Source organism: Cupriavidus sp. 05L411 (assembly GCF_056398045.1).
This window is the reverse complement of sequence record NZ_JBFTOQ010000018.1, coordinates 1-57,671: the sequence shown is the minus strand read 5'-3', so window position 1 is coordinate 57,671 and position 57,671 is coordinate 1. Positions and strand designations below refer to the sequence as shown.

Below are 57,671 nucleotides of genomic sequence, written 5' to 3'. Positions count from 1 at the left end.
TTGTACCGCACCTGAAAGTCTTCTCCGGCATGTGCGGTCATGCTTGCAAGGCAAGTGATTGCCGCGATGGAAAGGCAATAAGCAGAAGTCTGTAACACAAGGGTCTCCTCCTTGTTATTGAAGCGGCGTAAAAGAAGCCCCGCCCTCTGGCGCCATGAACTGGCGCCAGAGGGTTTGTTGTTTGTTATCTGTCTGCGGGGCGACGGGTGCCCTCAGGCGGCCTTGGGGAGGCGTATGTCGAGGCGTACCTGCGGCGGATCGATCAAATCAAGGGCGCGCTGGAGGATGTGCTCGGCCTGAGAGGCCGGGCCTTCGGCGAGCACGCATCGGTCCGGGCGGACCACCACCATCCAGTCGAGCGGGGCCACGCGGGGCAACACGACCTCGTCCAATGCTTCAAGGCGCCGGCCTTTGGGCGCGAGATGCTGCGCCTGGGCACGTTGGCACCATTGCCACACCTTGCCGCCGGCGAGGGACCAGCGGACCATGAGCTCGGACGAGAGGCGCGTCGCGGGGTCAAAGCCAAATCCGATGACTGCACACTCAAGCCCCAGGCAATCGTCGCTAAGTGTCGGGATTCCGCATTCTGCCGGTCGGACCCACCCCTGTGGAAAGCTCGAACCGGCACGCAGCTTCTCGGTGCCGCGCACGCGCACAAACAGGCCTTTGTCGAAAGTGTTTGCGGGCTTCACTTTCAGGTCTTCGAACAGGGCACGGCCGCGCGGCAACAACCTTATCGCGCTCATGCATCCGTGTATGGCGAGTGCGGCAGCTCTGTTGCGTGGCATGACAAGTGCTCCAAGAAAGCGCGCCAGGTTGATGATCTTTCTTGCGTGAGGCCGGCGTTCCTGATCATAGCTGTCGAGAATCTGCTCGCTCGCCTGGCCGCGTAGCACCCACGCCAGCTTCCACCCAAGGTTTGCCACGTCTCGCAGGCCGGCCACCAATCCTTGCCCGGCAAAAGGAGGCGTAATGTGAGCGGCATCACCGGCCAGGAAACACCGGCCTTTCGAGAACGATTTGGCTTCACGCGCGTGAAACCGATACACGGCGGTGCGTTCTATCTGGATCTTGTCTACATCGCACCACGGCGCGAGCAGCTTGCGCACCGATTCAGGCCGCTCCATTTCCGCAGCGCTTTCGCCCGGCTTCAACATGAATTCCCAGCGCTGGCGGCCTCCTGGGGCGACCATATGCGGCGTTGGCCGTGCCGGGTCGCAGACGAACTCGCAATGATCAATGGGATTCGGCACGCCAAGCGCGTCGACGATCAGCCAGTCCTGCTGGAAGGTGCGGCCCTCGAAATCAAGCCCCAGCGTACGCCGGACTAGAGAGTTCGCCCCATCTGTGCCCACCAGATATTTTGCCCGGACCTGAAAGTCAGCGGAGCCGGTTGACCTCAGTACGGCGTGAACATGGTGACCATCATCGGCGAAGGACTGGAGCTCGGTACCGAGGCGGACTTCCACGGTACGGTACGCCGACAGCTTCTTGCGCAGCACAGCTTCCAGCTCCGGCTGGTAGAACGTGACGAGCGTCGGATGGCCGTCGACAATACTCGCGCTGTTGATGCGCGCAAAGCGGCCGAACAGCGGCGAGCGGTATTGCACCTTTGGAATTGCCACCGTGGCGAATTCTCCCTCGGCTACGCCCACGAGCTGCAGAATGCGCAGTGCCTCGTTGTCCAGCGCGATCGCGCGCGGCTTGGCAAAAATTTCCGTGGCGCGGTCGATGGCCAGGACGCGGATCCCGTAGCGGCCAAGCAGGTTGGCCAGCGCTGCCCCCACCGGCCCCAGTCCAACAAGCAGGACATCCGTATCGAGCATGTTCCCCTGCGGGGTCTTCGTGGTGTCCGTCATCATTGCTCCTGCCATGCGGGAATCACGGGATAGCGAGCCACCAGGGCCATCGCCGCCTCACGTGACGCGACCGGACCGGAGATATCGGCTATGGCACCGCGCTCGGGGCAGAGGCGGGCCTTGACGCGGGTGTCGGACATACCATGCTCGGCAAGCGCCGCCTGGATGACGTGCTCGATGGTGAGCAGCCGCAGGTCCGGCTTGGAGACCTTGCCGACGGCGGTAAGGGGCAGTGCTGGCATGATTTCGATGCGCACTGGCACCGCCGCACGCTCAGGAATCCTCTCCCGCGCGTATGCCATCAATGCTTCGGTGCAAGCTTGTGCGCCTGGCCTGAGTACCGCGAAGGCTACCGGCAATTCGCCCGCATGGGTGTCAGGCTGTCCGACCGCAGCGACCATGGCGACTTCGGGGTGTGCGGCGATCGTATCCTCGATCATCGACGGATCGATGTTGTGGCCGCCACGGATAATCAGGTCTTTCGCGCGGCCGCACAGCGTTAGAGATCCATCCGCGTCAAAGCGGCCCAGGTCGCCCGTGTTGAACCATCCGCCCTCGATCCAGATGCCACGGTTGTCGGCTTCCCTTAGGTAGCCGGGAAAAACATTGGGGCCGCGTATGCCGATCACGCCGGTCGTACCGGCTTCGGCAAGCTCGGCGGGCCTGCCGTCAGCATGTAGCTTGAACAGCTTCAATTCCTGATACGGAATGCGGATGCCAACCGTACCCGCCTTGGGCGCGGCTTGTGGCGGGTTGACGGTCGATACGCAACTACCTTCCGTCAGGCCATATCCCTCGTGGACGCGAACACCAGTAAGCGCTTCAAACTCGTGTGCGACCTGACTGGGTAGCGGCGCGGCACCACAGAGGACGTGGCGCAAGGTCGGGATCCCGTCCGCAGGCAGCGGCCTGGAAAGCAGTGCCGTCAGGATGGTTGGCACGGCGGAAAACGTGGTGGCCCCAAATCGGTTGGCAATCTCCCAGAAGGCGTCCAGCATGCCCGGCGTCCGATACCCGCCTGCTGTCAACATGACGATCTCCGAACCACTCTGAAGCGCGCCGAGTCCGGTCACCATGGCACCATTGACGTGAAAAAGGGGCAACCCCGCCAGCATCACGTTATGCCGGTCGTCGATCCGTTGAAGGATCCATGCCATCACGGCTTCGTTCAGGTGACTGTGCACGGCCACCTTGGGATACCCGGTGGTGCCACCCGTATGAAAATAGGCGCACGGCTCGGTGGGCGTGAATCGCCGCCCGCTGATCAGCCGCGTACTGTCGGATTCGGCCAGCGCGTCATGGAAGTCAAGCACCTGCACGCCGGGGCGGGTCGGCATCTTGCCGCACGGGATGTGACCGCCGGATCCGGTACGCCGCCCCATCGCGGCCGTCGGGTCGACCTGCAGGATCGTCTCGACCCGAGGCAGCCTGTCCGCGACTTCCACGGCTTTTTCCCAGATACCCCCTTCCGTGGTGGGCCCCAGGGCGATGACAACCTTGGCTCCCGTCTCTTCGCAGATCCGGGCAATGTAGCTGGACTCCAGCATCGGGTTGATCGGGCTGGCAATGCCGGCAGCCTCGGCGCCCCATAGTGCCAGGTGGCTCTCGATCAAGTTCGGTAACAGGATGGCAACCGGCACGCCCGACCTCACGCCGAGGCGGTGGAGTGCATTAGCGGCGCGATGGATGCCTTCCAGCAATTCTGCATAACGGGCGTCGCGCGTCGGCGCGGAGGCGCTGGCATCCAGTAGTAGCCGCAGGGCCACGCGTTCCGGCCAGCGCTCGCAGGCGGTCCGTAGTACATCGTAAGTGTTTGTGGCGCGGATTACGTACTGCCAGGGCATCCGTTCGATCTGTTCCACGTCCTCCAGTCGTCTGACGACCTCTGGCATGGCGCTGATTGCAAGGCTACTCATAAGACTTCACTCTCATTCCAAATACTGCGATGGGATGTGCCACATGTTTCGTCGCCAACTGGCGTAGTCGTCATGCTGGGGCGATAACGGTGGTCTGCTCGCCCAGGTCGATGGTGCCGTCATCCGTGCGAATCGAGGCCCGGATGCTATCGCCGGGCCGAAGGTAGGCGGGATTGGTCATGCCGCGGCGCACAAACATGCGCCATTTGCCGGCGTCGCTGAGAAAGTGTTTCGCCAAGAACATGGCGAGCTTTCCCGGCGCGCGCGCCGCGCAACCGGCAGGCGTACCGGTGGCGATCAGGTCGCCTGTGTGAACGTCGTGCATGGATGCCAGTTCCGTCAAGGTTGAAGCCGGCGCGTGGATCATATCGGCGCAGTAGGCGTCCTGCCGGGGCTGTCCGTTGACATCCAGGCGCATCCGCAATTCCGGCCAACGTTGCCACTCTTCCGGTGTCAGCAATATGAGCCCAGGGCCAACAGGCCCGAAGCCGCGATAGCTCTTTCCCTTATAGAACTGACCCTGCGGCAATTGCACGTCACGCGCCGACAGGTCATTGACGATGGTCACGCCGCCAAGCCAATCACCGAGAGCGTCGGGGCTGACCTTCACGCCAGGTTGCAAATCCCGCCGCAGCACCAGCCCGAGCTCGATCTCGTAGTCGAGCAGCTTGACGTGGGCTGGGGAGGCAACCGGAGCATCCGCGGCCGTGATGCATGAGGATGCCTTCGTGAAGATGGTGTTGAAGGGAAAATTCTCGACACGCAGACCGGATTCCATGACGTGGCTGCGGTAGTTGATGCCTTGGCAGAGGAATTGCTGGTTCTGCGTGACGGGTGCGAGAAGCTGGACGGCCTCGCGCGGAATCGTTGCCTGCGCCGCTGGCACTTGCCAGATGCTTTGCCAGTGTTTGGCAAGCAACTCGCCCGTGGTCGCGGCGTTGGCCTGCAACGGCGCGATGCGTGCGCCAAAGAGAATGCCCCATTGCGGGCCATCCGTATGGATGTAGCGAATTACGGTACGAGACATGATGCTTCCTAGGGGATTGCTTAGTTCTAAAGCCAGGGTCTGGCGGGTGCACCCAGCGCCGTTTCGATCAGCTTGAGCCGCGCCGGCGCTATCGCCTTGCGCCGTACCAGCCTCAGCACCTTCAGCACATTGCGCAAAGTCTTTCTTGGCTTCATGGAAGCCGGTGCGTCGGCGCCCCAGGCCCAGATGCCGCCGAAATCAAGCGGCGAGTAAGCGGTTTCGAAATCCGCGGTGAACAGGTCACCATCGGTGTAGTGCTCCAGTTCGAAGCCGTCCGGATCGCGCCAGTAGTCGAACAACTGGCTTCCCAGCAAATGCCGCCCGATGCCCCACATATGCGAATGGCCTTGCGCACGCAGCACCTGTTGACCTTGCCCGAGCGCATCGAGATCGATGACTTCGTACGCGCTGTGCTCGTATTTCTCTTCGATGCCACCCACCAGTACGAGGGTGTGGTGGTCGGCTGGCGCCTGGCCAAGGTCGAGCCGGCAGAAGGCCAGGTTGGGACTGCCATCCGCGAGGTACTGCACATCGGTCGGAATGACACCCAGTACGGTCATGTACCACGCCGCCATGGCGGCAAAGTCCACGGATTGAAATACAACATGACCCAGCCGGACAATACTGGCCGGCTCAATCGGGGTGCGAACGGTGCGGTTGACTCGCGGCGCATGTTGCGCCGTGTTGGTCAATGTCATGGGTGGGCGCATGGGCAGCGCTTCGACACGCTGCTGGCCTTGCACGAGCCAGACACTGCGCCCGGAAGGATCGAATAGCTCGACACCGCGCCCGCCTCCGGGAATCTGCTGTTCGGACAACCACGTGGCGCCAAAGCGATCGATGTACCGATTCAAGTCGGTATCGTCCGACATGCGAAAGGCGGGCCCGACGAAGCGGCTCACCGCCGAACGTTCGGCTACGGCAATGCAAGGGGCTGTCCCGATCCCACGGGCCGTGATCCGGTCAGGCGAGACGCTGAGCGGATGCATGCCGAAATCGCGCCAGAAGCGTTCCGTCGCCGCCAGGTCTTTCTTTTCCCAGCGAAGGAATGCCAGTTCCACGGCTCTACCGAACGGCTTTGGGCGAGTGAGCCGTTGCACGCTAGGTGGCAGCCGGCTCTCCGGGTAAGACTCCGGCTGGCGGAGTATTCCAGTTGACTTGGGCATAAGGTCTCCAACCGCTATGCGGTCCATTTGTGATTGTTTTGGATCGGCGCCGTGCCTGCAGGTGCTGCCAAGGGGGTGCCACGGCGCTTGCGACGTCGGAATGCGGGGTCAAGCGACGTCGTTCATGTGTGTGATAATAGTCTAAATGTCATAATGACGAAAACATCGTTAACACCTAGAGTGTGCGACAAGGTGGGGCGGTCGCAGCGCCCCGCCGTGCGCAAGTGCGGCGTGTTTCGCGTCGACCGGCCAAGGGATTGCATGCCGGCTGCCATACGAGCCGCATCGCCCGGAGCACCGGCGACCGAAATGGCTGCGACCCAGGGTGTCTCCCGGTTCGGCACCGTACCGTTGCGCAGTTGAGTCGGGTAAGCGATACACCGAAGGAGCCGGGTTGGCGACTTGGATACGCGATCGTCGACGTGAGGCCGTGGCCGACGGCCCCGCGCTGCGAAGACGGATTCTGTGGGGCAGCCAGCACTTCATCGAACGCAAGGTCCGGTTTGAACTGTTATGCGCGCTATCCACCACGGGCTGGGTGAGCCGAATCGCAGCCCAAAGTCCATGTGAGCGACGATCAGCGGAATACGGCAAACCGTATCGTGATCGGCATTTTCGGTAACCTATATCTTGCGACGGGCGGTCATTACGCTTCTAATGAGTTCGTGGCAGGCGAAGGCTGGCAGAGGGCGATATGCGCTGCAAAAAATGCGGGTTCGAGAACCCCGCGGGAGGAAGATTCTGCGAGGAGTGCGGGCAAAGGCTTGCGCAGATCTGCCCGCAATGCGGCCATGAGTCCAGCCCCACGGCAAAGTTCTGCGGTTCTTGCGGCGCGCCCACGACGGAGCTGGCCGCAACGCTAGCCGCTGCCGCAGTGCCAACGCCCGCTGTTCCCGCACCGGTTCTTTACACGCCGCCCTATCTTGCGGAACGCATCCTCGCCGAGCAGGCCGCGATGGAGTCCAGGGGACAGGCTGTTGGCGAGCGCAAGACCATTACGGCGCTGTTTGCGGACATGGCCGGCTCGACCGCCTTGATCCAGGACCTGGACCCCGAAGAAGCACGCGGGCTGATCGACCCCGTGATCGGGCTGATGATGGAGGCGGTGCATCACTACGAGGGATACGTTGCCAAATCCCTGGGCGATGGCATCCTGGCGCTGTTCGGCGCGCCGATTGCTCACGAGGACCACCCCTTGCGGGCGTTGTACGCGGCGCTGCGCATGCAGGAAGCGATTCGGCGCCTTGGTGACCGGTTCCGTCTGGCGCAGGGTGTCCCGCTGCAGATCCGGGTCGGCATCCATACCGGCGAAGTGGTGGTGCGCTCGATCCGCAAGGACGACTTGCGCGCGGACTACGACCCGGTGGGGCACACGATCCATATCGCCTCCCGGATGGAAGGCGTCGCAACACCGTCGTCGATCCTCGTCAGCGAATCGACCCATAAGCTGACCGACGGGTACTTCGAGTTCAAGGACCTCGGGACCACGCGTGTGAAGGGCATTCGGGAGCCGCTTGCGGTCTATGAGGTGCTCGGCCTAGGCCCCTTGCGCACGCGCTTGCAAGTGGCGGCGCTTCGCGGTCTAGCGCGGTTTGTCGGCCGGCAGCCCGAATTGGAGCGCTTGCAGGAGGCGTCGGGGTCGGCCAGTGCGGGGCAAGGACAGATCGTCGGGGTGGTTGGCGAGGCGGGCGTCGGCAAGTCGCGCCTGTACCACGAATTCAAGGCACGCTCGCAGCGGGGCTGCATGGTGCTCGAAACCTTTTCGGTTTCGCATGGCAGGGCCTTTCCCTATCTGCCTTTGATCGATCTGTTGAGAAACTACTTTCAGATCACCGCGCAGGATGACGAACGGCTGTATCGCGAGAAAGTCACCGGCAGGTTGTTGACCCTGGATCGCACACTGGAGGACCATCTTCCCTACCTGCTTTACCTGCTCGGTATCAGCGACGCGGGCTCGGCGCTGCCCAAGATGGACGCCACCATCCGGCGCCAGCGCACCTTTGAAGCCATTGCACTGCTACTTGTGCGTGAGAGCCGGAATCAGCCGCTGATGGTCTTGTTCGAAGACTTGCAATGGCTGGACAGCGAAACCGAGGCCTTTCTCAATATCCTCATCGAGCATGTGCCGCGCACCAGGTTGCTTCTGCTCGTCAACTACCGCCCGGAATACGCGCATGACTGGGGCGGGAAACATTACTACACCCAATTGCAACTGGAACCGCTGGGGCAAGCGGAGGCACAGGGCCTGCTCACGGCCCTGTTGGGAGACCATCGCTCGCTCGTGCCCCTGAAACTGCTCATCCTGGCTAAGACGGAGGGCAATCCGTTCTTTATGGAGGAAGTCGTCAAGACGCTGGCCGAGGAGAGCGTCTTGCTTGGCCGGTCCGGCAGCTACCGGATCGAGAACGCCCCTTTGTCACTTCATATTCCGACGACCGTGCAGGGGGTGCTCGCCGCCCGTATCGACCGCCTTCCCGTCGCCCAGAAGGACTTGCTGCAGACCCTTGCGATCATCGGCAAAGAGTTTCCCTTGAGTCTGATCCAGCATGTCACCGCGCAACCGGAAGAGGAACTGCGCCCGCTTCTGAGTGACCTTCAGGCCGGCGATTTCATTTACGAGCGTCCCGCATTCCCGGAAGTGGAGTACGCGTTCAAACACGCGCTTACCCAGGAGGTGGCCGCTAACTCCCTGCTGACCGGTCAGCGCAGTGTGCTGCATGAACGCACGGCCCGGGCCATCGAGACACTGTTTTCAGGCCGGCTGAAGGACTATTGCAGCGAGCTGGCTCACCATTACAGCAAGAGTGGCAATGTGCCGAAGGCCATCGAATACCTCCATCTTGCGGGCCAGCAGGCCTTGCAGCGCTCAGCACAGCTCGAAGCGATCCATCATCTCAGTGCAGCCCTCGAACTGCTCAAGTCCGTGGCAGACACCCCCGAACGTGCACGCGAGGAACTCACCCTGCTCCTGACCCTCGGTCCTGCCTGGATGGCCGCTCGAGGCTATGGTGCGCCAGAGGTGGAGGCCACCTACACGCGTGCATTAGCCTTGTGCGAACAGGGCGGGGAAATACCGCAGATCTTCTCGGCACAGCTAGGACTGTGGTCGTTTTATCTATTGCGTGCGCAACTTAGTACGGCACACGCCTTGGCGCAGCGGCTGCTCGGTCTCGCGCAGGATAAGCAAGATCCGGAACAACTCGCGGAGGCGCACCGCATTCTCGGCGCCACCTTGTTCCGTCTGGGCGAGATCAGGATGGCCCGGACCCACATGGAGCAGGCGCTGGCACTGCACCGCCCCGAGCGGCAAACATACAGCAAACTTCTACGCTACGCGCCGAACCTCGCCCTTCATATCCGGAGCACATTAAGCTGGACGCTCTGGTTTCTGGGCTTGCCGGACCAGGCGCGCGCGCGCAGCGAGGAAGCGCTGGCGCTGGCCAGAAAGGCCTCTGATCCGTTTGGCCTTGCCTTGTGCCTGATCTTCGCGGCCGAATTGCACCAGTACCGGCGCGAAGTGCAACTGGCGCGTGAGTATGCAGGCGCCGCCATCGCACTTTCGAGCGACCAGGGATTCCCCCTCTATCTGGGTTGGGGAACGATCCTGCGCGGCTGGGCGCTGGCCGAGCAGGGTAGTCATGAGGAGGGAATCGCGCAAATACACCAAGGCCTCAGCGCCCACGAAGCGACCGGAGCGGCATTGGGTCGGCCGAGGCTTCTAGCACTGCTCGCCAACGCTTACGGAAAAGCGGGGCAAGCCGAGGAGGGGCTTCGTGTGCTGAGTGAGGCGTTGGCTCTGGTGAAGAACACGGGCGAGCGGTTCGCTGAGCCGATTCTGCTTCGGCTCAAGGGGGAACTGATTCTAATGTTGTCTGACGGGGAAGCCGGCTCGTCTACCAGGGCCAAAGAAGCTGAAGCGTGTTTTCAGGCGGCAATCGCCATGGCTCGTGGCCAGGGTGCCAGGTCAGTTGAGCTGAAAGGCGCGCTGAGCATGGCCCGGCTATGGCAACGCTGCGGCAAGACGGATGCTGCGCGCTCGATCCTGGCCGGTATTCATGGCACGTTCGCCGAGGGATTCGATACCGTTGACTGGCAAGACGCAAAAGTACTGTTGGAAGAGCTGACGTAAGCGGCCAGGCCAGGCTCGCGCAGGCGTCTGCCGACGACGCGTGGCCGGCCGAGTATTCTCGGGCCGCCGAGGCGCGGGCTATTCGGGCTGGATGCCGGCGGCTTTGATCACCTCAGCCCATTTCGCGGTCTCGCTGCGCACGAACGCTGCCAGCTCTTCTGGCGTCGATGGGGAGGGTTGGCCTCCTGTCCGGCTGAAGTACTCAGTAGCCTCCGGGCGCGCCAGCCCCTGTCGAATCAGCTGACTCATACGCGCGACGACCGGTTTTGGCGTGGTGGCAGGGAAGAAGGCGGCAACCCAAGCCGTCATCTCGTACCCTGGCAGGCCGCTTTCCGCCATGGTCGGGACATTGCCGAGAAGGGGATGGCGCCTGGACGTGGTCACGGCGACTGCGCGCAGCTTGCCGTTCTGGATGAAGGGCAGGGCTGGATTGATGTCGGAAATCACGAAGTCGACCTGGTGGCCCATCAAGTCGGTCAGGGCCTGCGGCACGCCCTTGTAGGGCACGTGCAGTGCCGGTGCGCCGCTCTTGATCTTGTAGAGCTCACTGGCGACCCGGGTGGAGGAACTGCCGCTGGCGAAGGACATCTTGCCTTGCCGGTCTTTCGCCAGCGTGGTCAGCTCTGCCACCTTCTGCACCGGGCTGTCGGATGGCACCACCAAGACCAATCCGCTCTTGGCGATCAACGACACCGGCGCGTAATCTTTGATGGGATCATAGGGCAGCTTCCTGAACAGGGACGCATTGGCCGCGTGGGTGGTATTTGTCGTGATGAGCATCGTGTAGCCATCTCCGGGCGCTGTCGCGACCGCCGTGGCCGCGATGAACCCGTTGGCACCGGGGCGGTTTTCCACGACGACGGACTGGCCAGTCTGGGCAGTGATGATCCGCGCGATGTAGCGCGCGGCGTTGTCCGTTCCACTGCCTGCAGGGAAGGGCACCACGACACGGACCGGTTTGGCCGGATACTCGTTCAGGCCATCTGCCCACACCAGATGCGGCGCCGCGGAGGCAGCGACTAGTCCGGACAGCAGGGCGAGCATGCGTCGCCGGGGAAATCGCTGGATCATCTTGTCTCCTCCCGTATCTTGGGGTCTGGTTGATTCACTTGGTCGAGCTTGCGTCAGGTCAGCGGATCGTGTGCGCGAATGACAATGAGCTCGCGCTTCCCGTCTGTCGATTCGAGGCTGAGTTCCGCGCCGTCGGGAACGTAGACCCACTCCCCGGTCCCGGCGGCGAAACGCTCCCCTTCGATGCGCCCGTGGATCGTGCCGCTGCGAACGAAGAGCACCTGCTCGGTCTCGCCAAGCCTGTGTGGCTCGGCGCCGCCATCCGGATCAAGGTCGACCATGTAGATGTCGAGAAACCGGGAATCGACGGTCTGGCGTGTGATGACCGGCCTGGCGAGCGCGCCACGGTAGTGCGGCAGCTCGATCGCTTCGGTGCTGATTGGAACGTCGCAGACATCGGCGGCACCGGCCTGAAGGCGCGGGTCGTCCGGGCCGGTCGCGATCACCGCTGCGTTCGGGTTTTCGCTGTACGGCGGAGCGTAGACCACCATCACCTGTACCGGTTCGTCGCCGATGACCTCGAAGCGATGGAAGACGCCGGCCGCGTTGAAGCTCCAGTCCCCTGCGCGCAAGATGCGCTGTTTTCCGGGTAGTTCGCCGATACCCTCGCCGGCGAGCAGGAACGACGCCTGCTCGAGGTCCGGGTGTGCGTGCGGCAACGCGCCTTGGCCCGGGGAAATCGTGCCCAGCAGGACCTCGAGCCGGCGCGCGCCGACAGTCTCCTTGCCAATGATGCGCTGGTTCGCCGTGCCCGTGTGGTTGGCCGGTGCGTACGCGGGCACGTCGGCGGCCCTCCGCACAAAGGATGATGTCATTTCGATGTCTCCTTGTTCAAATAGTGAAGTCTGTCGCTCGGCGGCGGCTTTCGGGGATGGCCAGCGCCGGATAGTGCTCGGTCAGTTTGGCTGGAATTTCCAGATCCAGGATGAAACGGTCGCCGCGGTACCAGAACAGCCCTGCCAGCAGCACGTTGCCGTCGACGTCCAGCGTCGATCGGACGATCTTGGCGATTGGTGCCCCGAAGCCGTAGGCGAGATCGCGTGCCAGGATATAGTCGGCCGGCTCAACCGTCATGGTCTGCTGCATCATGCCAAGGCGGTCGCCTTCGGCCTGGCGGAGCAGATGACCAAGCTTGTGGTGCTTTTCGGCACCGCGGGGAAATCGGGCAAATACCGACGAGGCTACATACATCTCGATCAGGCAGAATGGCGTGCCGCCATGTACATGCAGTTTGCGCACCATCACATAGCTGTCCAGCAGCGTGCCGTTCCGGACCAGGCCCGGCCGCAACGCCACGCCCTCGCGCATTTCCAGGATGCGGATTTCCAACTCGCTGTCATGGGCTGATTCGTCATTGATGGCGGAGCGCAGCCCTTGTCCAGGTTCTGATGGCTGCTTGATGACGTGCGTGCCACGACCGCGCTGGCTGCTGACCAGCCCCTCTTCCGTCAGCGCGGCAAAAGCCTGGCGCACGGTGACTTTGGCGATCCCGTAGGTTTGCGCGAGGCTATCCACGGTTGGCAGCTGCATACCCACCGGGTATTCGCCCGAAACGATCCTGTGTCGGATGACGCTGGCCAGTTGTCGATATCGCGTCACGCCCCCGGTGCCGTCGTCGGCGAGGATGACGCTCTCGTTGGCAGCTGCGGTGGGCGCACTCCTCGTCATGACAATAGCTCCCGCGGCACGCGCACCGGCATGGTCAGCAGGATCTGCGCCATGCCCTTGCCGAGCGGATCATTGCGCAGCGACGCCATGCCGCCGCCATCCAGGGCCGACTCGCAGACAAAGTTCATGGCGTCGAAGCCGGGCAGGTCATAGCATGTCACCGGCCCCTTCACCAGGTACCCGAGCCAGTCCGCCACGCGCGCCACCGTCACTTCGGCCCGCAGCACGGGCAGGTACGCCGGCCGGCGCGCGATCAGCCCGATGTTCGAGATATCCCCCTTGTCGCCGCTACGGCCATAGGCAAGCCGTATCAGCGGAACTTCGACGGTATCGTGTTCCGCAGGGCCGGCGCCTGTTTGTTCAGCGACTGCAGGTGCCGCCGGCGCGACCGGTTCTGCCGGTCTGCCCGAAGGAACGGTGACGCCGCTGCGTACGCCGTCCATTACCACCGCCGGGGTCAGGGCGCTCTTGTCGAGCAGGAATGCATATTGGCGGATCGATGGCGAGGGACTGGAACGCCCACCAGCAGAGCCCGTCGTGCCCGGCGCCCAACTGGTCCCCGCCGCGGCAATTTCCCGCGCGAACAGTTCTAGCGCCGCCTTCTCGGGATGCATGACCGCCAGCCGCATCACCGCCTCGCGGGTGTGTCGGACGGCAGCATGTGGCCCAAAGCAGGACTCTGCTCCCAGCACCTCGATCCGGGTGCGACTGTAGTCCCCCCACCCGTTCTCCCCGAAGAGCTTGCGCGTGCGGGCGAGGATGGCCTCCGCCGTGCGTTCCGCCTTGGCGACCGCGTCGACGCCGACGATGGAAAGCTGCGCGTTGCAGCGAAAGCCATCGACATAGGTGGCACAGACTTTGTAGGCATTGCTCGGGGCCCGCCCGCGTGCGCCGCTGACTTCCACCAGGTCCGGTGCGGCCTGCCGAAGGGTTACCTGCGTGAAATCGCAGGTGACATCTGGCAGCAGGTAGGTGGCCGGGTCGCCGATCTCGTACAGCACCTGCTCGCCGACCGTTGCGGTATTGACCAATCCCCCGGTGGCGGGCGGCTTGCCGACAACGAAGGTGCCATCGGCACGGCACTCGACCACCGGATAGCCGATGTCGTGCCAGTCCGGGACGCTTTCCCAGTCGGTATGCAAGCCGCCCGTTGCCTGGCACCCGCACTCGATGACGTGGCCGGCCAGACTGCCTTGGGCCAGGCGATCATAGTCGTGCGCATGCCAGCCGAACTCGTGCATCAGCACGCCGAGTGTCACGGCACTGTCCACGCAGCGTCCGGTGATGACGATCTGGGCCCCCTGGTCCAGCGCCTGCCTGATCGGCAACGCGCCCAGATAGGCATTGGCGCTGACCACGTGCTCTGGCAAGGGGCGGCCTTGCTGCATGTCTTGCACACCGGCTTCGCGCAGCTGGGGAAGCAGGGGCATCACGTCATCGCCTTCCACCACGGCAATGCGCAGCGTCAGGCCCTGTTCCGCCGCCAGAGCGGCAATGGCCTGAGCACACCCGTGCGGGTTCATGCCACCGGCGTTGCTGACCACGCGGATCCCGCGTGCGGCGATCTCCCCGATCAGGGCCTTCATTGTCACCGTCACGAAGTCGGTGGCATAACCCAGTTCCGGCTTGCGCAATCGGGCAGCGGCCAGAATCGACATGGTCAGTTCGGCCAGATAGTCGAACACCAGGTAATCGATATCGCCGTGGCGCACAAGCTGTGGCGCGCCGACGCTGCTGTCGCCCCAGAAGCCAGAAGCACCGCCAATGCGTACCCTTTTCGCGTCCATTCCCATCTCCCTATCTGCCAGTCCACTTGGGCTGGCGTTTCTCGCGGAATGCCTGCTGGCCTTCGCGCGCGTCCTCGGTCAGTGCAAACAGCCCTATCTGGCTTTCCGTGAACGCCATGGACTGCTCGAACGACATGGTCTCCATATGCTTGAGCGTGTACAGCCCCCGACGGATGGCAGCGGGCGAATTGTTCAGCAGGCGGGTCAGCAGCAAGTCCAGCCTGGCGTCGAGATCGTCGCTGACATCGTTGACGAGTCCTGCGGCCAGCGCTTCCCTCGCGGACAGTGGCTCGCCACACAGGCACAATTCGGTGAGCGTGCGACGTGGCACCAGGCGCTGCAGCACGCTCAGGACCTGCGCCGGGAACAAGCCCAGCTTGACCTCCGGCAGGCCGAAGCGGGCGCCTTCGCTAGCTATCGCCAGGTCGCACATCGCCATCAGTCCCATGCCACCCGCCATGCAGGCCCCGTTGACCCGCGCGATCAGCGGCACTGTTGACTGCCTGGCGCAGCGGAACAGGTCGGCCATCCCTTGGTAGGGATCCGCGTAATCGAACGTGAACGATTTACCGGTCTGCAGATCGGCGCCGGCACAGAATGCCTGTTCGCCCGTTCCCGTAATGACCACAGCGCGGATGTCGGCATCGCGATCGGCGCGCAGGATGCCGTCGCGAAGTCCCTGCAGCACCCCCGGCGTGATGGCATTGCGGCGCTCCGGCCGGTTGATGGTCATGTAGAGTGCTGCGTTCCGGACCTCGCACAGCAGTTCATCATTCATGGGGAGTTTCTCCTTCCGTTCGTTGCGCTTTTGACCCATCCCTGGAGATGCCTGACGCGAACAGCGTATCGATGGAGGCCTCGTCGTAGCCGGCCTCACGCAGTACCTCACGGCTGTGCTCACCCAGGCCGGGTGCATGGCGGCGGCTTGTCGGTGGGGTGCCATGCCATTCGCTGGGCACCGCCATCTCCCGGATACGCCCGACGGCTGGGTGGTCCGATTCGCTGAAGAAACCGATATCCCGCAAATGGGGATCGTCCAGCAGTGACTCGAACGTGTGCATCGGAAAAACCGGGACATCGGCCTCCTTGAGCAGGGTGCGCCATTCCTCGGTGGTGCGCTTGGCTATTTCGTCGCTGACCATCGCATACAGTTCGGTGATGTTGGCGGTGCGGGTGTTCATGTTGGCGAAGCGCGGATCGGTGTCGTACAACTCCGGCTTGCCAATGACCTGGAGGAAGGCGCGCCAATGATGATCGTGATAGATCAGGCAGCAGACATGTCCGTCCTTCGTCTTGTATGGGCGCCGCTCGGGCGAGAGCAGGCGCGGATAGCCGAAGCTGCCCTTTGCCGGAACGAAGGTCTCGCCATACAGGTGGTCTCCCATCACATAGGGAACCATGGTCTCGAACATGGGGACATCAACGCGCTGGCCCTTGCCGGTGCTCCCCCGCGAATACAGGGCGGCACAGATCACGCCAAAGGCATAGAGCCCCACCGAGCGATCCGCGATGGTGATTGGCAGATATCGAGGACTGTCGCCGCTGCCCAGCGAAACGGCCAGCGGCAGGCCGGTTGCGGCCTGGATCAGATCATCGAAGGCAGCCTGGGGCGCGTAGCGTCCGCGCTGCGAAAAGCCGAACATGCCGACATAGACCAGGCGCGGATTGATGGCCGATAGCGTTTCATAGTCCAGCCCCAGCCGCTGCATGGCCTGTGGGCGCACGTTGTAGGCCAGCACGTCAGCATCCCGTACCAGGCAAAGCAGGGCCTCGCGCCCCTCGGGCGCTTTCAGGTCCAGTACGATGCTGCGCTTGTTGCGGTTCAGGCCCAGGAAGAGCGGCCCCAGCTTTTCATCGCCGCACGGACCTATGCCGCGCGTACTATCTCCGGTCGGAGACTCGACCTTGATCACGTCGGCGCCCAGGTCAGCCAGCATCTGGGTAGCCGAGGGCCCCATGAATACTGACGTGATGTCAACCACTTTCACGCCGGCCAGCGGCCCCGTTGTCTCGTCTTTCTTCATATTCATTTCATCTCGGTGGGTCAATGTATGACGGCTGGCCCCGAGGCCACCGTTCCCTGCCTGGCCCGTGTTGAACCGGCAGCCGAGCACATCGTTCTATAAGTCGACCTATCGAATAGGCGGAAGGTAGGTCAAGTGCCGCGCGCTGGCTGACGGGGGAGACATCTGGCCGATGGTCTACTGGGGCCCGCCGTCGAGTTCTGGTATCCGCTTCTTGATTTTCGAGATTGTGTGGATCTTCACCCTTTGCGCCCAGGGACCATCGATGGTGCGCAGATTCTTGCCCACGAGATGCGCCAGGCCAAGCTCGTCACTGAGCTGCGGAAGGGACGTCTCGATATCGAGCGAGAGGTTGGTGACAAGAACGTCGCCGCCATGGAAGACGAGGCTGTTCGACCAGAGAAAGCCCTTGGGTGCCCCCTCGCGATCGATACCGCCGAAGTCGCCGAGCTTGGCAATCACCCGGCCCTGCGTCGGCTCGAGCACGAGAATCTCGTTGGACTGGTTGCACGCGATCCAGAGGTTGTCGTGCTCATCGATCTTTACACCGTCGGGTCCGCCGCCGATCCGGTTGACGAAGACTTCAGGCGTGCCGGGCTCAAGCGTCGAGCCTGTCAGCGGTATCTTGACAACGATGTCGTTCGCCGTATTGGCGACGAACAAGGCTGTATTCTTGTTGTTGAACGCCAAGCCATTGGCGCCGATGGTCGGTGGGATCCGCGTGGGCTTCAGCAGCGCGCTGGTGACCCATGCCGACGCTTCGCCGCCGTCGGGTCCGACCTTCCAGATGATGCCCTGGTGGGCGTCGGTCACGTAGACGTTTCCGGCGGGGTCGAACGTCAATCCGTCGAGGCCGGGGTTCTTGCCGGTGACCGTCATGAACACGGACGAGGCCCCCGTCCTGGGATCGACGCTCAGGACCTTCGCGCCCTTGTAGTCGACGACGAGCAACTGGCCCGTGCGAGGATGGAAGCCGAGGTCAAGCAACAATCGGCTCGAGCCCTTGATGCTGATAGTGCGCAGGTGCTTGCCCTGCGGGTCGAACACAAGAAGCGCACCCTCGCTCGTCCTGGGTTTTTCCACCGCCACCGTGACGACGTAGACGTTGCCTTCGCGGTCCACGGCGATCCCCTCTGGATGCGCCTCCCCCGAGGGCAACGTGGCGAATGTCTCAACCTTGCCGCGTTCCCAGGCTCTTGCGGCTAGCGGCGTCGCCAGCAACACGAGCAACATCAGCATCGGCAGTATCGGCATCCTCTGGGTTTTGATCATTATCATGTTGCACTCTCTCAATCTCGCGGATTGATGGATCGTCACTGATTGATCTGAGCGGTGTCGTACACGCTGGTCTATAAGGAGCGGAGGAACGGCACCGCGCAGGCCGACGAGCGGCCTGCCATGGTGTAAGTCGCTTCTTATTCCTTGACAACGTCGGCGCCGTTGCCGCGGACGTAGGGCACCGGTCCGATGCTGCGCGCCGCCGCGAGAGCGTGGATCGCGTACTGGATCGAGAGCGCGTCATTGAGCGAGTGGAACGTGCCGTCCTCATTGAAGCTCACTTGCGCGCCTTCGATCCAGGCGATGGTGATCGTGTCCTCGGTGTTGTCCTCGGGGGTGTAGAAGGTGTGCACCGAGCCACCGGGCTCGTATAGGTAGGAGCCCGCCGTCTGCGGCTGGTCGGGGTACTCGCGATACTTCCAGCAGCCCTGGATCGTCCACACCTGCGCCGTACCGGTGTGGTAGTGAATCGGCAGGGAACAACCGGGTTCCACGATGGCCATGAAGACCCACTCTCCGCGCTCCGGGTCCAGGCGCAGCGGCTTGATGTGGATGCCCGGAAAAACATCCCTGATCAGCGGGATCTGCTCGATGTTGACGCTCAGGAGCTTGTCCTGCGGCAGGGCGGGCAGCGGCAGCAGGGCGCCGGTAGACGTGGTGGGCTGCGCGAGAATTCTTGCATTCATGAGTTGTCTCCGTTTGTTAGAGGAGGTGAAACAGTGGACGGAAACCGTCCTTTGGTGAGACAGAAGAGGCGCGTCGGGCCGGCGGCCAACTCAGCGCGGCGCCGGCAACGCGCCGGAGGAATAGAAGCGTCCAGCGCAAAGATGAAGCCTGGCTAACCGCTGCCGGGCCTGCATGTCACTGGATACTCCTAAAGTTCTAATGTTGGAAGTTTAGGCGCTGCGGAAGGTTTTTTCTGCCCCTTGTTTACCCTAGGGACTGAATCAGGGCCTTTAGCCTTGCTTGCAGCCCGCTAGCTGCCCGCCGTCGGGGTTCGGTGATGGCGGGTAGCGTTTTCAATGCGGACGCGGGGGTGACGATCTCTGAGACCTAGCCGTCACCCCGATACCAGATAACGCCGGCGTACTGCATGTTGCCTTTGCCGTCGACCACGCACGCCGCGACATCTAGCGTTTGTAGAGGCCCGTCAGGGTAGCCGTGGCGAGCGTGTTCTGGTGGATGAAGAAGCGCACTACAGCGTTGGTCGGGTTGGCCGGCAACCCCAGCTTGGGCACGCCCAGGGCGTGCACGGTGAAGACGTAGCGGTGCGCGGGCACGCCCTTGGGCGGGCAGGGACCGCCGTAGCCGATGGCGCCGTAATCGTTGGCGGCCGGGGTGCCGCTGGCGCTTTCTCTGCCCTCTGTTTACGCGAGAGGCTGAACGAGGAGGGCCTTCAGCCTTGCTTGCGCTCGCTAGCTGCCCGCCGTTGGGGCTCGGTGATGGCGGGTACCGTTTTCAATGCGGAGGCGGGGATGTCGATCTCTGAGACGTAGCGGTCACCCCGATACCAAGTGACGCCTGCGTACAGCACGCTGCCTTTGCTATCAAGAAGACACCGTGACATCTTCGCGACGGGTGAGGCGAACGGGATCTTCAGCATGTCGCACAGTGGAAAATCCGCCGGCATCACGGTCATGCGTTGTCGCACACGTTTGCTCCGTGAGCCCAATTCATCTAGCACCGCGGCGAGTAGTTTTTTGTTCTTGGCGGTGTCCTGGGGCAAGGATTCGAAGACCGGGGTCAACACATAGATCTCCGCGTAGCAGAACGGCTCGCCGGAATAGGTGTGCAGCTTGCGGACGCAGACGTATTCGCCGTTCGACTGTTCGCCCGGTCCGAGCAATTCCTGCGGCACCCTGGTGTGGCGCCGGACTTCGAGTACGTCAAAGGCGAGCGCCTCAGGCGCGGCGAACGGATCGTTGATCGCCAGTTCGAGGTCGCCCGTGGCGGCGGGCAGGGCCGCCACGTGGGTCCCGATGCCTCGCTGGCTACGAATCAGCCCTTCTTTGGAAAGCAGCTCATACGACTGCCGGACGGTAACGACGGCCACGCCCAGGTCAGCTGCGAGCTGCGTGATCGGCGGCAGCAGCATGCCGAGCGGATACTCGCCTTTTGCGATCCGGTACCTCAGCACCGAAGCCAGCCGCTGATATTGCGCAACGCCCCGTTCAGCCGACAGCTCCGGCCGCTCAATCCCCGTCGTTCGATCGTCCGTCATTCCAATTGCCTAACATTAAGATCATAGGAGTATGCACTAGAAGAACGGGACAGGCCCTTAGCGAGCAGGCGTCCGCCGCTGTTCGGCTGGAATCGGTAGGGTCGTGATGCGGCGCGGTGGCAGTAGGTTTGATTTGCCTGTTGCTAAAGGTGCGTAACGATGCACATTTATGGCGCACATTTAGGGCACACATTTAGCGACTAAGCGACTGCACGCCGACTGCGATATCGGCCGCGGTTGCTGCGAGGATCTCCCGATACGCATTCACCACGCCCTCCATCTGCCCGGGCGCGGGCACCTCTGTTTCGGTGCGGCCGCTCAGAACCTTGCCGTCCGGCAGTCGCCGCACGGTCCAGGCGATGGTCGCCGCTGCCCACTTGTCCACATTGGCGTCGAGGTTTACCACCTCGGTCGTTACCCGGAAGGCCGGCTGCGTCGCCGACAGGCCGTGCTGGTAGACATCCACCGCGTCGAGCGTCGATTGCAGTTGCTGCGACAGTGCATCGCGTAGCTCATCGGGCAATGGGGACGTCCAGCGCGATGTGTCGAGCAGCTTCACCTCCCCGCTGGTGCCGTCACGCACCACCAGCTGAATGCGGTTCAACCGCTCGGGCACGCGCACCGGCGTGACCTCGATCCATAACGGTTCGCTGCGACGGCTGGCTCGCCCTGTCACGGCCGGCGCGGCGTTGGACCGACTGGCAGCCAGCGTGTAGTAGCGCGCCTCGGGTGACGCGCAGCCGCACATCATGGTCGTGGCCGCGGCGGCCAGCGTAAAGAACAGCGTCATACGTTTCATCATTTCTCTTCCCTCTTGCCTTGCAGCAGTGCTTCGGGATGCCGCTCGAGATAATCGGTCAGCGTGCGCAGCGAGACTGCCGTTTGCGTGAGTTCCTGCATCATCCGACGCGTATCCTGCTGCAGCGATGCGTCGGGCGCCAGCGCGCCATTGGCCGTGGCGAGCGTGCGGCGCACATCCTTCAGCGCGGCGAGCACTTCTGGTGCCACATCGCCATTGACCTGTGCCACGAGCTTGTCCGCGTTGACGAGCATTTTGTTCATAGACACCATCGCCACGCGTGCGTCCTGCCCGATCTGGTCGAACGGCACCTTGCCGATCTTGGTCACAATGTCGCCAAGCTTGGCTTGCAGCTCGTCGAAAGTGCCCGGTGTCGTGGGGAACTCAGGCAGCGACGCGTTCAGGTCCAGATCAGCTGGCAGAGGCGCCTTCGGAAAGAAATCGAGTGCCACATAGAGCTGGCCGGTCAGCAGGTTGCCGGTGCGTAACTGCGCACGCATGCCGCGCTGTACCAGGCTATGCACAATGGCGAGCTTGCGCGCGTCGTCAGCCACGTCTTTCTCGTGCAGACCCATGCGAGACGGATAGAGTTCCACCACCACGGGCATGCGGAAGGCCTTCTTGTCACGCTGGTATTCGATACCGATCGAGCGCACTTGCCCGACGGTCACACCGCGGAAATCGACTGGCGCACCTGGGGACAGGCCGCGCACGGACTGATCGAAGTTGAGCACTGCCAGTGCGGGGGCGAGTTCCTCCGGCTCCTTCATGGCTTCCGATTGGTCCGCCGCAAGCAGGAACTCGGTGTTCTCGGCGGCTGTGGCGTGCGCAGTCGAGTGCTCCGGCGCCTGGAAGGCCAGGCCGCCAAGCATCACGGTGACCAGCGACTGCGTGGACAACTTCAGCCCGTTCGCATCGAGCTTGAGGTCGACGCCGCTGGCATGCCAGAAGCGCGTATCGGCGCTGACGAGCTTGTCATAGGGCTTGTTGACGAAGATCCGCAGCGTGATGTCGTGGCCGTTCGGCTCGAGTTGATACGCTACGACATGGCCGACCTGCACGCGACGATAGTAGACCGGTGAGCCGATGTCGAGCGAGCCCAGGTCTTGCGCACGCAGCACGAACTGCCTGCCTGAGGCGTCGGCAGTGACAGTCGGCGGGACTTCGAGCCCGGTGAAGCTGCGCATCGTCTCGCCTGACTTGCCGGCATCCACGCCGATATATGCGCCCGATAGCAGCGTCTCGAGCCCCGACACACCGCTGGTTGCAAAGCGAGGCCGCACCACCCAGAAGCGTGTGTCGGCCACGGCGAAGGTCTCCGCGTCCTTGGTCAACGCGATCGTCGCGATCACGTGCGAACGGTCCGCTGCCAGCCGTGCCGTCTTGACCAATCCGATATCGACGTCCTTGTAGCGCACGGAGGTCTTGCCCGGCGTCAGGCCTTCGGCGGTGCGAAATGTGACGGTGATCTCGGGCCCGCGCGATGCTAGCGTGTTGATCAACAACGAAAGCCCGACTACCGCCGCAACGAGGGGGATCAGCCAGACGAGCGAGGGTAGCCAACGCGCGCGAGGCTTGCGCCCGGGCTGCGGTACACCATGAGGTGGGGGATGATTAGTGTGTTCTGGCATGATCGGAGTGCGGAAATTCGATGGGGGGAGGCGACGTCTCAAGCGCATCCCACAGCAGACGGGGATCAAAGCTCAGTGACGCGAGCATGGTCAGTACGACAACCGAGGCAAAGGCCAGGGCCCCGCCCCCGGGCGTAATCGTGGCCAGCGCCCCGACCTGCACCAGCGCGGCCAGCAGTGCCACGACGAAGATGTCGAGCATGGACCACCGGCCGATGACCTCGACCAGCGCGTAGAGCCGGGTCTGTTCTCGGATGCGCCAGGTCGATCTGCGGCGCACCGATACCAGCAGCAATGTCAGGATCATCATCTTCAGCAGCGGGACAACAATGCTGGCGATCAGCACCACGAGCGCCAGCATGTGCGAGCCGGACAGCCATAGATAGATCACGCCGGACATGATGGTGTCGCGCTGTGTACCGAGAATTGACTGCGTCACCATCACCGGGAGCAGATTGGCTGGGATATACAGAAGGTAAGCGGCCAACAGGAAAGCCAAGGTGCGCGACGCGCTGGCTGCCTTGCGATGATGCAGTACGGCGCCGCAGCGGGGACACGGTCCGGCCTCGAGCGTCATCGGGCTGAGCCGGTCGCAAGCGTGGCATGACAGCAGTCCGCGCGAAGCAGCGGTAGCGTAAGGCAATTGAGTCGCGGTCATGTTGCGGCGTCCGGCGAGCAGGTTTGTATGTCATCTGCACCGTGCGCATCGAGGTGATGCCACAGGTCGCGCGGATCAAAGGACAGGATGGCGGCAAGTACGACCACGAGGGCACCGAACGACCAGAGCGCGACGCCAGCAAGCACCTGCGCTACGGTCGACAGCTTTACCACCGTCACCAGCACGCCGATCATGAATACCTCGATCATGCCCCACGGCCGCGTCAGGAGAATGCCGCGCACAAGGCGGTCGAATCCGGGGGGCATGCGGTGCTGCGCCATTGGCACGAGCAGGTAGCACATCATGAGTAACTCGGCCAGCGGAAGCAGGATCGTCGTGGCGAACACGAGCATCGCCACCGGCGACATGTCATGCGCGTAGAGTGCTTGCACGGCGCCCCATAGCGTGGTCTCCACGCGCGAGCCCTTGAGTTCCATGGCGACAATCGGGTACGCGTTCGAGATCATGAACAGGATCAGAGCGGTCACCACGAGCGGCAGCAGGCGGCGATAGGCAAGCGAACTGTTGCGATAGAGCGCACCGCCGCAGCGCAGGCAGGTGGCACGTTCGCCCGGTTGCAACGTCACGCGCATATGGAGTGCGTCGCAATGCTCGCACGCAACCAGCCGGTGCATGTCCTGTGGTGGATCTGGCGGCGGGATGTGGTTCTGATGCACGACGTGTCCTGGGATGGTGTCGGCCTCGTTGCATGAGGCAAGCAGTGCGTCGAGCGCACCGGGATCTTTCGAGATGCCCGCATTCTGCTACAAAATGACTTGCGTGTCATCATGACAATAAGTATCTTGTAGGGAATGCAACGGGCACTTTTGCTGAAAGACACCTCCTTGTCCCACCGTTTCCAGCTGCATGCAGGCTCTTTCTTTCCTCAGAACGCTGTCCATGAAAGTTGTCTGCGAAGTCGAAATTCGCGATGGCCTGCCGCATGGCATCTTTGCCGCGGCCGAACGGCTGGTCGTCGTGGCACAGACACTGCACAACGCTGCGCACTCGGTGCGCAGCCGAGGACGGCACTGAGCTTGTTCGTATCAAGGAGGGCGGGACGTGGCCTACGCCATCGTGTCGGCGTTGCAGCGGCGTATTGATATAATCATCCAATCACATAAGGTCCTCAAATTGAAGATGCCTGCCGCCCCTGATCTTAAAGACCATCGCCCTCGCGTTGCAGCCGAACGGCGTGCACGGATGCGCATGCGTCTCATTGAAAGCGCGATGATCGTCTTTGCGCAAAGAGGTATCGGAGTCAGCGTGATTCCGGAAGTCATCGCGGCAGCTGGCGTCTCACAAGGTTCCTTCTACAACTACTTCCGTACTAACGACGATCTGCTGGCGGCTGTCAGCGAAGCGCTCAGTCACGACATGGTGCAAATGATCGAGAGCGTGGTCGGCGATATCGAAGACCCGGCATTGCGTGTTGCAACGGGTATTCGCTTGTATCTGCACCTTGCGCGATCCTATCCGGTGGTGGCGCAGTTTCTTTCCGGCACAGGCCTGACCTTGGTCGGCAAGAAGAGTGCCGTGTACGAGTACCTGCCCTCGGATATCAAGGAAGGCCTGAAGACGGGCACGTTTGACGAGGCCTCTGCCGATGTTGCATTGGACATGGTGGCAGGCGCAGGGGTAATCGCCGTTCACCGTATGGCCCAAGGAAAAACGACCAAGGATTATCCCGAGCGGATTGTCCGGGCGGTGTTGCGGTCGCTCGGCGTGTCTGCATCGAGTGCCACAAAGCTGACCTCTGCGCCTTTGCCAAAGCTGGTCGTTTCGCCTGAATCACTGCTCGAAAAGGCACAGGAGAAGCTCGCCGAAATGGCCGAGCCCTCCAACTTACGCGCGTAGCCAACGCTACGGCACTTCGCCGCTCGCTTCGGCGAGCAAGCCATCGAACAGCACTTCACTCGCATCCAGAGGCGACTTGGATATCGCATCAGCCACCGCTTCTTCCACGCCTAAGGCGCGCAATGCCACGGCGGCGGCGAGCTCCGAGAAATCTTCGCGACATTCGGTTTCAAGCATGCGGTGCATTGCGCTCATTGCCGCGCCGGCAACGATATTGAACCCCAGGGCGATCGGCATGCGCTTGAAGCGCTTGCGTCGAACACCTTCCTCTATGTCCCTGCGGACAAACTCCAGCATATTGGGTGCCTGGTAGCCAGCCCAGCCCAGCCGGCCCAGGATTGCAGCCACACCCGGCTGGCGTATCGTAAGTATCGACGCCAGCCGTATTCCCCTGGCGATGTGCTCGGCCGGGTCGTCATGGCCGCGCACAATGGGGTCGGCGGCCCGCTCCCATTGTTCAGCAACCTTCCCGACAAGCTCCCGCACGATCGCGTCAGACGACGGAAAGTACTTGTAGAACGTGCCACGTGACACCCGTGCGCCCGCAATGATGTCGTCGATGGAAGGCGTCGCGGCGCTGTTCTCTACCATCAAGCGCATCGCACTGTTCAGCAATAGCGAGCGCATACGCTGCCGCCGCTTTGCCGCAACTCGCTGACGGTGGTCGCGCGTCTCCGACGGTTCTGTCTCAGCTGCCAATCTCTTCTGTATCGGGGTCATTGATCGTCTTTTCCTCATGGTCAATGACTCGACATGGCCGCGCGCGCAGCACTTCCTGCGCCTTCGGTCTATGCCCATCACGTCACTCCGCGTCCAGTGCTTGTCTCTGCGCGTCCACTTGCTTGTGGCCGCCACGGACCTTCTTCGTCTGATGTGGAATCCGGTACGCCATAGTCGTCCCGTTCCACGCATAAAATAAATTGTACGTCATCATGACATAAAAGTCAGTATGATGTATATTCCGGGCTATCGGGAAGGGCGAAAGCCCTAACAGGCCTGCCGTCGCTGACGCCAGCACGAGTCCGTGGAGCGGCTCGGTGGCGTGGATCGCCGATGACTCGCAGGCGAGCGACGGACCATACTGGAGGGCAGAAATTGAACAGGAACTATCGAGCGGCAGCTCTTTTCATCATCGCGGCACATCTGCTAGCCGCCTGTACACCGCACTCCGCATCTGAACACGCGGACGTAAGACCGGTGCGGACAGTGGTCGCCGGACGTACCGCCGGGTCGGTCGGCGCGACCTACTCAGGCGAGATTCGCGCGCGTTACGAAAGTCAACTTGGATTCCGCACAGCCGGCAAGATTGTCGCGCGCATGGTGGAAGTGGGCAGCCACGTCAAGCGCGGCCAGCTGTTGTTCCAGCTCGACCCCACCCAGGAGACGTTGCAGGTGGCTGCGGCGGGTGCGGAGGCTGATGCGGCAAGGGGCCGGGTAGCCCAGGCGCGGGTGGATGTTCGGCGTACCGAGCAATTGCTCGCGCAGAACTTTGCCTCGCAAGCCGAGCTGGACCAGCAGCGGCTGGCGCTCAACCAGGCGGAAGCACAACTGCGCTCTGCCCAGGCGCGCCAGCAGCTGAATGCCAACCTGCGCGGCTTCACCACGCTCGTGGCCGACCGCGATGGCGTGGTCAGTGCAATCAACGCGGAAGCCGGGCAGGTGGTCGCGGCCGGGCAGTCGATCGCTACCGTTGCGGCTGACGGCGAACGCGAGGTCTCGATCAGTATTCCGGAGTCGCGAGTCGACGAACTGCGTAAGGCGTCGATGCTGAAGATCACGGTCTGGGCGCATCCGGACAAGTCCTGGACGGGCAAGCTCCGGGAGCTTGCGCCGGATGCGGACAGCGTCACGCGGACGTACTCGGCACGCATTTCCATTCAGGACGCAGATCCGGACCTCCTGCGGCTAGGCATGACAGCGTCTGTCATAGCACCGGACGTGGACGGCAACGGCGTTGTCCGCGTGCCGCTGACCGCCATTGTCGATCATGAACATGGCCGGCAGGTGTGGGTGGTTGACCCGAAGACGTCGCGGGTGATCGCGCGTGAAGTCAAGCTGGGCGCCGCGCAGAACGACAGCGTCATCGTGGTTGGGGGACTGGCGGGCGGAGAGACCGTTGTGAGTGCCGGCGTGYATATGCTGCAGCCTGGCCAGCAGGTGAAAGTGGCCGAGACAGTGTCTGTCGCCAGGGCAGGAGGTGTGAAGTGAAAGGCATCAACCTGTCCGAATGGGCGCTGAAGCACCAGCAGATGATCGGGTTCCTGCTGTTGCTGTTGTCCGTGGCCGGCGTACTGGCTTACAGCAGCCTGGGTCAGAAGGAGGACCCAGAGTTCACGATCAAGACTATGGTCGTGCAGGCGTACTGGCCGGGGAGTTCCGCGCAGCAGATGGCCGATCAGGTGACCGACAAGATCGAACGCAAGCTGCAAGAGGTGGCGGAAATCGACTATACGTCCACCTATGTGAAGCCGGGAGAAACTCAGGTTAAGGTCAACCTGCGCGAGGACGTACCGCCTGGYGCCGTGCCGGATGTGTGGTACCAGGTCCGGAAGAAGATGGAGGACATCCGGCATACCTTGCCGCAGGGCACGCAGGGCCCATTCTTCAATGATGAGTTCGGAGACACGTTCGGTAACCTCTATGCCATCACGGGCGATGGCTTCGACTATGACGACCTGAGACGGATTGCGGACGCCGCACGAAATGAGTTCCTTCGTGTCGGCGACGTCAACAAGGTCGATCTGGTAGGCAAGCAGGAACAGAAGATCTATGTGGAAGTCTCCACCGCCAAGCTCGCCTCGCTGGGGATCGACCCGGCATTGATCGCGTCGACGCTCGCACAAACCAATGCCGTGACATCAGGCGGGACCGTGCAAACCACTGCGGAACAAGTGCGGCTGGCTGTCAGTGGCGAGTTTGACTCTGTCGAAGGGATTCGCGCCATCGGCATCCGTGCCGGCCAACGTACCTTCCGTCTTGGCGATATCGCAGACGTCCGTCGCGGCTTTGTGGAGCCTGCCACCTCGAGGATGCGCTTCAACGGCCGCGAGGCGATTGGACTTGCGGTGAGCATGCGCAAGGGCGGTGACGTGATTCGACTTGGCACAAAGCTTGACGAATCGGTAAAGCGCATCGAGTCCAACCTGCCGGTGGGCGTGCAGATCCATGCGGTCAGCGACCAGCCACGTATCGTCGAGCATTCCGTCTTCGAGTTCAAGAAGAGTCTGGCCGAGGCTGTGGTCATTGTGCTCGTCGTGAGCTTCCTGTCGCTAGGCTTGCGGACCGGACTGGTCGTCGCGCTCAGCATCCCGCTCGTTCTGGCCATGACATTCCTGGCGATGTACGTGATGGGCATCGACTTGCAGCGCATCTCGCTCGGTGCGCTGATCATTGCGCTCGGACTGTTGGTGGACGATGCCATTATTGCCGTCGAAATGATGTCGCTGAAGCTCGAGCAGGGCTGGGACAAGTTCCGTGCCGCCACATATGCGTACACGGCCACCGCTTTCCCGATGCTCACGGGCACGTTGATCACAGCTGCGGGCTTTCTTCCCGTCGGCTTTGCGAAGTCGGGCACGGGCGAATATGTGTACTCCCTGTTCCAGGTGGTGGGCATTTCGCTGCTGCTGTCATGGATCGTGGCCGTCCTCTTTACACCTTACATCGGCTTCAAGCTGTTGAAAGAGCATGCGCACGCGTCACATGATGAGGAGGCGGTCTACCAGCGCGGCTTCTACGTCAAGTTCCGCCGCTTCATCAATTTCTGCCTGGAGCATCGCGTGTGGGTGATCGGCATCACGCTCGCCGCGTTCGTGGGCGCACTGGTGCTGTTCAAGGCAGTACCCCAGCAATTCTTTCCGGCATCCGACCGGGCCGAACTGATTGTTGACCTGTGGATGCCGAGGGCGTCGACCTTCGAGGCGAGCCAGCGCGAGGTACAGAAGCTGGAAGGCTTGCTCAGGGGCGATCCGGACATCGCGGCGGTGACCAGCTTTGTTGGCAACGGTGCGCCACGGTTCTACCTGCCTCTCGATGCGTAGACGCCCAATCTGAACCTCGGCGAGATGCTGGTGATGACGAAGGGCGGTGAGGCGCGGGAGCGGGTGAAGGAGAAGCTCGAGACGCTGTTCAACGGAGGATTCCCGAATGTGCGTGGCCGCGTCAATCACCTGGAGAACGGTCCGCCTGTCGGTTACCCGGTGCAGTTCCGCGTGTACGGGCAGGACAACGCTAAAGTTCGTGCAATCGGGCAGCAGGTGGCGGACATCATGCGTGAAGAATCGCACGTGCGCCAGGTAAACCTGGACTGGGGCGAACGCATCAAGCGCGTGCAGGTCGATGTCGACCAGGACAAGGCGCGCGCACTGGGTATCAGCTCAGGCCAGATCAAAGAGGCCCTTGAGGCCTCGCTGTCGGGCACGCCGATCACGCAGTACCGCGAGGAAGACCAAGGTATCGACGTGGTCTCGCGCCTCGTCGTCGCGGAACGCACGGACCTGAACAACCTGAAGGACGCAAAGATCTATGTGCGCGACGGCAAGTTTGTACCGGTCTCGCAAGTAGCCCGACTCACGCTTGACAGCGAGGAAAGCGAACTGTGGCGGCGTAACCGCGTGCCGACGCTGACCGTTCGCGCCGACATCGCGGGGGCGCAGGCACCTGACGTCACGCATGCAATGCAGCCGAAGATCGACGCCCTGGAAAAGGCGCTCCCGCTGGGGTATGGCATCGAGATCGGCGGCGCTTACGAGTCCAGTGCGAAGGCCCAGCGTTCTGTATTCGCGGTGATGCCTGTGACAATCATCGTGGTACTCGTGCTGCTGATGATTCAACTGCAGGACATGAGGAAGATGGCAATGGTCCTGCTGACCGCGCCGCTCGGGCTGATCGGTGTGAGCGCGATCATGGCTGCATTCCAGATTCCATTTGGTTTTGTCGCCATGTTGGGTGTTATCGCCCTCGCTGGAATGATCATCCGCAACTCGGTGATCCTTGTCGTGCAGATTGATCAGGATGTGGGCGCGGGCGTCGCACTGTGGACAGCCATCGTCGAGGCGGCGGTGCGACGGCTACGCCCGATCGTGCTGACTGCCTTGGCGGCAATTCTGGCGATGGTGCCGCTTACCCATTCCGTGTTCTGGGGCCCCATGGCGTGGGCAATCATGGGAGGGCTCGCCGTTGCCACGGTGCTGACGCTCGTCTTCCTTCCCGCTCTGTATGCGACCTGGTACCGGGCCAAGCGCCCTGCGACCGTCTGATCGCAGATGTGACGTTAAGAGTAAATGCGATGAATAGATTGAGTATGGCCCTGCGGGCCGGGCAGGTGGCTTTGGGCTGCATGCTTTTCATGAATGCTGGAGCGTCGAGCGCTATCGATCTCGTGGGGGCCTATCAGCAGGCATTGGCGCATGATCCGACGAGCCTCGCCGCAAATGATGCGCTCACGGCGGGACGGGAGAAGGCTGTGCAAGGCGACGCCTTGCTGCGTCCCCGCGTAAGCCTCCAGGCGGCACTGGACCGGATCAACAATCGGTCGTCCGCCAACCCGCCTGCCGAGCTCGCGCCGTTGGTCTCCGCCGATAGTTCGGGCACTGCTCGCCAGGCCGGGGTGATGCTCGTGCAGCCGCTGTACGACAGGAGCGCTGTGGCTACGAGACGGCAGTTGCACGAGCAATCCAACCTGGCGCAAACGCAATTCGACCAGTCTCGCCAGGACCTGGCTTTGCGGGTGGCCGAAGCATACTTCGGCGTGGTGTTGGGCGAGGAGACGCTCCGCGTGGTGCAGGCCGAGAAGGCGGCGTTGCGACAGCAACGCGACCGCGCGAAGGCACGCTTTGACATCGGCCAGGGCAAGATCACCGATCTTCATGAAGCCCAGGCGCGCCTGGATGGGGTGGAGAGTCGCGAGGTCACCGCACAATCTGCGCTCGAACAGCGACGCACGCGATTCCTGGAAATCGTCGGCATGCCGCCCGATCAGCTCAGCGGGTTGGCGCCTGGCTTCGCGCCGCGGCCGCCGGAACCGGACAATCTCACGGCGTGGCAGGCAAAGGGTGAAGAACAGAGCTACCTCGTCAAGACCAGGCAGTCGGAGCACGACATTGCCGGCGCGGAGATCGATAAGTACCGCGTCAGCAGTCGCCCGACCGTCGCGCTCGTGGCGCGTTATGGCGCACAAGGGCAAACCGGCAATCTGGCTCCCTGGATTGCTGGCAGCAACACCCGAACCGCGACGATCGGCTTGCAGCTCAACATTCCGTTGTACGCGGGCGGCGGGCTGGATTCGCGCGAGCGGGAATCGGCCGCGAGGAAGAGCCAGGCGGAGCAGGAGATTGCCGCCGCCCGGCGAGACGTGCGTTTGAGGGTGCAGGACGGATTCCTCTCAGTGAAGACGGGCGTGTCGCGCGTCGCTGCACTCGAGCAGTCGTTGACTTCGGCGCGTAGCGCGCTCGCGGCAACGACGCTTGGCCGCGACGTCGGCACCCGTACGCAACCCGACGTGCTCGACGCGCAGCAGCGCGTGTTCACCACCGAGCTCGACCTGGTCCAGGCACGCCTGGACTACCTCCTTGGCCGTCTGAAGCTTGCCGCGGCGGCGGGGGAATTGAGCGAGGAGACCTTGCGCTCGCTGAATGCCTGGCTCGCAGCCTGATCGTAAAATCCTATGCTAGGAGATCTGCAGCACTATTGGAGCGGCGCCTTTCTCGCCGCCAACGCGTTCATCGGGCTGAACATGGTGGGCGCGCTGCTGCTCGGCATGCTGGTGGGCTACGAGCGCTCGTACAATGGCCGCGCCGCCGGCATGCGCACCTACGGCCTCGTGTGCATGGCGTCCACGGCGCTGACGGTATTCGTCGGTCACGCGCCGCTCTGGTACGGCGGTGCCACAGCGCACATCCAGGCAGACCCGACCCATACCATCCAGGGCGTGGTCACCGGCGTCGGCTTCCTCTGCGCCGGGGTCATCATGAAGGACGGCATGCGCATCCGCGGCCTCACGACCGCGGCATCCATCTGGGCTGCCTCGGCCATAGGTGTGTTGCTCGGCGTTGGTTTCTATGCCGCCGCGTTACTGCTCGCCGTGTTATGCGTGAGCTCGATGTCTCTGTTGCACCGACTTGAATCCAGGCTTCCGGGGCGAACGACGCTGGATGTGTCTTTGACTTTCCAACCCGGCGAAGCCCCTGACTTCGATCTGCTGATCGACCGGGCAAAGTCCCGCGGCTATCGCGTGCTGCACGACAGCCTGACCATCACGTTTGCCGACAACCAGGCCGTGTGGCGAGTCAGCCTGGTCGCACCGGACAAGGCGCGCGCGCTATCGCCGGCGGGACTGGCGGCCGAGATGGCTGCAACCCAGGGAGTCTCTCGGTTCAGTATCGTGCCGGTGCGCAGTTGAGCCCCCGCCCCACGCTTGCAGGGCACTCTCCAATACCTGCTACGCGCTCATCCCGCAGGATGCCGACAAGCCGCTGCTCCTGCGCGCGTTCGTTGAATGGCTGTTGAATGAAGGTGAGTGGGCTGGCTAAGCGCCGGCCTCTCGGCGACACCCGCGCATTTTCCCGAGCCGCAGGCCACGCTGCCCTGCATCGACGATGCGGCCCTGATGCACAACGACGATGCGGTTGGCCACCGCCGCGAGGTTGTGGGAGACGAAGGAGCAGGCAAAGCCGTGCTGCGCCTGCAGTTGCCGGAACAGCGCCAGGACCTGCTTCTGGATCGTCATGTCCAGCGCCGAAACCGGCTCGTCTGCTACCACTAGCGCAGGCCGGCGGATCAGTGCGCGGGCGATTGCCACGCGCTGCCGCTGCGCATGCCGCCCGAGAACGCGTTGGGGGGTATGACGCCATGCAGTTTTCCGGGGCCGCGATCTGAACGCGCCGCAGCATCAGGCGAGGCGGAGGGGCAGGGGCGGACGTCGCCGGATGCCGCTGGCTGCGGCGGGTAACGCCGTCCGAAACCCCACTTTCGGAAAGCGAAATTGGCACCTGCGGTGAAATCGCCGATGCTTGGAGCCTGCCAAGCGGAGCCGCCGATCCGGCGCACCGGTCCCGGTCCGCATAGAACAAAGAAGGAGACACCGTATCATGATGCAAACGCGCACCGTCGGCGACCTGAAGGTCACCCGTATCCTCGAATATGCCGGTCCCACGCACGATCCGGCCTTCCTGTTCCCCGACATCGACCGCTCGGTCCTGGATGCGAATGCCGGCCTGATGGCGCCGCACCATTGGATCCCTCACATGAACAAGCTGATCGTGACGATCCAGTTCTGGGTGGTGCACGCGGGGAGCCATATCATCGTCGTCGATACCGGCGTGGGCAACTTCAAGCCGCGCGCGGGCATCGCACGCATGAACATGCTCAATACCCTGGTGCGCGAATGGATGATCGCGGCCGGGGCGCCGCCGGAGAAGGTCACCCACGTGGTCATGACGCACCTGCATGCCGACCACGTCGGCTGGAACACCACTTGGCAGGACAACCGCTGGGTCCCCACCTTCCCCAACGCGCGCTACTACCTCCCCAAGGACGACTTCGTCTTTTGCGAGCAGGGCCGCAACAAGGAGCCGGGCGTGGTGGACGTGTTCGGCGAATCGTTCTTCGACAGCGTGATGCCGGTGGTCGACGCGGGGCTGGCCGAGATGATCGAGCCGGGGCGCGAGATCGCCGATTGCCTGCAGGTAGAGGCCGCCGCCGGCCACAGCCCGGGACAGGTCGCGTTTCGGGTCCGTTCGCGCGGCGAGGAGGCAATCTTCTGTGGCGACATCCTGCACAGTCCGCTGCAGATCGTGCGCCCGGACGTGAACTCCGGCTACTGTATCCGCCCGGACCTTGCCCGCAGCACGCGCCTGACCTTCCTCAACCAGGCCGCAGACACCGGCGCGCTGGTGCTGCCAGTGCATTTCGGCGAGCCGTACTGTGGCTACGTGCGGCGCCAGGGCCAGGGCTTCCGCTTCGAGCCGGCGGGCTGGTAGCACAAGGCGGCCGGGCTGCGCGCCGGCGCCCGCGCCATGGCGCCAGGTTCCTCCCGCATCGGGGTTATCATTCCCTGCTACATGATTGAGCCGCGAGACCTGCTGCATGGCTGTTCCCTTCGACATCACCGACTTCCGCCTTTTCGTCAACGTGGCGGAAACGCGCAGCCTGACCCGCGGCGCCGAGCGTTCGTTTCTTTCGGTGCCGGCGGTCAGCAACCGCATCAAGAATCTCGAGGACACGCTCGGCGTACGCCTGCTGGAGCGCTCGCCGCAGGGCGTGGCGCTGACGGCGGCCGGCGAGGTCTACCTGCACCACGCGCGCGTGGTGCTGGCCGAGTTGGAGCGGCTCACCGGCAACCTGCAGCCCTTCACCGCAGGCCTGAGCGGGCAGGTCAAGCTGGTGGCCAACACCACCGCCATCACCGAATACCTGCCGCCAGTCATCGGGGAGTACCTCGCCACCCATCCGGATGTGCGCATCGACGTGCGCGAGCGCCTGAGCGATGACGTGGTGCGCGTGGTCCGCGAGGGCGGCGCCGATCTCGGCATCATCTCCGGCAATGTGCCTACCGCGGGCCTGCAGGCAGTGCCCTTCGTCAAGAGCGCGCTGATCCTGGTCGCGCCGCTCGGCCATCCGCTGCTCGCGGAGCCGGCCGTGTGGTTCGAGCAGTCGCTTGAGCATGCCTTCGTCGCCTTGCTCGAGGGCAGCGCCTACCAGATGTTCCTGACGCGCGCCGCGGGCGCGCTGCACAAGCCCATGACGATCCGGGTGCACGTGGCCAGCTACGACGCCACCTGCCGCATGGTGGCCGCCGGCGCCGGCATCGCCATCATGCCCAAGGCCGCCTTCGCGCGCCTCAAGGCCGAGCAGCGCATCGGCTGCAGCGACCTGCTCGACGACTGGGCCGTGCGCACCTTCCAGGTCTGCGCGCGGGACCTGGAAGGCTTGTCCAGCTTTGCGCGCGAGTTCGCCAACCGCCTGATCGGCCACTACGCGCCCGCCGGCGGCGCGGCCTAGCTGCGGGGGCGGCGGGCCACCTGTCACTCTTCCCGCCCACCCGGGGCGCCTTCTCTTTCCCTTCTCTTCGCCTTCCTTTCACCGTTCGCAGTTGCCCTCGGCACAGCGCGCGAGGCCCCTCGCCGTTCGTCGCGCATGGCATAAGCGCACCTTGCCGAAGGCTTCCCGCCGGCCCTTCACGGCGGCCCTGCCCCAGTCTTTAACGCAGTGCTAAGGGTGCTTGCAAATCGCGAAATTGTTTGGCTGGCAGGTGCATGGCAATCTTGCCGTACCCGATAACAACGACGCGAGACATGATCGACAAGCTCTACGCAACAGCGCGCGAGGCGGTGGCCGACGTGGCTGATGGCGCCACCATCGCCATCGGCGGATTCGGCGGCGCCGGCATGCCCGACGAATTGATCGATGCCCTGGTCGAACAGGGTGCCAAGGATCTCACCGTGGTGAGCAACAACGCCGGCAACGGCGACACCGGCCTCGCCGCGCTGCTCAAGGCGCGCCGCGTACGCAGGCTGATGTGCTCCTTCCCGCGCCAGCGCGATGCCTATGTCTTCGAGGCACTGTATCGCGCCGGCGAGATCGAGCTCGAAGTGATTCCCCAGGGCACGCTGGCAGAGCGCCTGCGCGCGGCCGGCTGCGGCATCGGTGGCTTCTATACGCCGACCGGCCACGGCACGCTGCTGGCCGCAGGCAAGGAAGCGCGCCGCATCGGCGCGCGCGACTACGTGCTCGAGTATCCCATCCACGTTGACGTGGCCCTGATCAACGCCGCGGCAGCCGACCGCTGGGGCAACCTCGTCYACAACAAGACCGCGCGCAACTTCGCACCTGTGATGGCGATGGCCGCCACCACCACCATCGCCGCGGTGACGCGTGTGTGCGAACTGGGAGAACTGGACCCCGAGGCCGTCGTCACGCCCGGCATCTTTGTCAAGCGCGTGGTGCTGCGCGACGGTGCCCGCGCGCTGCCGATGCGCGGGCTGGAAGGCGCGGCGGCAAACCTGCAGGCAAGCGCAAACGCAAACGTACAGGCAAGGTGAGGCAAATGGACCAAGTGGCAAGAAACCTGCTGGCCGCGCGCGTCGCGCGCGACATCCCCAACGGCGCTTACGTCAACCTCGGCATCGGCCTGCCCACGCTGGTGGCCAACCATCTGCCGCGCCACCGCGAAGTCATCCTGCACAGCGAGAACGGCGTGCTGGGGCAATGGTCGGCCGCCGAACCCGGCCAGGAAGACTGGGCGCTGATCAACGCCGGCAAGGAAGCGATCCGGCTGGAGCGCGGCGCGGCCTTTTTCCATCACGCCGACGCCTTCGGCATGATGCGCGGCGGCCATCTCGACATCTGCGTGCTTGGCGCCTTCCAGGTCTCGGAACGCGGCGACCTCGCCAACTGGCACACCGGCGCGCCCGACGCCATCCCCGCGGTGGGCGGCGCCATGGACCTGGCTATCGGCGCCAAGCAGGTGTTCGTGATGATGGACCACCTGACCAAGGATGGCGCGAGCAAGCTGCGCCACCAGTGCAGCTACCCGCTCACCGGGATGGCATGCGTAGGCCGCGTGTACACCGAACTCGGCACCTTCGCCATCGGCCCGCGAGGGGTGTCGGTCATCGAGATCGTCGGCGACATGTCGCCGCAGGCGCTGCAGTCGGTCACCGACGTGGCGCTCGACTTCACGACGATGGTCATGGCCGAGTACGCCTGAGCACGGGGCGGGAGCCGCGCGCGGCAGCAGGACCAAGACAAGACAGAAGAGTCAGAACAGACAGGAGACGACAATGACAGGTTGGTACAAGGCTGGGAATGCCCAGCAGAAGAAGACGTTCTGGGCCTGCTATTCCGGCTGGGCGCTGGATTCCTTCGACATGCAGATGTTCAGCTTCCTGCTGCCCGCGCTAACCGCGGCGTGGGGCCTGAGCAAGGCCGAAGTGGGCGTCCTGGGCACCGTGGCGCTGGTCGTCACTGCCATCGGCGGCTGGGGCGCCGGCATCCTCAGCGACCGCTACGGCCGCGCGCGCATCCTGGTGTTCGCCATCGTCTGGTTCACGTTCTTCGGTGTGCTTGCCGGCTTCGCGCAGTCRTACAACCAACTGCTGGTCGCGCGCACGCTGCAAGGGCTGGGCTTCGGCGGCGAATGGGCCGTCGGCGCCGCGCTGATGGCCGAGGTGATCGACCCCAAGCACCGCGGCAAGGCCATGGGCTTCGTGCAATCCGGCTTCGCCCTGGGCTGGGCGCTGGCGGTGGTGGTGGCCACGGCGCTGCTGGCCTGGCTGCCGCATGACCTGGCCTGGCGCGTGGCCTTCTGGAGCGGCGTGATCCCGGCCTCGATCGTGCTCTTCATCCGCCGCCACATCAAGGACTCGGCCATGTTCGAGCGCGCCAGGCAGAGCCGCATGGCGCGCGCCTCGCTGGCCTCGGTGTTCAGCCGCCAGTACGCGCGCTCGCTGATCCTCTCCAGCGTACTGGTGATCGGCCTGCAGGCCGGCTGCTACGCCATCCTGATCTGGCTGCCCTCGCTGCTCGCCCAGCGCCAGGTGGCCGCGTCCTCGATGATCGTCACCGTATTTATCATGGCCTTCGGCTCGTTCTGCGGCTTCGCCGTGGCCGCAGACCTGGCCGACCGCATCGGCCGGCGCCCCACGCTGATAGGCCTGGCCGTGTGCGCGTGGATCGTCACCGCCTGTTATATGCTGCTGCCGCTAAACCCGGCGCTGGCCGCCGTGCTCGGCTTCCTGGTCGGCTTCTCCGCGATCGGTATGTTCGCCGCGCTGGGGCCTTTCCTGAGCGAGATGTTCCCCACCCAGGTGCGCACCACCTGCATGGGTTTCGCCTACAACGTCGGCAAGTCTGTGGGCGCGGGCTCCGTCGTCGGTGTCGGCGTGCTATCCACCCACATCGGCCTCGCCAACGCCATGGGCGCCTTCTGCCTGGTGGCCTATGCCATCGCCGTGTTCGGCATCCTGCTGTTGCCCGAGACACGAGGCATCGCCATCGAGCACATCGGCGCGGCGGAAGGCGCCAACGCCGATACCCGCGCCGCGACAGCGCTCGCCGAGCCCGCGCGGGCGCATACTTGATGCGCGGCGCCGGCAGGCGCGCGCCACACAGAACTGATCCATACCAAGAGGAGACACGATGATCCGTATGCTGTACCTGCTGGTGAAGCCAGAAGGCATGTCCGATGCCACCTTCCGCGCCGAATGCCGGCGGCACTACGACATGTCGCACGACGTGCCGGGCCTTCACAAATACGAGGTCCGACTCGTCGCCGAGCAGCCCACCGACACCCACGTGCCCTTCTTTAGCATCGGCCACGTCGATGCCATCGGCGAATGCTGGTTCGAGAACGAAGCGGCCTACGCCACCTATATGGCTTCCGACATCCGCAAGATTTGGTTCGAGCACGGCAAGACTTTCATCGGCCGGCTCAAGCCCTTGCGCACCGAGACGGTCGGCGACGGCGCGGGCTGAGCCGGACCAGCCCCCGCTGTCCACTACCGGGCGGGCCCCGGCCGGCGCATCGCGCGACCGTGCCCCGCCAAGCAACCATCCTTCAAGGACACACCATGCTTTACCACGTGCAGATGGAAGTGAAGATCCCCGACTCCCTGCCGGCCGAACAGGCCGACGCCATCAAGGCCGCCGAGAAGGCGCGGGCCATCGAGATCCAGAAATCCGGGAAGTGGCCTCACCTGTGGCGCGTCGTGGGCCGCTACGCCAACGTCAGCATCTTCGATGTGGAGAGTAACGATGAACTGCACGCGCTGCTGTCGTCGCTGCCGCTGTTTCCCTATATGACCGTCCAGGTCACACCGCTGGCGCAGCATCCGTCGGCGATCTGATGGCGGCGGGGCAGGCTCTGGCCATACCGCCGCGGACTGCTTCAATGACAAAGCCGGCCGGCCTTGCGTGAGACAACCATGAGATCCCAGCCGATAGCCTGGGCGAGCCGATCGGCGCCACCAAGAGCACGCTCTCGCTGGGCCTGGGCGTGAAGTCCTTGACCGGGTCGTACGGCAGGTTCGCCATCGACTACGTCAAGGCCAGCCCGACCGAGCTGGCCTATTGCTCCTGGGGCGTTGGCTCCGGCGGCCATCTCGCCATGGAGGTCCTGAAGGCCAGGACGGGCATCAAGCTGCGACATGTGCCCTACAAGACGGCCACCCAATGCAGCAACGACCTGGCGGCCGGGCACGTGCAGATAGGCTTCGCTGATTCGGTATCCGCGTTGCCGCACCTGAAGTCCGGCCGCATTCGCGCCGTGGCGGTCTCCGGGCCGGAGCGGCTGCTACCGCCGCCCGACGTGCCAACCATGTCGGAGCAGGGGGTGAAGTTCGACTACGCCAGCTGGCTGGCCGCGTTCGGGCCCCGGAACCTGCCGGCGTCGATCGTCTCGCGGCTCAACGCGGAGATCAACAAGATCATCGCGTCGCCCACCGAGCGCGCGCGCTTCGAGGCCATGTACCTACGGCCCGGCGTGCCATCCAAGCCCGAAGACCTTGGCCGGCTGGTGCGCGACGACCTTGCCGCCTGGGGCGAAGCCGCCAGGATCGCCGGGTTGAAGGCGGAGTAGCGGCGCGACGCCAGATCAAAAGAGATTAAACAACTAGCGAGAACGGGAGACAGAGCAGGTGAAGAACAAGGCATGGACGGTGTTGGGGACTCGCGTTGCTGGCAGGCGATGTTTGCGCGGGGGCTATGCACTTGTTCGGCGTCGTGGACGCGTCGATCGAATATGCAAAGGGCTCCGACAGCGTGGTGCGGATGCGCGAAGGGCGGACACCGGCACGATGCGCGGCAAATCCCTGAATCGAGGTCAATCTGATTGGCGCCTTCCATACAGCGCGCGCCGCCATCGCGCATCTGCGCCGGCGTGGCGGCGGCAAGATGATCTTTACCGGTTCCGGCTCGCGCTACCGGCCAAATCCGGGGATGTCATCCTACGCCAGCGCCAAGCTAGGCATGTGGATGCTCACGCAGACACTGGCCGCGGAATTGCAGGACGCCAACATCAGCGTCAATGAACTGATCCCCGGGCCTGTTCGCACCGAGATGACCGGCTTCGGCGAGACACTCGCGCTAGCCGGCCGGAACGGATGCGGCATCTGCCCATGCCAGCGGCGGAAGGCATTGATAAGACTGGTCGCTGCGGCTTGATCCGGCTCGCACGGAAATACCCGAAGACCCAGACCAGATTGGGCGCGCGCGTGAATACCCTGCCGCGGCAGGTGACGGTGTCGGAGAAGTTCAGAGGTTTGTCGTCGATGGTGAAGGCAATGTCGCCGAGTTTACTCAGATCAACGCCCCAGTCACCAAGACCGCAAGGCACTAGGGGGTTGGCGACTGGCAATCCGGAGATGGAGAGCGTCTTACTCGGCGCTGATGTGGTTTGCTCGGATGACTTCGCTCCACATCCGGATATCGCTGCGCACGGTCTGCGCGAACTGCTCGCTGCTTTTGGGCGGCATCTCGGACATGTTCAACTGGATGAAGCGCTGCCGCATCTCGGGGTCGGCCAGCACGCGGTTCACCTCCGCGTTAAGGCGTTGCACGATCGGCGCCGGTGTGCCGGCCGGCGCGAACATGCCATACCAGCTATCGGTATTGAAGGGAAAGCCCTGCTCGGTCATGGTGGCAAGGTCGGGCAGGGCCGGCCCGCGGCGCGTGCCGCTCAGCGCCAGGACCCGGATCTTGCCGGCGCGGATCAACTGCAAGGGCGAGGAAGAATCGACGAAGGCCACTTTGACGATGCCGCCTTGCAGGTCGTTCAGGATCTGCGGCACCGTCTTGTATGGCACGTGCCGCAGCTTGATGCCGGCCTGCATCTTGAGCGACTCCATAGTCAGGTGGCCGCCGGAGCCCACGCCCCAGGAGGCGTAGTCGTAGGCATCGGGATTGGCCTTGATGTAGGCGACGAACTCTTTCAGGTTGCGCGCGGGGAAATCCGGCGACACCACCAAGAAATTGCCCCCTGAGCCAACCTGGGCCACCGGGATCAGGTCGCGCAAGGCATCGTAGGGCAGCTTCGGTTGCAGGGTCTGGTTGATCGCCACGGACGCCGCATAGGTAAACAACAGCGTGTAACCGTCCGGCTTGGCCTTGGCGACGGCGTCGTTGCCGATCATGCCGGTAGCACCGGTCCTGTTATCGATCACGATGCTTTGCTTGAGCGCTTTGCCCAGGCGCTCGGCTAGCAGGCGGGCAAAGAGGTCGGTGCCGCTACCGGCCGAAGACGGCACAACCAGGCGGATAGGCCGCGCCGGCCAAGCGGGTTCGGCATGGGCCGCGCCAGCCGCCGCCAGGCTGCCGGCGCTTGCCAATGCCGCCATGGCGATCCCGCCGAGGCTGCGCATGGCATGCTGCCGTGAGATGACGCCGCTCCGCACAGGGTTGGGCGATGGGCATTGCTTTGCGATGTTGGACATGTTTGTCTCCCTTGGAGCCCGTGAGGGGCCTGTGCCAGCGTCAGCGAATGCCAAAGGCGTGCCCGTTGCCTTGCTCGATCATGTCCGCGGTTGCCGTATAGAGGCTGCGCGACACATAGCTTCGGACCTGGCCAGCGCGCTCCCGCAGCCAGCGGGCCTTGAGCGACCTTGCCTTGGCGAGCGTGGGCGTATCGTCGCGCGCGGTAGCCAGCACGTCGATCACATGCAGGGCGAGCTGAGTCTCACCGCGTTCCGCCAGCGCCTCTGCATGGCGGATCACGGCGTCATGGTCGGCGATGGCCGCGACGATCTCCGCGGCCGCGCGCTCGAGCGGTGCCGGATGCAGGGAGGTCGGGTTGCGGTCCCACCACCCATTCTCCGAGCGGTAGATGTCGCGTGCGATGTAACTCGGATCGCCATAGGTCGGCCGCATCCAGGGCTGGTCGAACAGCTCGGGCGGTAGTTCTAGCGACGCCAGTACCTCGCGCTCGCCGCAGCCCGCATTCATCAGCCTGACAACCTCGTCGCGCAGCCAGCGCAGCGCGCGCGCCGTCTGCGTCAAGACGTGCTGGCACGATTCGCTGCCTTCAAGGGTTGCGCCAAACTCGCGTACCACCGTGCCTGGCTGGAGCGCGGCAAGCCGCTCCAGCGTCTCGGCCCAGCGCACGGTGTCGCGCAGGGTGCGGAAAGGTGTGCCGATATTCGGGATCGAATCGATGACGGCCGGGCCGCCATACAGCAGCCGCAGGCCGGGCAGCCAGACGGCGATGGCGTCGTCGGTTTCCGATGGGGCCCAGATGATCTCGGCGCGCCGCGCGCCCTGTCCGAGGGTCATCCCATCGGTGAAGGTCTCGGTCGGCGCGGGGCAAACCAGGCGTCCGGCGAGCTTGCCGGCGCGGTGCCGGAACTGGATTTCGGCCATGCGTTCCTGCAGGCCCATGGTGGCCTGGTAACGGGCCCGGCGGCCGATCACATTGGCGTGAGCGAGCACGCGCGGCGCCGGCTCGCCGCGCCCGCTCGCATGTGCCAACCATTCGGGCAGGCCGGCGTTGTAGCCGATGTGGCCGTGGCTGAAGCAGATGGCGATGACCGGCAGGTCCGTACTGGCGCGCAGGGCGGCAATCATGCCGAGCGTGACCTTGCCGCCGGGGCCAGCATCCACTACCAGCAAGCCGCCGCCAACGTCGGCCACGAAAGACTGACCTTGGCCGTGCAGCAGCCATACGCCTTCTGCCACGGCCTCGCAGCCAGTGCCTGTCACGAGTGCCGAAGGGCGGTCTTCGATGTCTTGCATGTTCTGTCTCCTTATTTGTAGCGCAGCCAGACTTCATGGACGGTGCCGCTGAACCGGAACGGCGCGCGGTCGAAATACTCATGCGCGACGGGCGAGCCGAGGTCGCACCCGATGTCGAAGGTTTCACATGCACTGAAGGCACCAGGCACCGTGATGCCCACCTCCGTCGCGGCAATCTGCTCGCCGTTCACGCGTAGCACATAGCTGGCGGCGCGCCTGGGTGCCCGGCCTTCGGACATCGTGAACTCGATCTCCAGGGCGTGCCTGCCTGCAGGGAGGCGATCGGGCGAGCGCACTTTGTAGCGGCACATCCCCAGCATGTTGTATTCGTAGGCGAGGTAGCCGTCGTCCATGAAGAGGCTGACGCCGCCGTTGAAGCCGCCCATGGCATAGAGCACGCCGCTGGCGCGCTCGCCGAACTCGGCATCCACGGTGGCGATGTGGTCGCGGGAGCGGATGTTCGGCGCGGCGTTCTCGGGAATGCGCGTGATGTCCCCACTAAAGCGCCAGGCAGCCTGCTTGGGGGCGACGCGGTCTGTCGGATGGATCACCACCCGATAGACCGCGCCCAACGGGTAGACCTTGTTGATCCCCGCCTGCGCGGCGAACATATCCTTCATCTGCGCCAGCTTCCCGGGCTGTTCCTGGGCCAGGTCCCGTGCCTGCGAATAGTCCGCGCGGATGTGGTAAAGCTCCCAGACATCGTTGTCCGGATCCCAGGTATCCAGCCCAGGCGTCGTGGTCACCCAGGGAATGCGCGGCCCGAACACACCTGCCGTCCAGCCATCGTGATGCACCATGCGGCTGCCGGCGACCTCGAAGTACTGCACGCCCTTGCGGCCGGCCGCGGCCGGCTCGGCGAAGGTGTAGGCCATCGATATGCCGTCCAGCGAATCCTGCGCCACGCCATTGAGTTCAAGCGGCGCAGTGATGCCCAGGATGTCGTAGATGGTGGGCGCGATGTCGTTTACATGATGGAACTGCGTGCGCGGCACGCTATCCGGCTTGATGCCGCGTGGCCACGAGACCACCAGGGGCGTGCGCGTGCCGCCGAAGTGGGCGGCAATCAGCTTGGTGCTCTGAAATGGCGTGGATCCAGCCCAGGCCCAGCCGGCGTGGTACATATTGTTGGTCTTGCGGCCGCCCAGCGCGTCGAGCCCGCCCAGGCCGTCCAGAACGTCAAGATGCTGCTCGATCGTGCTGGGGATGCGGTTCTGCGCAAGCAATTCGACAACGGTGCCGTTCTGTCCTTCCGCACTGCCGCCGTTGTCGCTGAACACAAAGAACACCAGCGTGTTCTCGCGCAAGCCCAGGCGTTCCAGTTCATCAATGATCTTGCCAAGCTGCGCGTCGGTATGTTCCAGGAAGCCCGCATAGACTTCCATCAGCCGCCTCTGGAAAGGGCGTTCGGCTTCGGGGATGCTGTCCCAGCCTGGCAGGGTGTCGGGGCGCGGCGTGAGCTCTGCGGATTCCGGGATCCAGCCCATCTCCTTCTGGCGCGCGAAAGCGCGTTCCCGGTAGGCATCCCATCCGTCGTCGAACTTGCCCTTGTACTTGTCGGTCCATTCCTTGAAGACCTGATGTGGCCCATGCACCGCGCCAGGCGCCCAGTACATCATGAATGGCTTGTCCGGCGTGATGGCGGTATGGCGGCGCAGCCAGCGCGCGGCCTTCTCGGCCATGTCCTCGGTCAGGTGGTAGCTCTCGTCACGCGGTGGCTCGATCAGCGTGGTGTTCTCGACCAGGCGCGGCTCGTACTGGGAGCTTTCGCCGCCCAGGAAGCCGTAGAAGTGGTCAAAACCGTGACCTGTGGGCCAGCGGTCGAACGGACCCATCTGCGTGGTCAGGTTGGCGGGTGTGTTATGCCATTTTCCAAAGGCGGCGGTGTTGTAGCCCCAGGCCCGAAGCACTTCGGCCAGGGTGCCGGCGCTTTGGGGAATTACCCCAACGTAGCCGTCCCAGTCCGTGGCGTATTCGGAAATATGCCCGTAGCCGACGCGGTGCGCATTACGCCCGGTGAGCAGCGAGGCGCGCGTGGGCGAGCACACGCCACAGTTATGAAAAGCGTTGTAGCGGATGCCGCTGTCGGCTAGCCGCGTGAGTGTGGGCGTATGGATTTCACCGCCGAAGGTGTCCGGGTGCGCAAAACCCGCGTCGTCCAGCATCACGATCATCACGTTGGGCGCGTCCCGCAGCAGCGGCTGCGCTTTGCGGCGCTGGTGGGTGGACTCGGACAGCTTGCGTCCTGCCACGCTGGCACTGGGCGGCGCTGGAAAGGGCAGGTGGCTGCCCGCACCGGGGGTGGTGTTGTAGGTGCCGATACCGGACCCGGCCTCGGTCTTTTCGGGCTTTTCCATGTTGTCTCTCTCCATGTTTGGGCGCTGCATGCGTGTACTGGACGGGTCAGGATAGCAATAATCTCATGCATTAATACTTAGAATTATCCCTAGCGAGCTGATGCGCGGACCGCCAGTCATGTGGCGTCCTGGCCGCAACTGTGTCGAAATTGTGCTGCAAGATACACGCCATCATTGATGGGCCGAGAACAGGACGCAACGCGATCGGGAAATCCCCAGATGCCCGAACGAATTCGTGCGCTTAATCTCTCGCATTACAAATTAAGACATCGGATTAAACAGGGGCATGGCGCGGTCGAGCGCGGCACGCATGTCCATGTGCGATCCCTTCAACGAACACAACGGAGGAAGACTGATGAAGAAGAAAGTGCTGTTCGCCGTGGCCGCTGCCAGCGTATTGGGGCAGGGGGCTTATGCACAATCGTCGGTGACGCTGTACGGCGTCGTGACCGCAAGCATGCAGTACGTGAACCACGCGCAAAACGTAGCCAACGGCGTGCTGGCGCCCGGCAGCGGCTCCCAATACCTGATGAACTCGTCGGGCATCGCACAGTCGCGCTTCGGCCTGCGCGGCGTGGAGGATCTCGGCGGCGGGCTGCAGAGCCTGTTCGTGCTGGAAAGTCAGTTCAACACCGACAACGGCCAGCTTGGCGGTGGCCTGTTGTTCGGCCGGCAAGCCTTTGTGGGCCTGAAGGGCGGCTACGGGCGGGTGACCTTCGGGCGCCAGTACACGTCTTCCTTCCTGACCATGGGCAACTTCATGCCCGCTGCCTACGCGCCCGAGTTCGAACCGGTAGTGGGCTTTGCCGGTCCGAACTTCCGCGAGAACAACATGGTCCAGTACCAGGGCCAGTTCGGTGGGGTCTCGCTGAACACGCATTGGTCCCTTGGCGAGCGCAGCGGCAGCCTGGCCGCGGGGTCGGCTTATGGCATCGGCGCCTCCTACTTTTCCGATGGCTTTGGCCTCGGTGTGGCCTATGACGAGGTGAAGACGCTTAACACTGCCCAGGCCACTGGCGCTTCCGGCTCGAACGACTATGGCCGCGACATGCGCGCCGCCATCGGCGCGAGCTATACGCTTGGCAAGGTCAAGTTGATGGGCGGCTACCGCTGGGGCAATTCGGTGGCGCCCGCCACCGGCACGCCTACGCTGCTGCCGCATCGCGACGATATGTACTGGCTGGGCCTGAACTGGGAAGCGACGTCGGCGCTGCGCCTGACATTGGCCTATTACTACGACGACATCAAGCAGGCCACCATCGCCGGCAGCAAGGTCAATCCGCCGAATCCGCAGCAATATCTGGCGCTGGCGGATTACAGCATTTCCAAGCGGACCGATTTCTTCGCCGCGGCGATGTATGCGCGCAATGCATCGCTGAACTGGGACAACATCGCTTACCTGCCCAACGGGCAGTCGGTCGGCTATTTGCCGGCCACCTCGCAGACGTACTACAAGACGCCGGGCGCCAGCGGGCAGCTCGGGGTTTCGCTGGGCATCCGCACGATCTTCTGAGGGCGCTGTCCCGGGTACAGCGCTGCGTGCGCCGCACGCAAGGCCGATCCGCCGCGTACGGGGAAAACCCCAGTGTGCGCTGCGTTCGATTAAAACTAAGCTCGATGCCCGGGGTAATCCTGGGGATTAACTCAAGGTGGTCGGTGCGGCACCCGAGGTGGTTCTCGGCGTGCCCGCCGCATGCGCCATGGAGTACTGAACCATGCCGGATTCGCTGACAACTTCCCCGCCGCAGGACGCCATGCGCGACCAAGGTGCCGCCGTGCGCGCCAACGCTTACCAGCCCCGCAAGGCATGGGCGATGGCCACCTGGCTGACGGTGTTCTCCTCCATCAACTTCCTGGACAAAGTCGTGCTGGGCATGGTGGCCGTGCCGGTCATGCGCGAGCTTCACCTCAGCCCGACGCAGTTCGGCCTGATCGCGGGCAGCTTCTTCTGGCTGTTCTCTGTGTCGGCGGCCGTCGTGGGCTTTATCGGCAACCGGGTGGCGGCGCGCTGGCTGCTGCTGACCATGGCGATCCTGTGGTCGCTGGTGCAGCTTCCGGTGGCGTTCGCCTCCGGCGCCGCGGCGCTGCTGGCGTCGCGCGTGATTCTCGGCGCGGGCGAGGGACCGGGTTTTCCGGTATCGGTGCACGCGCTGTACAAGTGGTTCCCACACGAGAAGCGCAACCTGCCGGTAGCCCTGATCAACCAGGGCGCGGTATTCGGCTTGCTGCTGGCAGGGCTGGCCGTGCCCTTCATCACGCAGCACTGGGGCTGGCGCGCCAATTTCCTCTTACTGTCTGCCGCGTCGGCACTGTGGGCGCTGGGCTGGCTGTGCTTCGGCCGCGAAGGCACGCTGCAAGCCGAGCCGGTGCGGCGCGGCGCAGCGGGCCGGCGTGTGCCTTACCGCCGGCTGCTCACGGATGCGACCGTGTTGTCGGGCTTCGTGGCCGGCTTCGCGGCTTATTGGGGGCTCGCCTTGGTGCTGACCTGGATGCCGTCCTACCTGGAGCAGGGGCTAGGATATGACGATGTGACCGCCGGCAGGATGTTCGCGGTCATCGTGGCCGTTGGCGTGCCGGTCAGCCTGACGCTGAGCTGGTGCTCGCAGCAGTTGCTGCGGCGGGGCACTTCCTCGCGCGTGGCGCGGGCGGTGTTCGGCAGCGCTTGCGTCGGCGCCGGCGGCTTGCTGTTCCTGGCGCTGCCACTGCTTTCGCTTGCGCCGGGGGGGAAGGTGGCGTTGCTGGCGCTGGCGGCGACGCTGCCGCCGGTTGCGTTCGCGGTAGGGCCGGCCCTTCTTGCCGAGATCGTTCCCGATGCGCAGCGCAGCGCCATCATCGCACTGAGCACGGCGGTGGCGACCAGCGCCGGCGCGATCGCGCCGGTGGTGATGGGACGCCTCGTGCAGGTGCAGGGCCATGCCGGCGCGCATGGTTTCGAGCTCGGCTTCACGGTGTGCGGCGCGGTCATGCTGGTTGGCGCCATCATCGGCGTGCTGGGCCAGAATCCCGCGCGGTCGCTGCGGCGCTTGCGCGGCTAGTCATATTGATCTCAGACGCGGGCGGCATGCTTGCCCGCTTGATGGCATTGCACCCATAATTCCAAATATTAAAATATGGGAACAACAGTTTATGAGCCATGGACGCCAGCGTTCTCTTGCTACGGTCCTTGCCGATAGCGCGCTAATGGAAAAGCCGCCGGCGCGAAAGGCTTCAGCCGAGGCCGGGCAGGCCAGCGGCAATCCGCTGGAAAGCGAGACGGCCCGGCGCATGCTCGAGATCGCCGAGCGTCTGTTTGCCGAGCATGGCGTCGAACTGGTGCCGCTGCGCCAGATCGTGGTCGAAGCGGGCCAGCGCAACCGCTCGGCGCTGCACTATCACTTTGGCTCGCGCGAGGCGCTGGTCAGCCAGCTGCTTAATTTCCGCCTGACCCATATCAACAAGGTGCGCAACCACTACCTGGACGAAGTCGAGGCGGCCGGCCTGGGTGGCGATGTGCGGGCCATCGTGGAGGCATCGATCAGCGCGCTTGCCGATACCATCTGCGACACGCCCTGGGGCGCGCTCTATGTGCAGGTGCTGGCGCAGGCCACCTTCAGCCCGAGCCTGGTCAACGCGGACATGATCGATTTCGACGCGATGTCCGGCGTGCTGCGGTCCAGGAAGATGATTGCCGCTGCGTTGCCCGGCATCCCGCGCAAGGTCTTGCATAACCGCCAGATGTGGTTCAACAACAGCGTGGTCTATTCGCTGGCGCAGTGGTGCCGCCAGACCCAGGGCCCTGCAAAGCGCGGCCAGCCTCCCGTCGCGGACCTGGTGGATTACTGCACCGCCGCGCTGATGGCGCCCATCGGCAAGCTGCGGGCGGTGCCGCGCAGCAGGAGCCGGCCCGCTTGACGCGGGGCATGATTGCACGGGGATACGAAACTGCGCTATCACGGTCACCGGAGCAGTAGGACATCATGTTCGGAACCGTACTGATCGACTGCCCGCCATAGCAGTTAAGGCTCACCGCGCAGCGTAACAAGCACTTCGTCCAAATGCCATGTACTGCTGGGCTAGCGGCGGGCGGCCTTGACGCGGTGCGCGAAGCCCGCACCAAATTCATCGCACTATCTGACGCGACCGCTTCGGCAACGTGACAACGCCACGGGCATTGGCCAGCACAGGTGGGACGCTACACAGACGGTCTCACCTGCGCTCAGCGGGGGCGCGGCCGGGCGCTCAGTCGAGCTGAATATGGGCGTCGCGCACGATGCGGGCCCACTTAGGCGTATCCGTGCTTACCAGCGCCGCCAGTTCCTCAGGCGTGGAGCCTACCGGCTGGAGCCCCATGGTCGCCAGCCGCTGCCACACCTCGGGCACCTTCGTGATGCGGGCGACCTCGGCCGACAGCCGGGCCGTGATATCGCGCGGCGCGCCTGCCGGGAGGAAAAAGGCGAGCCAGCCGCTGGCCTCGAAACCGGCAAAGCCGGCCTCGGCGAAGGTCGGCACTGACGACAGCGCCTTGTGCCGCTGCGCGCCAGTGATGCCGAGGACACGGAATTTTCCCGAGTTCAGGTAAGGATAGGCCGACGACACGTCAATAAACGCCGAGTCCACCTGCGCGCCCAGCACGTCGCTCACAAGTGGCGCCGCCCCCTTGTAGGGAATGTGGACCAGGTCGATGCCGGCCTGCATCTTGAACTGCTCGCCGTGCAGGTGAGATGACGTGCCGTTGCCGTAGGAGCCGTAGCTGAGCTTGCCCGGGCTGGCCTTGGCCAGGGCCACGAACTCGGCCAGCGTGCGGGCCGGCACCCGATTGGGTACCACGAACAGGTCCGACGAGCGTGCCACCAGCGAGACCGGTGCGAAGTCACGCTCCACGTTGTAGGGAACCTTCTTGTACAAACCGGGCGACTGGATCATCGCGGTGATGGCAAACAATACCGTATAGCCATCCGGTGCCGCCTTAGCCACGATGTCGTTGCCCAGCATGCCGCTGGCGCCGGGCTTGTTGTCCACCACCACCGGCTGGCCCAGGGACTGGGACAGCCGCTGCCCTATCAGCCGGGCCACCGTATCGGTGCCGCCACCGGCCGGATAGGGCACCACCAGCCGCAGCGGGCGCGAAGGATAGGTGCTCTGCGCGCGTACGCTCCCGTTTCCCAGCGCCGCCGCGCCAACCAATGCGGCCGCTTGCGCCAGCCAGTGTCTTCTTTCCATCTGCATGGCTATCTCCTCTGCTCTATATTCCGGTATTTCTCAGTCTGCGCGGCCCTGCAACGCCGACGCTTGCTCGGCTTCCTGCAGCGTTCTCCACAAGATCTTGCCGGTTGCCGACTTCGGCAGCGCATCCACAAAGCCAATGAGGCGGGGCACCTTGTAGGCTGCCAGCCGCTCACGGCACCACTGGGTGATCTGTTCGGCACTGGCCTCTTCGCGCCCCTGCATGTCAGGCTTGAGCGCAATCACGGCCTTGACCGTCTCGCCGCGGCGCTCGTCCTGGACGGCGATCACGCAAACCTCATGGATGGCCGGGTGCCCGTAGAGCAGGTTCTCCACCTCGGCCGGCCAGACCTTGAAGCCGGACGCATTGATCATGCGTTTGAGCCGGTCGCGCATGAAGAAATAGCCGTCGTCGTCGATGAAGCCGAGGTCGCCCGTACGTAGGAAGCGCTTGCCGTCAATTTCGATAAAGCTCTCCGCATCGGCCTCCGGATTACGCCAGTAGCCTCGCATCACCTGCGCGCCGCTGGCGACGATCTCTCCCAGCTCGCCTTGCGGCAGCTCGGCGCCGGTCTGCGGATCGATCACGCGCGCATCGACCCCGAAGGTGGCGATGCCCAGGCATTCCCGCTTTGGGCGGTGACGCGGATTGGACAGCAGGAAAGCGGCGGTCTCGGTCATGCCATACGCCTCGATATAGCGCAGGCCGAAGCGCTCCTGCAGCATGTCTGCCACGGCATCGGGCATGGCCGCCCCGCCGCCGCCCAGGAAGGCCAGGCTGGAAAGATTGCGCTCAAGGATGCCCGGCTGGGAGAAGAAGTCCACCAGCATGGCCGGGGTCGCGGCCCAGTTCGAGACACGGTAGCGCTCGATCAGCTCCGCGGCCAGCGCGCGGTCCCAGCGTGGCAGCAGCACGATGGTGGCCCCCAGGTAAAGTGGCGCATGGATGCCGTTCTGCATGCCCAGCATGTGGTACAGCGGCGCTACGGACAGGAAGACTGTCTCGGGCGTATTGCTGCGCCAGATCTGCGAGCCCACCGCCGCGCTCGTCAGCGTGCCATGGGTGTGGATGCAGCCCTTGGGGTGGCCGGTCGTGCCAGAGGTGTAGGCCAGCATGCACATGGTGTCATGGCTGGCGGCGTGCGGCGCCGGTGCCAGGCCGGCCGCATCCGCGTCCTGCCAGCGCACCAGCGTGCCACCTGCCGGGGCCTGCTGCGCCGGCAGCGCGCAATCGCGCAGCCAGGCGGGAACTGCCGGGCCGTCGTCCGCAGCGGCCGGCAGCATGTCTGCGTAGTCGTGGACGATCACGTGCGGGAGCGCGGCGCCGTGCAGCGGCGCCAGGCGCTCGTACAGCTCGGAGGCGGCGAAGGCCACGCGCGCTCCGCTGTCGCCTGCCACGTGCTCCAGCTCCGCGGTCAGCCACATCGGGTTGGCCGGCACCACCACGGCTTCGGCGCGCAGGATGGCGTAGTAGGCAATGATGAATTGCGGGCAGTTCTGGGTGTACAGCAGCACGCGGTCGCCCGGCACGACGCCGCAGGCGCGCTGCAGGTAGCCGGCCATGCGCTCGATCTGTTCGTGCAGCGTGGCATAGCTGATCGCGCGGCCGAAGTACTGGATGGCGGTCTTGTCCGGGTAGCGGCGCGCGGCCACTGCTACGTTGTAGAACAGGCTGGTGCGAGGCACATGCACTGCTGCGGGCAAGCCGGGGGGCCAGAAGGGGGACAAGCCTGAGGCTTGGGCAGCTCTCGGTTGCACAGCGTCGGGGGGGAATGGTTGTGTCATGTTGTACCGGTGTCTGTAAAGATGAAAACGGTGAGCGGCCGGACACACAGTTCCATCGAGACAGATCTTGCAAGTGCGAACGACCTTGGCCGCGGATGGCCGCTTGACGCAGCGATCGCAGCCATGTTGCAGCCATGTGGCTTATTTCCCGGCCCAGACGGGCTTGCGCTTCTCGGCGAATGCCGTTGCTCCTTCGCGGGCGTCGGCGGAAGCGAAGACAGGGTCGAGCAGCGGTTTCTGCCGCGAGAACATTTCCTCTCGCGACCAGTCGCCGGACTCCGCCACCACGTGCTTGCTGGCGGCAATGGCGAGCGGACCGTTGACGCCCACCGCGGCGGCGAGTTGCAGTGCGCCGTCGAGCGCGCCGCCGGCATCGGTCAAGCGGTTGACGAGGCCCAGTTCGTAGGCGCGTTCGGCCGGGAGCACGTCGCCGGTCAGCGCGTATTCCATGGCAATGTGGTACGGCACGCGGCGCGGCAGGCGGATCAGGCCGCCGGCTGCCGCTGCGAGGCCTCGCTTCACTTCGGGCAGGCCGAACTTCGCCTCGCGCGATGCCACCACCATATCGCAAGCCAGCACCAGCTCGAAGCCGCCGGCCAGTGCGTAGCCTTCCACGGCGGCAATCAGTACCTTGCGCGGCGCTCGCTCGGTCACGCCGCCAAATCCGCGGCCCGGAATGCTCGGACGTTTGCCGGCGAGAAAGCCCTTCAGGTCCATGCCGGAGCAGAAGGTGCCGCCGGCGCCGGTCAGCACGGCAAGGCTCAGGTCGTCGCGGGCGTCAAGTTCGTCTAGCGCGGCGGCGATGGCGGTGGCCGTCTCGAAGTCCATTGCGTTGCGGGCCTGCGGACGGTTGATGGTCATCACCATCACGTTGCCTCGGGTTTCCAGCAGAAGCGTGTCACTCACAGGGTGTCTCCTTTCCTCGATGGGTTGGATGTGGAACGGCGCGCTTTAGCGTGCTGCCATGCGGATGGCGCCGTCCAGACGAATGGTCTCGCCGTTCAGCATGGCGTTCTCGAGGATGTGCATGGCGGTGGAGGCATACTCGTCCGGCGCGCCCAGGCGGGCCGGGTGTGGCACCGAGGCGCCCAGTGCGGTCTTTACGTGCTCGGGCAAGCGGGCCAGCAGCGGGGTGTCGAACAGGCCAGGGGCGATCGTGCAGACGCGGATCATGCGCTGCGCCAGGTCGCGCGCGGCGACGAGGGTCATGCCGACGATGCCGGCCTTGGCCGAGGCGTACGGGATCTGGCCGATCTGGCCTTCGAAGGCAGCCACCGAGGCGGTCAGCACACAGGTGCCGCGTTCGCCGTCCACCGGTTCGTTGGTTGCCATGCGCGCGGCGGCCAGGCGTAGTGCATTGAAGGTGCCGATCATGTTGATGCGCACCACGTGCTCATATTTCTCCAGCGATCCGGGCGAGCCGTCCTTCTCCACCACGCGGACCGGCGCGCCAAGGCCAGCGCAATGCACCAGGGCGCGCAGCGGGGCCAGCGCGACGGCAGCGTCGAAGACGCGCGTCATCTGCCCGGTGTCGGTCACGTCGGCCTGCACGAAGGTAGCCTGGCCGCCCAACGCGTCAAGGGCGGCAGCACCGCGCTCTTCGGACACGTCCGCGATCACGACCTTCACGCCTTTTTCCACAAGGCGGCGTGCGCTGGCGAGGCCCAGGCCCGAAGCGCCGCCGGTAACGACGGCAGACATGGTGTTGTCGAGTTTCATGCTGCATCTCCTGTGTCTTCTACGTATTTGGGGAGGCGCGGTTCAGACGCGCTCGATGATGGTGGCGTTGGCCATGCCGCCGGCTTCGCACATCGACTGCAGGCCGAAGCGCTCGCCGCTGTCTTCCAGCGCATGCAGCATGGTGGTCATCAGGCGCACGCCCGAGGCACCCAGGGGGTGGCCCAGCGCGATGGCGCCGCCGCGTGGATTCAGGCGCGCGCCGTCTGCCTTCATGGTTTTCTGCCAGGCCAGCGGCACGCTGGCAAAGGCCTCGTTGATCTCGTAGTGGGCGATCTGGTCGAGCGTCATGCCGCTCTTGGCCAGCACGCGCTGGCTCGCGGGGATGGGGGCGGTCAGCATCTCCACAGGATCGGCGCCGATCACGTCGAAGCCGACGAAACGGGCACGCGGCTTGAGCCCCAGCTTGATTGCCATGCGCTCGCTGACGATCAGCATGGCGGCGGCACCGTCGCTGATCTGCGAGGCGTTGCCGGCAGTCACGCTCCAGCCGAGCTGCGGGAAGCGCGCGCTGAGTTCCTCGTTGCGGAAGGGCGACGCCAGCGTAGCAAGGCGCTCGACCGTGGTGTTGGCCCGGATGGTCTCATCCTGCGCCACCAGCCCGCCGGGCGTGCGAATGGGCAGGATTTCGCGTGCGAAGCCGCCGGCTTCCCGGGTCGCGGCGGCGCGCTGGTGGGAGCGTGCCGAGTAGCTGTCCATCTGCTCCCGCGAGATCTCCCACTTCGCCGCGACCAGCTCGGCGGCCACGCCTTGCGACACCAGGCCCGGCGCGTAGCGCGCCTCCATCGAGGGGCCATACGGGTTCTGGCCAATGCGGGCCGAGCCCATCGGCACGCGGCTCATCGATTCGATGCCGCAGGCGATGACCACGTCATAGGCGCCGGCCATGATGCCCTGGGCGGCAAAGTGCACGGCCTGCTGGCTTGAACCRCACTTACGGTCGATGGTGGTGGCCGGCACGTGCTCCGGGAAGCCTGCGGCCAGCCAGGCCACGCGGCCAGGGCCGGCGGACTGCTCGCCGGCCTGCGTGACGCAACCGGTGATGATGTCGTCCACCAGCCCAGGGTCGAGGTTGTTGCGCTGCACCAGCCCGGCGAGCACTTGCGCCAGCAACTCCGTGGCGTGCAGCTCGGTGAAGGCGGAGCCGGGCTTGGAGCGGCCCAGGGGCGAGCGGATGGCATCGACAATATATGCCTGTTGCATGTTGATACTCCTTTTGTATTCGCGTTTGGGAGGGGATAGAGGCCGCGCGCTGATGCCCTCTATGGCAAGGGCAGTGGAACGACTGACGGTGTGAAGCTCGTGTTCGCTGTCGCACGCGCTGTCAGCGCCACGAAGAGATGGCCAGGCGCATTCTTTGCTCGATTCATGAATGTCTCCTCGTGATTATTTGAGCTGGACGCTGGTTCGAGGATGGGCGCGTCACAGCCATGTCGCGCAGGGACGCAATACCGGCGGAGCGGCTCCCTACGATTTCCTGAATCATAGATACTTGCCATCTGTCTGGCAAGTGTGGGTGCTAAGATGCCTTCGCCGTCGCGTCATAGCAGGTGGCCGCAAGGCGGGTTGGTAAGATAGCGGCGACAATCAGGTATCCCTTTCTTCACGTATGGAAAATCAACCTCAAGCCCCAAGCCAGAAGCCGGTAAAGTCCCGCCGCACGCAGCATGAAAGAAGGGAAGAGGCAACGCGGCGCATTCTCGAAAGCGCGATCGAGCTAATCTGCGAGAAGGGCATGGCCGGCGTCACCATGCGCGAAATTGGCGCGCGCTCCGGTTACAGCCGCGCGTTGACCGCGCATCACTACGGAGACAAGGAGGGCCTTCTCGTCGCCCTGGTTGACCAGATTGGCGTGAACATCCGCAAGGCGCGACTGGCCAACAGTCACGCGAAGCCTGGCCTGGAAACCGTTCTGGAAATCGTTCGCTTCACCCTCGGGCGGGATCCGGCGCACCTCAAGGTGCTGCAAGCGTTCAACGTGATTCTTTCCGAGGGGCGCAGCCCGGGTGGACCAGTCGCATTGGCGCTGGAGCGTATGACGCGCGAGTCAGCGGCACATATCGAAGCCGAGCTTCGAATCGGCATTGAGGAGGGCGAGATTCGATCCGACCTGGATCCGGCCGAGGAGGCAATGGCCATCGTCGGGACGATCCGAGGCATCTCCGCGCAGTTCTTGTTTGGAGCGAGCCACGTCAACGCCGAGGGCGTGCGCCAGTCGATCGTGAGCATCCTCGAACGCGGACTGGCGTCACTGCCAACGCGTTCAGTTCGGTCTCGCCCGATTCGCCGTTGATTCTCTGGAGCCAGTCGCTCACGTCGCGCAGCTATCCCGCGTTCCGCGAGAACGATCGTTTTGTTGTCAACATTCTCGCCGACGACCGGGTCGCCGTCTCCGATCACTTTTCCCGCGCCGGCAAGGACGAGTTCCAGGCCATCGGCTACGACGATGGGCTGCGTGGTTCGCCAGTCCTGCCGGGCGCGGCCGCCTATCCGGGGTGCAGCCCATTCGCCTGACCTTATTGCGGCCATCCGTGCACTTGTCGTGCAGTTTTTTCCCGAACGACTGATGCCCTCAGCAACCTGAGTCAGGGCTTGTTAAGCCAACTGGTGGTCAGTGTCAGTCAGCTCTTTCAGATCGGCCTGTATATCTTGACGGCTGCCGTAGCTGTGCCCACTGCCCTCGAAGGCAGTTCGCACATGGACCTCTTGCCTGGCACGCGCCGTGTCACTTGCCCCTCTCTGCCTGCGTGCGTAATAGCCTGCACGGCTCACGCTCAACACCCGGCAGGCACGGCGGATCGAACGGCCGACCCTCAATCCGTCACGACCTTAGCTGCCAACTGATGCGCAGCCTTGGCCTTCGCCCACGCTGCGCATCAATCGATGATCGGCTTAGCTTACGACACAGCAAAATGAAGGAAATGGTTTGGCCGGAAAGATCCTCCTGTCCCTCACCACGGGCGATGTGTAGCGCTTGTGCAGATCGAGCACGGCCGGATGGTCCAGGCGCGGCCCCAGAACCCGTTCCAGTGCAGGATGGATCTGGGTGAGCGGTTACTGGTATCGAAGTTTGTGCGGATGGAGCGGATTGGCCGCAACAACGGTGGCAAGTCTCGGCATCCACGTTACGGACGGCCTCAGGATGTTCCGGCCGAGCCCCTATTAGCGATCACCAGCCACCCACCGGGCCCGCTGACAACACCCGCGGATATGGACGACTGGGGGCAGGAATCATGCCGGCCTGGCTGACCAAAGTCCCAATTATCGGGGCATGAAGATAGTAACGGGGCCAAGAGGGGGACACCCACGTTCGATTCGGCGGCTGTCGCGATACGGCCGAATCATTGGCGACGATCCATCGCAACCACGCCAGGATGCCGTACCCATGAACTGGGAGACCGATCGCGCTTTTTAACCCACCAACTTTGAGATTTCAACCCACTTTACTTGGGACATGGAGCCCTAAGTCATTGCTTCTTCGGGAGCGCGTTGCCCGTTTACTATGAGACGGGACACCGGCCTCAGCGTCACGTGTTGTCAACGCCGATTTAAAAGTGACCCACTTTCCCAAGATTCGCCGAAGTAAAACTGACCCACCTGGGTCCTGTCAGCCGGCCGTCTTCGCGGTAGTCCGACTGTTCGTTTGCCCTGCCCGGCGCTTGTCCTTCAGCCGATAGCTCTCAACTGACCCACCTGGGTCCTGTCAGCCGGCCGTCTTCGCGGTAGTCCGACTGTTCGTTTGCCCTGCCCGGCGCTTGTCCTTCAGCCGATAGCTCTC

The 57,671-nt window shown here is 64.0% G+C and carries 49 protein-coding genes and 3 pseudogenes (1 of these 52 running past the window's edge); 22 read left to right on the top strand and 30 right to left on the bottom strand.

All coding sequences use genetic code 11. From position 1 onward, the window contains the following. The 5 genes from AC1DQR_RS21550 to AC1DQR_RS21530 all read right to left on the bottom strand — a co-directional run. Positions 1-98 carry the 5' portion of a transporter gene (locus tag AC1DQR_RS21550; protein WP_416051821.1) on the bottom strand. It extends 997 nt beyond the left edge of the window, so only the first 98 of its 1,095 coding nucleotides appear in the window; its start codon is at positions 96-98; its stop codon lies off the left edge, out of view. A gap of 114 nt (positions 99-212) precedes the next feature. Beyond that, complete coding sequence (locus AC1DQR_RS21545) at positions 213-1,862, bottom strand: bifunctional 3-(3-hydroxy-phenyl)propionate/3-hydroxycinnamic acid hydroxylase (RefSeq protein WP_416051822.1); 1,650 nt, start codon at positions 1,860-1,862, stop codon at positions 213-215. Then, positions 1,859-3,775 (bottom strand): acyl-CoA synthetase, encoded by a 1,917-nt coding sequence (locus tag AC1DQR_RS21540; RefSeq protein ID WP_416051823.1) that lies wholly within the window; start codon positions 3,773-3,775, stop codon positions 1,859-1,861. Before AC1DQR_RS21540 ends, AC1DQR_RS21545 begins: the two co-directional genes overlap by 4 nt. 70 nt (positions 3,776-3,845) lie before the next feature. Beyond that, complete coding sequence (locus AC1DQR_RS21535; protein WP_416051824.1) at positions 3,846-4,724, bottom strand: fumarylacetoacetate hydrolase family protein; 879 nt, start codon at positions 4,722-4,724, stop codon at positions 3,846-3,848. 104 nt (positions 4,725-4,828) lie between these two features. After that, on the bottom strand, positions 4,829-5,863 hold the full coding sequence (locus AC1DQR_RS21530; protein ID WP_477133761.1) for a VOC family protein: 1,035 nt from the start codon (positions 5,861-5,863) through the stop codon (positions 4,829-4,831). 799 nt (positions 5,864-6,662) lie between these two features. On the opposite strand from AC1DQR_RS21530, the gene AC1DQR_RS21525 reads away from it, so the two are divergent. Then, complete coding sequence (locus AC1DQR_RS21525; RefSeq protein WP_416051826.1) at positions 6,663-10,097, top strand: adenylate/guanylate cyclase domain-containing protein; 3,435 nt, start codon at positions 6,663-6,665, stop codon at positions 10,095-10,097. A 78-nt stretch (positions 10,098-10,175) separates the two neighbouring features. Here the strand turns inward: AC1DQR_RS21525 and AC1DQR_RS21520 are convergent, their stop codons facing one another. The 14 genes and pseudogenes from AC1DQR_RS21520 to AC1DQR_RS21455 all read right to left on the bottom strand — a co-directional run bounded on the left by AC1DQR_RS21520 (position 10,176) and on the right by AC1DQR_RS21455 (position 23,869). Continuing rightward, a complete protein-coding gene (locus tag AC1DQR_RS21520; RefSeq protein ID WP_416051827.1) occupies positions 10,176-11,168 on the bottom strand; it encodes a Bug family tripartite tricarboxylate transporter substrate binding protein in 993 nt (330 codons plus the stop codon). Positions 11,169-11,221: 53 nt separating this feature from the next. Then, positions 11,222-11,983 (bottom strand): cupin domain-containing protein, encoded by a 762-nt coding sequence (locus AC1DQR_RS21515; protein ID WP_416051828.1) that lies wholly within the window; start codon positions 11,981-11,983, stop codon positions 11,222-11,224. A 16-nt stretch (positions 11,984-11,999) separates the two neighbouring features. Beyond that, positions 12,000-12,836 carry a GntR family transcriptional regulator gene (locus tag AC1DQR_RS21510; protein WP_416051829.1) on the bottom strand — a complete coding sequence of 279 codons (837 nt, stop codon included), beginning with the start codon at positions 12,834-12,836 and terminating at the stop codon, positions 12,000-12,002. Next, positions 12,833-14,623, bottom strand: coding sequence for an acyclic terpene utilization AtuA family protein (locus AC1DQR_RS21505; RefSeq protein ID WP_477133760.1), 1,791 nt, complete (start codon positions 14,621-14,623; stop codon positions 12,833-12,835). Before AC1DQR_RS21505 ends, AC1DQR_RS21510 begins: the two co-directional genes overlap by 4 nt. A 10-nt stretch (positions 14,624-14,633) precedes the next feature. Continuing rightward, positions 14,634-15,401, bottom strand: a complete 768-nt coding sequence (locus AC1DQR_RS21500) for an enoyl-CoA hydratase/isomerase family protein (protein WP_416051831.1) — start codon at positions 15,399-15,401, stop codon at positions 14,634-14,636. After that, positions 15,394-16,647 (bottom strand): CaiB/BaiF CoA transferase family protein, encoded by a 1,254-nt coding sequence (locus AC1DQR_RS21495; RefSeq protein WP_416053371.1) that lies wholly within the window; start codon positions 16,645-16,647, stop codon positions 15,394-15,396. Before AC1DQR_RS21495 ends, AC1DQR_RS21500 begins: the two co-directional genes overlap by 8 nt. 177 nt (positions 16,648-16,824) lie before the next feature. Then, positions 16,825-17,919: an SMP-30/gluconolactonase/LRE family protein gene (locus tag AC1DQR_RS21490; protein ID WP_416051832.1), complete on the bottom strand. Its 1,095-nt coding sequence runs from the start codon at positions 17,917-17,919 to the stop codon at positions 16,825-16,827. Between the two features lie 143 nt (positions 17,920-18,062). Further along, a complete protein-coding gene (locus AC1DQR_RS21485; RefSeq protein WP_416051833.1) occupies positions 18,063-18,611 on the bottom strand; it encodes a 2,4'-dihydroxyacetophenone dioxygenase family protein in 549 nt (182 codons plus the stop codon). A 444-nt stretch (positions 18,612-19,055) separates the two neighbouring features. Then, positions 19,056-19,253: pseudogene (locus AC1DQR_RS21480) on the bottom strand (YbhB/YbcL family Raf kinase inhibitor-like protein); the annotation flags it as partial. A 68-nt stretch (positions 19,254-19,321) separates the two neighbouring features. Beyond that, positions 19,322-20,146: a GntR family transcriptional regulator gene (locus tag AC1DQR_RS21475; protein ID WP_441630847.1), complete on the bottom strand. Its 825-nt coding sequence runs from the start codon at positions 20,144-20,146 to the stop codon at positions 19,322-19,324. A gap of 193 nt (positions 20,147-20,339) precedes the next feature. Further along, positions 20,340-20,948 carry a PqiC family protein gene (locus AC1DQR_RS21470; RefSeq protein WP_416051836.1) on the bottom strand — a complete coding sequence of 203 codons (609 nt, stop codon included), beginning with the start codon at positions 20,946-20,948 and terminating at the stop codon, positions 20,340-20,342. Beyond that, positions 20,945-22,576: a PqiB family protein gene (locus AC1DQR_RS21465; protein WP_416051837.1), complete on the bottom strand. Its 1,632-nt coding sequence runs from the start codon at positions 22,574-22,576 to the stop codon at positions 20,945-20,947. Before AC1DQR_RS21465 ends, AC1DQR_RS21470 begins: the two co-directional genes overlap by 4 nt. After that, positions 22,560-23,234, bottom strand: a complete 675-nt coding sequence (locus AC1DQR_RS21460) for a paraquat-inducible protein A (RefSeq protein ID WP_416051838.1) — start codon at positions 23,232-23,234, stop codon at positions 22,560-22,562. The genes AC1DQR_RS21465 and AC1DQR_RS21460 overlap by 17 nt, the downstream gene beginning before the upstream one ends. Next, positions 23,231-23,869: a paraquat-inducible protein A gene (locus tag AC1DQR_RS21455; protein ID WP_416053372.1), complete on the bottom strand. Its 639-nt coding sequence runs from the start codon at positions 23,867-23,869 to the stop codon at positions 23,231-23,233. Before AC1DQR_RS21455 ends, AC1DQR_RS21460 begins: the two co-directional genes overlap by 4 nt. 265 nt (positions 23,870-24,134) lie before the next feature. Between AC1DQR_RS21455 and AC1DQR_RS21450 the strand changes: the two genes are divergently transcribed. Both AC1DQR_RS21450 and AC1DQR_RS21445 read left to right on the top strand, forming a co-directional pair. Beyond that, positions 24,135-24,269, top strand: a complete 135-nt coding sequence (locus AC1DQR_RS21450; RefSeq protein WP_416051839.1) for a hypothetical protein — start codon at positions 24,135-24,137, stop codon at positions 24,267-24,269. Positions 24,270-24,296: 27 nt separating this feature from the next. Continuing rightward, positions 24,297-25,091 carry a TetR/AcrR family transcriptional regulator gene (locus tag AC1DQR_RS21445; RefSeq protein WP_416051840.1) on the top strand — a complete coding sequence of 265 codons (795 nt, stop codon included), beginning with the start codon at positions 24,297-24,299 and terminating at the stop codon, positions 25,089-25,091. 6 nt (positions 25,092-25,097) lie between these two features. On the opposite strand, the gene AC1DQR_RS21440 is transcribed toward AC1DQR_RS21445, so the two are convergent. After that, a complete protein-coding gene (locus tag AC1DQR_RS21440) occupies positions 25,098-25,811 on the bottom strand; it encodes a TetR/AcrR family transcriptional regulator (RefSeq protein ID WP_416051841.1) in 714 nt (237 codons plus the stop codon). Positions 25,812-26,288: 477 nt separating this feature from the next. Here AC1DQR_RS21440 and AC1DQR_RS21435 point away from each other — a divergent pair, with 477 nt between their 5' ends. The 5 genes from AC1DQR_RS21435 to AC1DQR_RS21415 are packed head-to-tail and all read left to right on the top strand — an operon-like array spanning position 26,289 to position 32,490. After that, entirely contained in the window at positions 26,289-27,299 is a 1,011-nt protein-coding gene (locus AC1DQR_RS21435) for an efflux RND transporter periplasmic adaptor subunit (RefSeq protein ID WP_477133759.1), read from the top strand. Continuing rightward, the gene (locus AC1DQR_RS21430; protein WP_477133758.1) at positions 27,296-29,131 is read left to right on the top strand and encodes an efflux RND transporter permease subunit; all 1,836 of its coding nucleotides are present in this window, start codon (positions 27,296-27,298) and stop codon (positions 29,129-29,131) included. Before AC1DQR_RS21435 ends, AC1DQR_RS21430 begins: the two co-directional genes overlap by 4 nt. A 24-nt stretch (positions 29,132-29,155) precedes the next feature. Continuing rightward, positions 29,156-30,349 carry an efflux RND transporter permease subunit gene (locus tag AC1DQR_RS21425; RefSeq protein ID WP_477133757.1) on the top strand — a complete coding sequence of 398 codons (1,194 nt, stop codon included), beginning with the start codon at positions 29,156-29,158 and terminating at the stop codon, positions 30,347-30,349. A 29-nt stretch (positions 30,350-30,378) separates the two neighbouring features. After that, positions 30,379-31,743, top strand: a complete 1,365-nt coding sequence (locus tag AC1DQR_RS21420) for a TolC family outer membrane protein (protein ID WP_416051844.1) — start codon at positions 30,379-30,381, stop codon at positions 31,741-31,743. 12 nt (positions 31,744-31,755) lie between these two features. Beyond that, positions 31,756-32,490 carry an MgtC/SapB family protein gene (locus AC1DQR_RS21415; protein ID WP_416051845.1) on the top strand — a complete coding sequence of 245 codons (735 nt, stop codon included), beginning with the start codon at positions 31,756-31,758 and terminating at the stop codon, positions 32,488-32,490. 177 nt (positions 32,491-32,667) lie between these two features. Here AC1DQR_RS21415 and AC1DQR_RS21410 read toward each other — a convergent pair. Then, positions 32,668-32,901 (bottom strand): annotated as a pseudogene (locus AC1DQR_RS21410) (peptide ABC transporter ATP-binding protein); the annotation flags it as partial. A 277-nt stretch (positions 32,902-33,178) separates the two neighbouring features. Between AC1DQR_RS21410 and AC1DQR_RS21405 the strand changes: the two are divergent. From AC1DQR_RS21405 to AC1DQR_RS21365, 9 genes are all read left to right on the top strand, one after another. Next, positions 33,179-34,069, top strand: coding sequence for an MBL fold metallo-hydrolase (locus tag AC1DQR_RS21405; RefSeq protein WP_416051846.1), 891 nt, complete (start codon positions 33,179-33,181; stop codon positions 34,067-34,069). Between the two features lie 106 nt (positions 34,070-34,175). Next, positions 34,176-35,090 carry a LysR family transcriptional regulator gene (locus tag AC1DQR_RS21400; protein ID WP_416051847.1) on the top strand — a complete coding sequence of 305 codons (915 nt, stop codon included), beginning with the start codon at positions 34,176-34,178 and terminating at the stop codon, positions 35,088-35,090. 293 nt (positions 35,091-35,383) lie between these two features. After that, the gene (locus AC1DQR_RS21395; protein ID WP_477133756.1) at positions 35,384-36,130 is read left to right on the top strand and encodes a 3-oxoacid CoA-transferase subunit A; all 747 of its coding nucleotides are present in this window, start codon (positions 35,384-35,386) and stop codon (positions 36,128-36,130) included. A 5-nt stretch (positions 36,131-36,135) separates the two neighbouring features. Continuing rightward, positions 36,136-36,798: a 3-oxoacid CoA-transferase subunit B gene (locus AC1DQR_RS21390; protein ID WP_416051849.1), complete on the top strand. Its 663-nt coding sequence runs from the start codon at positions 36,136-36,138 to the stop codon at positions 36,796-36,798. A 73-nt stretch (positions 36,799-36,871) separates the two neighbouring features. Then, complete coding sequence (locus AC1DQR_RS21385) at positions 36,872-38,170, top strand: MFS transporter (RefSeq protein ID WP_416051850.1); 1,299 nt, start codon at positions 36,872-36,874, stop codon at positions 38,168-38,170. 58 nt (positions 38,171-38,228) lie between these two features. Then, positions 38,229-38,564 carry a 4-carboxymethyl-4-methylbutenolide mutase MmlI gene (mmlI, locus tag AC1DQR_RS21380; protein ID WP_477133755.1) on the top strand — a complete coding sequence of 112 codons (336 nt, stop codon included), beginning with the start codon at positions 38,229-38,231 and terminating at the stop codon, positions 38,562-38,564. Positions 38,565-38,659: 95 nt separating this feature from the next. Next, positions 38,660-38,935 (top strand): muconolactone Delta-isomerase, encoded by a 276-nt coding sequence (gene catC, locus AC1DQR_RS21375; RefSeq protein WP_416051852.1) that lies wholly within the window; start codon positions 38,660-38,662, stop codon positions 38,933-38,935. A gap of 149 nt (positions 38,936-39,084) precedes the next feature. Beyond that, positions 39,085-39,666: a tripartite tricarboxylate transporter substrate binding protein gene (locus tag AC1DQR_RS21370; protein WP_416051853.1), complete on the top strand. Its 582-nt coding sequence runs from the start codon at positions 39,085-39,087 to the stop codon at positions 39,664-39,666. A 236-nt stretch (positions 39,667-39,902) separates the two neighbouring features. Then, positions 39,903-40,250, top strand: coding sequence for an SDR family NAD(P)-dependent oxidoreductase (locus AC1DQR_RS21365; RefSeq protein WP_477133784.1), 348 nt, complete (start codon positions 39,903-39,905; stop codon positions 40,248-40,250). 212 nt (positions 40,251-40,462) lie between these two features. Here the strand turns inward: AC1DQR_RS21365 and AC1DQR_RS21360 are convergent, their stop codons facing one another. The 3 genes from AC1DQR_RS21360 to AC1DQR_RS21350 all read right to left on the bottom strand — a co-directional run bounded on the left by AC1DQR_RS21360 (position 40,463) and on the right by AC1DQR_RS21350 (position 45,169). Continuing rightward, the gene (locus AC1DQR_RS21360; protein WP_416053373.1) at positions 40,463-41,422 is read right to left on the bottom strand and encodes a Bug family tripartite tricarboxylate transporter substrate binding protein; all 960 of its coding nucleotides are present in this window, start codon (positions 41,420-41,422) and stop codon (positions 40,463-40,465) included. 136 nt (positions 41,423-41,558) lie between these two features. Beyond that, positions 41,559-42,812 (bottom strand): alkyl sulfatase dimerization domain-containing protein, encoded by a 1,254-nt coding sequence (locus AC1DQR_RS21355; protein ID WP_477133754.1) that lies wholly within the window; start codon positions 42,810-42,812, stop codon positions 41,559-41,561. A gap of 11 nt (positions 42,813-42,823) precedes the next feature. Next, positions 42,824-45,169 (bottom strand): arylsulfatase, encoded by a 2,346-nt coding sequence (locus AC1DQR_RS21350; protein ID WP_416051856.1) that lies wholly within the window; start codon positions 45,167-45,169, stop codon positions 42,824-42,826. A 355-nt stretch (positions 45,170-45,524) separates the two neighbouring features. On the opposite strand from AC1DQR_RS21350, the gene AC1DQR_RS21345 reads away from it, so the two are divergent. The 3 genes from AC1DQR_RS21345 (at position 45,525) to AC1DQR_RS21335 (ending at position 49,060) form a co-directional block, all read left to right on the top strand. Further along, positions 45,525-46,682, top strand: a complete 1,158-nt coding sequence (locus AC1DQR_RS21345; protein WP_477133753.1) for a porin — start codon at positions 45,525-45,527, stop codon at positions 46,680-46,682. A gap of 202 nt (positions 46,683-46,884) precedes the next feature. Next, positions 46,885-48,204: an MFS transporter gene (locus AC1DQR_RS21340; RefSeq protein ID WP_477133752.1), complete on the top strand. Its 1,320-nt coding sequence runs from the start codon at positions 46,885-46,887 to the stop codon at positions 48,202-48,204. A gap of 145 nt (positions 48,205-48,349) precedes the next feature. Beyond that, the gene (locus tag AC1DQR_RS21335) at positions 48,350-49,060 is read left to right on the top strand and encodes a TetR/AcrR family transcriptional regulator (RefSeq protein ID WP_416051859.1); all 711 of its coding nucleotides are present in this window, start codon (positions 48,350-48,352) and stop codon (positions 49,058-49,060) included. A gap of 107 nt (positions 49,061-49,167) precedes the next feature. Here AC1DQR_RS21335 and AC1DQR_RS21330 read toward each other — a convergent pair. The 6 genes and pseudogenes from AC1DQR_RS21330 to AC1DQR_RS21305 all read right to left on the bottom strand — a co-directional run. Beyond that, positions 49,168-49,275: pseudogene (locus AC1DQR_RS21330) on the bottom strand (IS6 family transposase); the annotation flags it as partial. A gap of 112 nt (positions 49,276-49,387) precedes the next feature. After that, positions 49,388-50,374, bottom strand: a complete 987-nt coding sequence (locus tag AC1DQR_RS21325; protein ID WP_416051860.1) for a tripartite tricarboxylate transporter substrate binding protein — start codon at positions 50,372-50,374, stop codon at positions 49,388-49,390. A gap of 33 nt (positions 50,375-50,407) precedes the next feature. Continuing rightward, the gene (locus tag AC1DQR_RS21320; RefSeq protein WP_477133751.1) at positions 50,408-52,156 is read right to left on the bottom strand and encodes a long-chain fatty acid--CoA ligase; all 1,749 of its coding nucleotides are present in this window, start codon (positions 52,154-52,156) and stop codon (positions 50,408-50,410) included. Positions 52,157-52,297: 141 nt separating this feature from the next. Next, positions 52,298-53,062 (bottom strand): crotonase/enoyl-CoA hydratase family protein, encoded by a 765-nt coding sequence (locus tag AC1DQR_RS21315; RefSeq protein WP_477133750.1) that lies wholly within the window; start codon positions 53,060-53,062, stop codon positions 52,298-52,300. A 45-nt stretch (positions 53,063-53,107) separates the two neighbouring features. Then, entirely contained in the window at positions 53,108-53,875 is a 768-nt protein-coding gene (locus AC1DQR_RS21310; protein ID WP_477133749.1) for an SDR family NAD(P)-dependent oxidoreductase, read from the bottom strand. Positions 53,876-53,917: 42 nt separating this feature from the next. Next, positions 53,918-55,096 carry a thiolase family protein gene (locus AC1DQR_RS21305; RefSeq protein ID WP_416051864.1) on the bottom strand — a complete coding sequence of 393 codons (1,179 nt, stop codon included), beginning with the start codon at positions 55,094-55,096 and terminating at the stop codon, positions 53,918-53,920. A gap of 406 nt (positions 55,097-55,502) precedes the next feature. Between AC1DQR_RS21305 and AC1DQR_RS21300 the strand changes: the two genes are divergently transcribed. Continuing rightward, positions 55,503-56,186, top strand: coding sequence for a TetR/AcrR family transcriptional regulator (locus AC1DQR_RS21300; RefSeq protein ID WP_416051865.1), 684 nt, complete (start codon positions 55,503-55,505; stop codon positions 56,184-56,186). Then, positions 56,183-56,407 (top strand): flavin reductase, encoded by a 225-nt coding sequence (locus tag AC1DQR_RS21295; protein ID WP_416051866.1) that lies wholly within the window; start codon positions 56,183-56,185, stop codon positions 56,405-56,407. Before AC1DQR_RS21300 ends, AC1DQR_RS21295 begins: the two co-directional genes overlap by 4 nt. The last annotated feature ends 1,264 nt before the right edge of the window (positions 56,408-57,671 follow it).

Bases quoted from the DNA above. Each gene is read 5' to 3' on its own strand.
- AC1DQR_RS21545 (WP_416051822.1), bottom strand. From the start codon at position 1,862: ATGATGACGGACACCACGAAGACCCCGCAGGGGAACATGCTCGATACG.
- AC1DQR_RS21540 (WP_416051823.1), bottom strand. From the start codon at position 3,775: ATGAGTAGCCTTGCAATCAGCGCCATGCCAGAGGTCGTCAGACGACTG.
- AC1DQR_RS21525 (WP_416051826.1), top strand. From the start codon at position 6,663: ATGCGCTGCAAAAAATGCGGGTTCGAGAACCCCGCGGGAGGAAGATTC.
- AC1DQR_RS21520 (WP_416051827.1), bottom strand. From the start codon at position 11,168: ATGATCCAGCGATTTCCCCGGCGACGCATGCTCGCCCTGCTGTCCGGA.
- AC1DQR_RS21515 (WP_416051828.1), bottom strand. From the start codon at position 11,983: ATGACATCATCCTTTGTGCGGAGGGCCGCCGACGTGCCCGCGTACGCA.
- AC1DQR_RS21510 (WP_416051829.1), bottom strand. From the start codon at position 12,836: ATGACGAGGAGTGCGCCCACCGCAGCTGCCAACGAGAGCGTCATCCTC.
- AC1DQR_RS21505 (WP_477133760.1), bottom strand. From the start codon at position 14,623: ATGGACGCGAAAAGGGTACGCATTGGCGGTGCTTCTGGCTTCTGGGGC.
- AC1DQR_RS21500 (WP_416051831.1), bottom strand. From the start codon at position 15,401: ATGAATGATGAACTGCTGTGCGAGGTCCGGAACGCAGCACTCTACATG.
- AC1DQR_RS21495 (WP_416053371.1), bottom strand. From the start codon at position 16,647: ATGAAGAAAGACGAGACAACGGGGCCGCTGGCCGGCGTGAAAGTGGTT.
- AC1DQR_RS21490 (WP_416051832.1), bottom strand. From the start codon at position 17,919: ATGATCAAAACCCAGAGGATGCCGATACTGCCGATGCTGATGTTGCTC.
- AC1DQR_RS21485 (WP_416051833.1), bottom strand. From the start codon at position 18,611: ATGAATGCAAGAATTCTCGCGCAGCCCACCACGTCTACCGGCGCCCTG.
- AC1DQR_RS21475 (WP_441630847.1), bottom strand. From the start codon at position 20,146: ATGACGGACGATCGAACGACGGGGATTGAGCGGCCGGAGCTGTCGGCT.
- AC1DQR_RS21470 (WP_416051836.1), bottom strand. From the start codon at position 20,948: ATGATGAAACGTATGACGCTGTTCTTTACGCTGGCCGCCGCGGCCACG.
- AC1DQR_RS21465 (WP_416051837.1), bottom strand. From the start codon at position 22,576: ATGCCAGAACACACTAATCATCCCCCACCTCATGGTGTACCGCAGCCC.
- AC1DQR_RS21460 (WP_416051838.1), bottom strand. From the start codon at position 23,234: ATGACCGCGACTCAATTGCCTTACGCTACCGCTGCTTCGCGCGGACTG.
- AC1DQR_RS21455 (WP_416053372.1), bottom strand. From the start codon at position 23,869: ATGCACCGGCTGGTTGCGTGCGAGCATTGCGACGCACTCCATATGCGC.
- AC1DQR_RS21450 (WP_416051839.1), top strand. From the start codon at position 24,135: ATGAAAGTTGTCTGCGAAGTCGAAATTCGCGATGGCCTGCCGCATGGC.
- AC1DQR_RS21440 (WP_416051841.1), bottom strand. From the start codon at position 25,811: ATGACCCCGATACAGAAGAGATTGGCAGCTGAGACAGAACCGTCGGAG.
- AC1DQR_RS21425 (WP_477133757.1), top strand. From the start codon at position 29,156: ATGCTGGTGATGACGAAGGGCGGTGAGGCGCGGGAGCGGGTGAAGGAG.
- AC1DQR_RS21420 (WP_416051844.1), top strand. From the start codon at position 30,379: ATGAATAGATTGAGTATGGCCCTGCGGGCCGGGCAGGTGGCTTTGGGC.
- AC1DQR_RS21415 (WP_416051845.1), top strand. From the start codon at position 31,756: ATGCTAGGAGATCTGCAGCACTATTGGAGCGGCGCCTTTCTCGCCGCC.
- AC1DQR_RS21405 (WP_416051846.1), top strand. From the start codon at position 33,179: ATGATGCAAACGCGCACCGTCGGCGACCTGAAGGTCACCCGTATCCTC.
- AC1DQR_RS21400 (WP_416051847.1), top strand. From the start codon at position 34,176: ATGGCTGTTCCCTTCGACATCACCGACTTCCGCCTTTTCGTCAACGTG.
- AC1DQR_RS21390 (WP_416051849.1), top strand. From the start codon at position 36,136: ATGGACCAAGTGGCAAGAAACCTGCTGGCCGCGCGCGTCGCGCGCGAC.
- mmlI (WP_477133755.1), top strand. From the start codon at position 38,229: ATGATCCGTATGCTGTACCTGCTGGTGAAGCCAGAAGGCATGTCCGAT.
- catC (WP_416051852.1), top strand. From the start codon at position 38,660: ATGCTTTACCACGTGCAGATGGAAGTGAAGATCCCCGACTCCCTGCCG.
- AC1DQR_RS21360 (WP_416053373.1), bottom strand. From the start codon at position 41,422: ATGGCGGCATTGGCAAGCGCCGGCAGCCTGGCGGCGGCTGGCGCGGCC.
- AC1DQR_RS21355 (WP_477133754.1), bottom strand. From the start codon at position 42,812: ATGCAAGACATCGAAGACCGCCCTTCGGCACTCGTGACAGGCACTGGC.
- AC1DQR_RS21350 (WP_416051856.1), bottom strand. From the start codon at position 45,169: ATGGAAAAGCCCGAAAAGACCGAGGCCGGGTCCGGTATCGGCACCTAC.
- AC1DQR_RS21345 (WP_477133753.1), top strand. From the start codon at position 45,525: ATGAAGAAGAAAGTGCTGTTCGCCGTGGCCGCTGCCAGCGTATTGGGG.
- AC1DQR_RS21340 (WP_477133752.1), top strand. From the start codon at position 46,885: ATGCCGGATTCGCTGACAACTTCCCCGCCGCAGGACGCCATGCGCGAC.
- AC1DQR_RS21335 (WP_416051859.1), top strand. From the start codon at position 48,350: ATGGAAAAGCCGCCGGCGCGAAAGGCTTCAGCCGAGGCCGGGCAGGCC.
- AC1DQR_RS21325 (WP_416051860.1), bottom strand. From the start codon at position 50,374: ATGCAGATGGAAAGAAGACACTGGCTGGCGCAAGCGGCCGCATTGGTT.
- AC1DQR_RS21320 (WP_477133751.1), bottom strand. From the start codon at position 52,156: ATGACACAACCATTCCCCCCCGACGCTGTGCAACCGAGAGCTGCCCAA.
- AC1DQR_RS21310 (WP_477133749.1), bottom strand. From the start codon at position 53,875: ATGAAACTCGACAACACCATGTCTGCCGTCGTTACCGGCGGCGCTTCG.
- AC1DQR_RS21300 (WP_416051865.1), top strand. From the start codon at position 55,503: ATGGAAAATCAACCTCAAGCCCCAAGCCAGAAGCCGGTAAAGTCCCGC.